This window comes from Pseudomonas sp. LRP2-20 (genome assembly GCF_024349685.1).
Classification (GTDB): domain Bacteria; phylum Pseudomonadota; class Gammaproteobacteria; order Pseudomonadales; family Pseudomonadaceae; genus Aquipseudomonas.
The window spans coordinates 5,225,001-5,282,671 of record NZ_AP025944.1 but is presented as its reverse complement, the minus strand read 5'-3'; the positions used below and the strand labels follow the sequence as shown (position 1 = coordinate 5,282,671).

Genomic DNA, 57,671 nt, shown 5'->3' with positions numbered 1-57,671 from the left:
GAAATTCCCGAAAGCCGACGCCCGCCTGACCACCCAGATGAAATCCGTGGGTGAGGTCATGGCCATTGGTCGTACCTTCCAGGAATCCCTGCAGAAAGCCCTGCGCGGCCTGGAAGTCGGCGCCTGCGGCCTCGACCCGAAAGTCGACCTGGCCAGCCCGGAAGCCGCCAGCATCCTCAAGCGCGAACTGACCGTGCCGGGCGCCGAGCGTATCTGGTACGTCGCCGACGCCATGCGTTCGGGCATGACCATCGAGGAAATCTTCCAGCTGACCGGCATCGACCTGTGGTTCCTGGTGCAGATGGAAGACCTGATCAAGGAAGAAGAGAAGGTCAAGACCCTGGCCCTGTCGTCGATCGACAAGGACTACATGCTGCGCCTCAAGCGCAAGGGCTTCTCGGACCAGCGCCTGGCCAAGCTGCTCGGCATCACCGACAAGAACCTGCGCCGTCACCGCCACAAGCTGGAAGTGTTCCCGGTGTACAAGCGCGTCGACACCTGCGCCGCCGAGTTCGCCACCGACACCGCCTACCTGTACTCGACCTATGAGGAAGAGTGCGAGGCCAACCCGTCGACCCGCGACAAGATCATGATCCTCGGTGGTGGCCCGAACCGTATCGGCCAAGGTATCGAGTTCGACTACTGCTGCGTACACGCTGCACTGGCCCTGCGTGAAGACGGTTACGAGACCATCATGGTCAACTGCAACCCGGAAACCGTCTCCACCGACTACGACACCTCCGACCGTCTGTACTTCGAGCCGCTGACCCTCGAAGACGTGCTGGAAGTCTGCCGCGTCGAGAAGCCGAAGGGCGTCATCGTTCACTACGGCGGCCAGACCCCGCTGAAACTGGCGCGCGCCCTGGAAGAAGCCGGCGTACCGATCATCGGTACCAGCCCGGACGCCATCGACCGTGCCGAAGACCGTGAGCGCTTCCAGCAGATGGTTCAGCGCCTGAACCTGCTGCAGCCGCCAAACGCCACCGTGCGCAGCGAAGAAGAAGCCATCAGCGCTGCTGGCGGCATCGGTTACCCGCTGGTCGTGCGTCCGTCCTACGTACTGGGTGGCCGCGCCATGGAGATCGTCTACGAACTGGACGAGCTCAAGCGCTACCTGCGTGAAGCCGTACAGGTGTCCAACGACAGCCCGGTACTGCTCGACCACTTCCTCAACTGCGCCATCGAGATGGACGTGGATGCGGTCTGCGACGGCACCGACGTGGTGATCGGCGCGATCATGCAGCACATCGAGCAGGCTGGTGTTCACTCCGGTGACTCCGCGTGCTCGCTGCCACCTTACTCACTGAGCAAGGAAGTGCAGGACGAAGTCCGCGTACAGGTCAAGAAAATGGCCCTGGAGCTGGGCGTTGTCGGCCTGATGAACGTGCAGCTGGCCCTGCAGGGCGACAAGATCTACGTGATCGAAGTCAACCCGCGTGCCTCGCGTACCGTGCCGTTCGTGTCCAAGTGCATCGGCACCTCCCTGGCAATGATCGCAGCCCGCGTCATGGCCGGCAAAACCCTGAAAGAGCTGGGCTTCACCCAGGAAATCATCCCGAACTTCTACAGCGTCAAGGAAGCCGTCTTCCCGTTCGCCAAGTTCCCAGGGGTTGACCCGATCCTCGGCCCTGAGATGAAATCGACCGGTGAAGTCATGGGCGTCGGTGACAGCTTCGGTGAAGCCTTCGCCAAAGCCCAGATGGGTGCCAGCGAAGTGCTGCCAACCGGCGGTACCGCGTTCATCAGCGTGCGTGACGACGACAAGCCGCAAGTGGCTGGCGTGGCGCGCGACCTGATCGCCCTGGGCTTCGAAGTGGTTGCAACGGCAGGCACTGCCAAGGTCATCGAAGCCGCTGGCCTGAAAGTGCGCCGTGTGAACAAGGTGACCGAAGGTCGTCCGCACGTGGTCGACATGATCAAGAACGACGAAGTGTCGCTGATCATCAACACCACCGAAGGCCGCCAGTCGATCGCCGATTCCTACTCGATTCGTCGCAATGCGCTGCAGCACAAGATCTACTGCACCACTACCATTGCGGCCGGTGAAGCCATCTGCGAGGCGCTGAAATTCGGTCCCGAGAAGACTGTTCGTCGCCTGCAGGATCTGCATGCAGGACTCAAAGCATGAGCATGACCAAGTACCCGATGACCGTCCAGGGCGCTCGCGCCCTGGAAGAGGAGCTGACCTTCCTGAGCAAGACCGAGCGCCCGCGCCTGAGCCAAGCCATTGGTGAAGCGCGTGAGCTGGGCGACCTCAAGGAAAACGCCGAATACCATGCCGCCCGTGAGGAGCAGGGCATGGTCGAGGCGCGCATCCGCGATATCGAAGGCCGTCTGCAGAACTCGGTGGTGATCGACGTCACCACCATCGCCCACACCGGCAAGGTGATTTTCGGCACCACCGTGGTGCTGGCCAACACCGAGACCGATGACGAAGTGACCTACCAGATCGTTGGCGAAGATGAAGCTGACGTGAAACAAGGCAAACTTTCGAGCAGCGCACCGATCGCCCGTGCCATCATTGGCAAGGAAGAAGGTGACACCGTGGTGGTCAAGACGCCAAGCGGTACGGTCGAGTACGAGATTGTCGAAGTCAAACACATCTGACCGGCGCCTGCGGGCGCCATCCCTCGAGGGGATCCTCTGGCAGCTGGCCCAGGTTTTCTGGGTCGGTGGCCTGTGGGTGTTCCATGTGGGGCTGGTGCCGGCGCTGAAAGTCAGTGGCCTTGCACCCTTGTTGGTGCAGGATGTCGCCGGGCAGATCGACCGCTGGTTGATCGGCGTGGCGTTGCTTGGCTTGTTGACCCAGCTGGCGGTGTTGGCGAGGGTGGACGGCCTGGCGGCCTGGTGGCGGCAGTTTCGCGGGCAGATGCTGTTGTTGGGCTTTGCAGCCTGCGTGGGGTACTACACCTTGCGCTACGGCATCTCGGTCGGCGAGCGCTGGCAGATGTTCTGTTTCCTGGTGCTGGGCTTCTCCGGCATCGTGCTGGTGGCCCAACCAGTCCCGGTCAGGGCGCGCCAGGCGCGCCACTGAGCGGAGCCACCGTCACTTGTAGCGGTGGATGTTGGACAGCTGCTTGTTTGGTTGTGGGTTCTTGCGGTAGATCAGCGCCTTCTTGCCGATGGTCTGTACCAGCTCGGCACGGCCAACCTTGCACAGTTCGGCAATGGCGGCGGCGCGCTCTTCGCGATCTTCCGAGCGAATTTCGACCTTGATCAGTTCGTGGTCGGCCAGCGCACGCTCCAATTCGGCGATAACGCCTTCGTTCAAGCCGTTGCCAGCAACGATCAGGACCGGCTTCAGGTCATGACCAATGGACTTGTATTGCTTCTTCTGCTCGTTATTGAGCGGCATAATCTGACCCTTTCCGTCTGATTCTGTAAAATTGACCGGCATTTTACCCGAGGGCCACCGGCTCCGCCCAGTCAATCACGACGCATATCATCGAGGTGCCCCGTGGTACAACGTTCCAAAAGCAGCGCAAACTGGCTGCGAGAGCATTTCAACGATCCTTTTGTGAAACAGGCACAGAAGGATGGCTACCGCTCGCGTGCGAGCTACAAACTGCTGGAGATCCAGGAAAAAGACCGCCTGATTCGTCCGGGCATGAGCGTGATCGACCTCGGCGCGGCCCCCGGAGGCTGGTCGCAGGTGACCAGTCGTCTGATTGGTGGCCAGGGGCGCCTGATTGCGTCCGACATTCTGGAGATGGACTCGATCCCTGATGTGACCTTCATTCAGGGCGACTTCACCCAGGATGAAGTGCTGCAGCAGATTCTTCAGGCGGTCGGGGATTCGCACGTAGACCTTGTGATTTCCGACATGGCCCCCAATATGAGTGGTACGCCTGCAGTGGACATGCCGCGAGCCATGTTCCTCTGCGAGCTGGCCCTGGATCTGGCGACCCGCGTGCTCAAGCCGGGCGGGGACTTCCTGATCAAGATCTTCCAGGGCGAAGGTTTCGACATGTACCTCAAGGACGTGCGTAGCAAGTTTGACAAGGTGCAGATGCGCAAGCCGTCTTCTTCGCGGGACCGTTCCCGTGAGCAGTACCTGCTTGGCAGGGGGTTCAAAGGGGCATGAGGCGTGTTGCGGGGTGGCTGATAGTTATTTCCAATCGGCCGCCCCGTCTGGATTGTCCGAACTTCGTGTAGTCTAGGTTTCACAAAGGGTTACAGACGGTGCCTGCGGATGCGTAGGTAATGTAGTAAGTTAGGGCGATGAATATCATGCGAGGCACGGCTGCGTCGTGCGCCGGCCTCAGAGGGTAGCGAATTGAACGACATGGCAAAGAATCTGATCCTGTGGTTGATCATCGCAGCTGTCCTGGTGACAGTGATGAACAACTTCTCCAGCCCTAACGAGCCGCAGACCCTCAACTATTCCGACTTCATCCAGCAGGTCAAGGATGGCAAGGTCGAGCGTGTGACCGTCGACGGCTACATCATTACCGGCAAGCGCGCTGACGGCGACAACTTCAAGACCGTGCGCCCGGCCATCACCGACAATGGCCTGATCGGCGACCTGGTCGACAACCACGTGGTCGTCGAAGGCAAGCAGCCCGAGCAGCAGAGCATCTGGACGCAACTGCTGGTGGCCAGCTTCCCGATCCTGGTGATCATCGCCGTGTTCATGTTCTTCATGCGCCAGATGCAAGGTGGTGCAGGTGGCAAGGGCGGGCCGATGAGCTTTGGCAAGAGCAAGGCACGCCTGCTGTCCGAAGACCAGGTCAAGACTACCCTGGCTGACGTCGCCGGTTGCGACGAAGCCAAGGAAGAGGTGGGCGAGCTGGTCGAGTTCCTGCGCGACCCAGGCAAGTTCCAGCGCCTGGGCGGCCGTATTCCGCGCGGCGTGCTGATGGTTGGTCCGCCCGGTACCGGTAAGACCCTGCTGGCCAAGGCCATTGCCGGTGAAGCCAAGGTGCCGTTCTTCACCATTTCCGGTTCCGACTTCGTCGAGATGTTCGTCGGTGTCGGTGCCAGCCGTGTTCGTGACATGTTCGAACAGGCCAAGAAGCACGCGCCGTGCATCATCTTCATCGACGAAATCGACGCCGTCGGTCGCCACCGTGGCGCCGGCATGGGCGGCGGTCACGACGAGCGTGAGCAGACCCTCAACCAGCTGCTGGTAGAGATGGACGGCTTTGAAATGAACGATGGCATCATCGTCATTGCCGCCACCAACCGCCCGGACGTGCTCGACCCGGCACTGCTGCGCCCTGGTCGCTTCGACCGTCAGGTCGTGGTCGGCCTGCCGGATATCCGTGGCCGTGAGCAGATCCTCAAGGTGCACATGCGCAAGGTGCCGGTTGGCGAAAACGTCAATCCGGCGGTCATTGCCCGTGGTACCCCAGGCTTCTCCGGTGCTGATCTGGCCAACCTGGTCAACGAGGCTTCGTTGTTTGCCGCCCGCTCCAACAAGCGCCTGGTCGAAATGAAAGAATTCGAACTGGCCAAAGACAAGATCATGATGGGTGCCGAGCGCAAGACCATGGTCATGTCCGAGAAGGAAAAGCGGAACACCGCCTATCACGAGGCTGGGCACGCGATTGTCGGTCGCCTGGTGCCTGAGCACGATCCGGTCTACAAGGTTTCGATCATTCCGCGTGGTCGTGCCCTGGGTGTCACCATGTTCCTGCCGGAAGAAGACCGCTACAGCCTGTCCAAGCGCGCGCTGATCAGCCAGATATGCTCGCTGTACGGCGGCCGTATCGCCGAGGAGATGACCCTGGGCTTTGATGGTGTCACCACCGGTGCATCCAACGACATCATGCGAGCCAGCCAGATCGCTCGCAACATGGTCACCAAGTGGGGCCTGTCGGAAAAGCTCGGTCCGCTGATGTATGCAGAAGAGGAGGGCGAGGTATTCCTCGGACGTAGTGCCGCCAGCCAGCACGCCAGTGTATCCGGCGAGACTGCCAAGCTGATCGACTCCGAAGTGCGCAGCATCATCGACCAATGCTATGCCACGGCCAAGCAGCTGCTGATCGACAACCGCGACAAGCTCGAGGCAATGACCGAAGCCCTGATGAAGTACGAGACCATTGATGCCGATCAGATTGACGACATCATGGCTGGTCGTACTCCACGCGAACCCCGTGACTGGGACGATGACAAGGATTCGGGCACCCCGACTGCCCAGAACGATCGCCCGGAATCGCCGATCGGCGGCCCGGCAGCTCAACACTAAGGGCATCTATGAGCTCAGTGCAGTACCCGACCCGGTTGCCTTGCGGCAACCGGGTTCTTGACCTTTCCCGTACCCATGTCATGGGTATTCTCAATATCACGCCCGATTCCTTCTCCGATGGCGGGCGCTTCAATCAGCGCGACGAGGCGTTGCGCCATGCCGAAGCGATGATCGCGGCAGGTGCCACGCTGATCGACATCGGTGGCGAGTCGACCCGCCCTGGCGCGCGTGCGGTTTCGGTCACCGAAGAAATCGAGCGCGTGGCGCCGATGGTCGAGGCCATCAACACTCGCTTCGACGTGGTCATTTCGGTCGATACGTCGACGCCTGCGGTCATTCGCGAGTCGGCGCGGCTGGGTGCCGGCCTGATCAACGACGTGCGTGCCCTGGAGCGTGATGGCGCGCTGGATGCTGCGGCGGACACTGGCTTGCCGGTGTGCCTGATGCACATGCGTGGCGAGCCCGGGAACATGCAGGACGACCCGCATTACGACGATGTGACCGCCGACGTAACGCGCTATCTTGAACAGCGGATGGCCGCTTGCGCCGCTGCGGGCATCCCCGCTGAACGAATCATCCTTGATCCAGGCTTCGGTTTCGCCAAGACACTGGCGCACAACCTCAGCCTGTTCAAGCACATGGAAGCGCTCTATCGCCTTGGTCGCCCGCTGCTGGTGGGCGTTTCGCGCAAGAGCATGATCGGCCTGACGCTGGATCGTCCGGTCGGTGAGCGACTGTACGGCAGCCTGGCGCTGGCGGCTCTGGCCATGACCAAGGGGGCCAGTATCCTGCGCGTCCATGATGTGGCCGAGACCGTCGATGTGGTGCGCATGATTGCCGCGGTACAGAACGCCGAATAAGAATTTGGAGTCCCTATGAGCAGAAAATACTTTGGTACCGACGGTATCCGTGGTCGCGTTGGCGAATACCCGATCACCCCGGACTTCATGTTGAAGCTGGGCTGGGCTGCTGGCATGGCCTTCCGCAAGCAAGGCAATTGCCGGGTGCTGGTGGGCAAGGACACGCGTATTTCCGGATACATGTTCGAGTCCGCGCTCGAGGCCGGTCTGTCAGCAGCCGGTGCTGACGTGATGCTGCTCGGGCCGATGCCGACACCTGCCATCGCATACTTGACTCGCACCTTCCATGCCGAAGCGGGCATCGTCATCAGTGCCTCGCACAACCCGCACGATGACAACGGCATCAAGTTCTTCTCCGGGCAGGGCACCAAGCTGCCTGACGAAGTCGAGCTGATGATCGAAGAATTGCTCGATCAGCCGATGACCGTGGTCGAGTCGAGCAAGCTGGGCAAGGTTTCCCGCATCAATGACGCGGCTGGCCGCTATATCGAGTTCTGCAAGAGCAGCGTGCCGACCAGCACCAGCTTCGAGGGCCTCAAGCTGGTGGTCGATTGCGCCCATGGCGCCACCTACAAGGTCGCCCCGAGCGTGTTCCGCGAACTCGGTGCCGATGTGACCGTGCTGCATGCGCAGCCAGACGGCCTGAACATCAACGAGGGCTGCGGATCGACCCACATCGAATCGTTGCAGGCAGCCGTGCTGGTGGGCCATGCCGATCTGGGCATCGCCTTTGACGGCGATGGGGATCGGGTATTGATGGTCGACCACACCGGTGCCATTGTCGATGGCGACGAGTTGTTGTTCATCATCGCCCGCGACCTGCACGAGCGGGGCAAGCTGCAAGGCGGCGTGGTCGGCACGCTGATGAGCAACCTGGGCCTGGAGCTTGCGCTCAAGGACCTGGATATTCCGTTCGTGCGGGCCAAGGTTGGTGATCGCTACGTGATGGCCGAGTTGCTCGAACGTGACTGGTTGCTCGGTGGCGAGAACTCCGGGCATGTGGTGTGCTGCAACCACACCACTACCGGTGATGCGATCATTGCCGCGCTTCAGGTGCTGATGGCGCTCAAGCGCCGTGATGAGACCCTTGCACATGCGCGGCAAGCCCTGCGCAAATGCCCGCAGGTGTTGATCAACGTGCGTTTTGGCGCCAGCAAGGTCGACCCCCTGGAGCACCCGGCAGTCAAGGAAGCCAGCGCCAAGGTCACCGAGGCCATGGCCGGGCGCGGCCGTGTGCTACTGCGCAAGTCCGGCACCGAGCCTTTGGTGCGGGTGATGGTCGAAGGTGACGACGAAAACCAGGTGCGCGGCCACGCCGAAGCCCTGGCCAAGCTGGTCACAGAAGTTTGTGCCTGAAAGAGGCTTGCCAGCGCAGATCGGGTTGGGTAAGATCTGCGCCCACTTTGACCGACGAGGTAAAGCATGCGTCGCCCCATGGTAGCTGGTAACTGGAAGATGCACGGTACCCGCGCCAGCGTCGCTGAGCTGATCCTGGGCCTGGGCAATATGTCCGTGCCAAGCGGTGTTGAAGTCGCGGTGTTCCCACCGACGCTGTTCATCAACCAAGTGGTTGATGGCCTGCAAGGCAAGGGGATCACTGTCGGAGCACAGAATTCTGCGGTAAAGCCCGAGCAGGGCGCGCTGACCGGTGAAGTTGCACCGAGTCAGTTGGTTGAAGCAGGTTGCAAGTTGGTCTTGATTGGCCACTCTGAGCGTCGCCAGATCATCGGCGAAAGTGAGGAAGTGCTGAAAGATAAGTTTGCAGCCGCTCAACTTAGTGGTTTAATGCCGGTGCTCTGCGTAGGGGAAACTCTCGAAGAGCGTGAGGCAGGCAAGACGCTCGAAGTTGTCGGGGGTCAACTAAGCAGTATCATCGACGCGTTCGGTGTTAAGGCTTTCGCCAATGCAGTAATTGCCTATGAGCCGGTTTGGGCCATTGGCACAGGTTTGACGGCTTCGCCTCAACAGGCTCAGGATGTGCATGCAGCCATCCGCGCTCAGTTGGCGGCCGAAGACGCCGAAGTTGCCGCAAACGTGCAGCTTCTCTACGGCGGCAGCGTGAAGGCGGCCAATGCGGCCGAACTGTTCGGCATGCCGGATATCGATGGGGGGCTCATTGGTGGAGCGTCCCTGAACGCAGACGAATTCGGTGCAATTTGTCGCGCCGCAGGAAACTGAACAAATGCTGGAAACAGTTATCGTTGTTTTTCATCTGTTGGCAGCGCTGTCGCTTGTAGTGCTGGTTCTGCTGCAACAGGGTAAGGGTGCGGAAGCAGGTGCATCTTTCGGCGCAGGTGCCTCAAACACTGTGTTCGGAAGCCAAGGCTCTGCTACCTTCCTGAGTAAATTAACTGCTATACTCGCTGCCACTTTCTTTTTGACAGCACTTGGGTTAGGATACTTCGCGAAGCAACAAGCTCACCAGCTTAGCCAAGCAGGTCTTCCAGATCCAGCGGTGCTAGAAGTGAAAGAGCCGCAGAAACCGGCAGTTAATGATGATGTACCGGTGCTCCAGGAGCAGAAGAGCGAAACCACCAGCAAAGGTGATGTACCTCCTCCGGCCGAAGAGCAGAAGTAACGGGTTTCAAGTAGTAGTATTGCCGAGGTGGTGGAATTGGTAGACACGCAACCTTGAGGTGGTTGTGCCCATAGGGTGTAGGGGTTCGAGTCCCCTTCTCGGTACCAATTGAAGCTTGAGAGCCCGCTTTAGCGGGCTTTCTTGCAGGTGAAGGTTTGGGTTTGACCCTTAAGCAGGTTAAGTCTTATACTTTCGCCCCAGCTTTGTCGCGGGGTGGAGCAGCTTGGTAGCTCGTCGGGCTCATAACCCGAAGGTCGTTGGTTCAAATCCAGCCCCCGCAACCAGCTTCAGCGGAGCCCCTTTTCAGGGGCTTTTTGCTAGCCGAACATTTTATGGCGTCGTTGTCCTACGGCGCTTTCAGGGATGGGCGCTTCGCCCATTTTTTATTTGCACAGCATGCACGAGGGGGTTCAGGTGTCGAGCAAGCTAGAACAGTTGCAGGCCTTGTTGGCCCCGGTGGTCGAGGGTCTGGGCTATCAGTGCTGGGGGATCGAATACGTATCCCAGGGTAAGCATTCGGTACTGCGCATCTATATCGACAAGGAAGACGGCATCCTGGTGGACGACTGCGAAGCAGTCAGCCGTCAGGCCAGCGCGATCCTCGATGTGGAAGATCCGATCAGCAGCGAATATACCCTTGAGGTCTCCTCTCCAGGCATGGATCGCCCACTGTTCACTCTGGAACAGTTTGCCTCGCATGCCGGCGAACAAGTGAAGATCAAGCTGCGTTCACCCTTCGAGGGTCGTCGTAACTTCCAGGGCCTTCTCCGCGGTGTGGAGGATCAGGACGTGGTGGTCCAGGTGGACAACCAGGAGTTCCTGCTGCCGATCGACTCGATCGACAAGGCCAATATTATTCCCAGTTTTGACTGAGACGTGCCGGGCCCGGCGGACTATCCGGGCCCAATGGCTTGCGCAAGGCGAGGCGTACGATGAGCAAAGAAGTACTGCTGGTTGTTGAATCGGTATCCAACGAAAAAGGTGTACCGCCCGGCGTCATTTTCGAAGCGCTGGAAGTGGCCCTGGCTACTGCAACCAAGAAACGTTTTGAGGACGAAGTCGACCTGCGTGTGGAAATCAACCGCCACACCGGTAGCTATGAGACTTTCCGTCGCTGGACCGTGGTCGACGAGAACGACCTGGACGATCCGGCGATCGAAACCTGGCTGGACAAGATCAAGGACACTCACCCGGAAGCGAAAGTCGGTGACGTGATCGAAGAAAAGATCGAGTCCATCGAGTTCGGCCGTATCGCCGCGCAGACCGCCAAGCAGGTCATCGTGCAGAAGGTCCGTGAAGCCGAACGCGCCCAGGTGGTCGACGCCTACCGCGAGCGGGTCAACGAGATCATCTCCGGCACCGTCAAGAAGGTCACCCGTGACAACGTCATCGTCGACCTGGGTAACAACGCTGAGGCCCTGCTGGCTCGCGAAGACATCATTCCACGTGAGACCTTCCGGGTCGGTGTGCGCCTGCGCGCGCTGCTCAAGGAAATTCGCACCGAGAACCGCGGTCCTCAGCTGATCCTGTCGCGCACCGCGCCACAGATGCTGATCGAGCTGTTCCGCATCGAAGTGCCGGAAATCGCTGAAGGCCTCATTGAAGTCATGGCTGCCTCCCGTGATCCGGGATCGCGTGCCAAGATCGCCGTCCGCTCCAAGGACAAGCGCATCGACCCGCAAGGTGCCTGCATCGGCATGCGCGGTTCGCGCGTCCAGGCCGTATCCGGCGAGCTGGGTGGTGAGCGTGTGGATATCGTCCTGTGGGACGAGAACCCGGCGCAGTTCGTCATCAACGCCATGTCGCCGGCTGAAGTCGCGGCGATCATCGTTGATGAAGATGCCCATGCAATGGACATTGCCGTTGCCGAAGACAACCTGGCGCAAGCCATTGGCCGTGGTGGTCAGAACGTTCGCCTGGCCAGTCAGCTGACTGGCTGGACCCTGAACGTGATGACCGAGAAGGACATCCAGGCCAAGCAACAGGCTGAAACCGGTGACATCCTGCGCAATTTCATCGAAGAGCTGGAAGTCGACGAGGAGCTGGCCCAAGTGCTGGTCGACGAAGGCTTCACCAGCCTCGAAGAAATTGCCTACGTACCGTTGGAAGAAATGCTCAACATCGATGGCTTTGACGAAGATATCGTCAATGAGCTGCGCGCTCGTGCCAAGGACCGTTTGTTGACCAAGGCCATCGCTACCGAAGAAAAACTGGCAGACGCCCATCCGTCCGACGACCTGCTCTCTCTCGAGGGCATGGACAAGGACCTGGCAGCGGAACTGGCGGTGCGCGGCGTGGTTAACCGCGAAGACCTGGCCGAGCAGTCGATTGACGACCTGCTCGACATCGACGGCATCGACGAAGAGCGTGCCGGCAAGTTGATCATGGCCGCCCGAGCCCACTGGTTCGAGTAATTAGGCGCGGCCTGAGGAGAGAAGTGCATGACGCAAGTCACGGTGAAAGAACTGGCCCAAGAGGTCGAGGCACCGGTAGAGCGCCTGCTGCAGCAGATGCGTGAGGCAGGTCTGCCGCACACCGACGCCGGTCAGGTAGTGACCGACAATGAGAAGCAGACTCTGCTGACCCATTTGAAGAGCAGCCACAAGAGCAAGGCGGAAGAGCCGCGCAAGATTACCTTGCAGCGCAAGACCACCAGCACCCTGCGTGTCGCCGGTAGCAAGAGCATCAGCGTAGAAGTACGCAAGAAGAAAGTTTTCGTGCAGCGCAGCCCGGAAGAGATCCAGGCTGAGCAGAAGCGTGAGCTGGATGAGCGCCGCGCGGCTGAAAATGCCGCTCGCGACAAGGTCGAGGCCGAAGTTCGCCAGCGCAACGAAGAGCAGGCTCGCCGTCAGGCGGCCGACGCTGCTGCTGCCGCTCCAGCCCCGGCGCCTGCCGCCAAGGCCGAGCCCGCGCCTGCCGCCGCTCCGGCCCCGGTAGTCGCCGACGTACCAGCGTCCGAAGACGCCGCAGCCCGTGCTGCCGAGCGCAAGAAGGACGAAGCCCGTCGCAACGAAGGCCGCACCCGTGACGAAGACCGTCGTGGTGGCGAGCGTCGTGGCGAAGCGCCGCGCGTGTCGATCAAGGTCAAGGTCAAGGAGAAGGAAAAGGCTCCGACGCCTCGCGCCGCACCGCGCACCACCGACGAAGAGAGCGATGGCGCTCGTCGTGGCCGTGGTGGCAAGAGCAAGCTGAAGAAGCGTAACCAGCACGGCTTCCAGAACCCGACCGGCCCCGTCATTCGTGACGTGACCATCGGCGAGACCATCACCGTCTCCGAACTGGCCAACCAGATGTCCGTCAAGGGCGCCGAAGTGGTCAAATTCATGTTCAAACTGGGTACCCCGGTTACCATCAACCAGGTGCTCGACCAGGAAACCGCTCAGCTGATCGCAGAAGAGCTGGGCCACAAGGTCACTCTGGTCAGCGATACCGCCCTGGAAGACTCCCTGGCCGAATCGCTGAAGTTCGAAGGCCAGACCGAGTCGCGCGCACCGGTGGTTACCGTCATGGGTCACGTTGACCATGGCAAGACCTCGCTGCTCGACTACATCCGTCGTGCCAAGGTTGCCGCTGGCGAAGCCGGTGGTATTACCCAGCACATCGGTGCCTACCACGTGGAAACCGACCGCGGCATGGTCACCTTCCTCGATACCCCGGGCCACGCCGCGTTCACCGCGATGCGTGCACGTGGTGCCAAGGCCACCGACATCGTCATCCTGGTGGTGGCGGCGGACGACGGCGTGATGCCGCAGACCCGCGAGGCCGTTCAGCATGCCAAGGCAGCTGGCGTTCCGCTGGTGGTTGCAGTGAACAAGATCGACAAGCCGGGTGCCGACCTCGATCGCATCCGCAACGAACTGGCCGTCGAAGGCGTGACCTCCGAGGACTGGGGTGGTGACACGCCGTTCGTCAAGGTTTCGGCGAAGATGGGTACCGGCGTCGACGAACTGCTCGAAGCCGTTCTGCTGCAGGCCGAGATCCTCGAGCTGACCGCCACCCCGACCGCTCCAGGTCGTGGCGTTGTGGTCGAATCGCGCCTGGACAAGGGCCGTGGCCCGGTGGCGACCATCCTGGTTCAGGACGGTACCCTGCGTCAGGGCGACATGGTCCTGTGCGGCTCCAACTATGGCCGCGTGCGCGCCATGCTCGACGAGAACGGCAAGCCTGTTAAGGAAGCCGGCCCGTCGATCCCGGTCGAGATTCTCGGCCTGGACGGTACCCCGGAAGCCGGTGACGAGCTGTCCGTGGTTGCCGACGAGAAGAAGGCTCGCGAAGTTGCCCTGTTCCGTCAAGGCAAGTACCGCGAGGTCAAGCTGGCCCGTGCTCACGCCGGCAAGCTGGAAAACATCTTCGAGACCATGGGTCAGGAAGAGAAGAAGACCCTCAACATCGTCCTCAAGACCGACGTGCGTGGTTCCCTGGAAGCACTGCAGGGCTCGCTGGGCGGCCTGGGTAACGACGAAGTTCAGGTGCGCGTGATCGGTGGCGGCGTCGGTGGTATCACCGAGAGCGACGCCAACCTGGCGCTGGCTTCGAATGCAGTACTGTTCGGCTTCAACGTGCGTGCCGATGCCGGCGCGCGCAAGATCGTCGAGCAGGAAGGTCTGGATATGCGTTACTACAACGTGATCTACGACATCATCGAAGACGTCAAGAAGGCCCTGACCGGCATGCTCGGCAGCGATGTTCGCGAGAACATCCTGGGTGTCGCCGAAGTACGTGACGTGTTCCGTTCGCCGAAGTTCGGCGCCATCGCTGGCTGTATGGTCATCGAAGGTACCGTGTACCGCAACCGTCCGATCCGCGTACTGCGCGAAGACGTTGTGATCTTCGAAGGCGAGCTGGAATCGCTGCGTCGCTTCAAGGACGACGCTTCCGAAGTGCGTTCGGGCATGGAGTGCGGTATTGGCGTCAAGAGCTACAACGACGTCAAGGTCGGCGACAAGATCGAAGTCTTCGAGAAAGTCCAGGTTGCTCGTACCCTTTAAGGGTGAGCAGGGCGCCAGCCCCCGCCGCAGGGCGGTGGGCAGCGCCTCAGTAGGTAGCGCCCGGTCAGGCTCCAGCCTGACCGGGCGTTTGCCGCTTTAAGTTACAGGTAGCAAGAATGGCCAAAGAATACAGCCGTACCCAACGTATCGGTGATCAGATGCAGCGCGAGCTGGCCGAGCTGATCCGCCGTGAAGTCAAGGACCCACGCGTCGGTCTGGTCACCATCACCGCTGTGGATGTCAGCCGCGACCTGGGCCATGCCAAGGTCTTCATCACCGTCATGGGCGAAGAAACCCCGGACGCCGTGCAGCAGTCGCTCAAGGCACTGAACAGCGCCGCCAGCTTCCTGCGCCTGCACCTGGGCCGCTCGATGCAGCTGCGCAGCGTGCCGCAGTTGCATTTCCACTTCGATGAAAGTGTCAGCCGCGGTGTCCACCTGTCGGCGCTGATCGAGCGTGCAGTGGCCGAAGACCGCCTGCACAAGGAAGCCGACGAGCCGGACGCCAAGGAGTAAGCGGTGGCCCAGGTCAAACGTATCCGCCGCAACGTCAGCGGCATCATCCTGCTCGACAAGCCGCTGGGCTTCACCTCCAACGCCGCGCTGCAGAAAGTCCGCTGGTTGCTCAATGCCGAGAAGGCCGGCCACACCGGCAGCCTCGACCCACTGGCGACGGGTGTGCTGCCACTGTGCTTCGGTGAAGCGACCAAGTTTTCGCAGTACCTGCTCGATTCCGACAAGGGCTACGAAACGGTCATGCAGATGGGGCAGACGACCAGCACCGCGGACGCTGAAGGCGAAGTCCTGCAGACCCGCGAGGTGACCGTTGGTCGCGCCGATATCGAAGCCGTGATCCCGCGTTTTCGCGGTGAAATCCTTCAAGTACCGCCGATGTACTCGGCGCTCAAGCGCGACGGCCAGCCGCTGTACAAACTGGCGCGTGCAGGAGAGGTAGTGGAGCGCGAGGCGCGTTCTGTTACTATTGGCCGCTTGGAGTTGCTCGAGTGCGAAGGCACCCGTGCGCGGTTGTCGGTAGGCTGCAGCAAAGGCACCTATATCCGTACCCTGGTGGAGGATATCGGCGAGGCCCTGGGCTGCGGCGCTTATGTCGCCGAGTTGCGCCGGACCCAGGCCGGGCCTTTCGCCCTGGCCCAGACGGTAACCCTCGAGGAACTCGAGCAGGCCCATGCCGAAGGTGGCAACGAAGCGCTCGATCGCTTCCTGATGCCGTCCGACAGCGGGCTGCAGGACTGGCCACTGGTGTGCCTGTCCGAGCACAGTGCTTTCTACTGGCTGCATGGCCAGGCAGTGCGTGCGCCGGATGCACCGCAGTTCGGCATGGTCCGCGTACAGGATCACAACGGTCGCTTCATCGGTATCGGTGAAGTGAGCGAAGACGGGCGCATTGCGCCGCGTCGACTGATTCGGTCGGAATGACCGAAACCACAGGCCGAGGCTTTGGCTGAAACCGGTGGACCGAGGGTGGCTGTCAGTAGGCACGGTCACACCTCATTTTATTAATACAGGGTTTTGTCCCTGGCCTATTGGACCCCGCTTGCGGGATCCGTTTAATTTGGAGAAGCCTCATGGCCCTCAGCGTTGAAGAAAAAGCTCAGATCGTTGCCGAATACCAGCAAGCCGCCGGCGATACCGGTAGCCCGGAAGTGCAGGTTGCTCTGCTGACCGCCAACATCAACAAGCTGCAAGGCCACTTCAAGGCCAACGATAAAGACCACCACTCCCGTCGTGGTCTGATCCGTATGGTCAACCAGCGTCGTAAGCTGCTGGACTACCTGAAGGGCAAAGACACCACTCGTTACAGCGCCCTGATCGGTCGCCTGGGCCTGCGTCGCTAATAGCGGCCTGGTCAGTGGTGTGCATGGCGTGTCGCAGGCTTCGGCTATGCTGCTTTGCAGCATCGCCGTCGGGCACGCCACGCGTATCTCCGAGGTTGGCAGCCTGGTTTTGCTGAGCGGTTTACCGCGCAGCAGCCAGGCTCCCAACCTCGTGTTGTATCTGGACGGTCAATGGGGCCGATTCCCCGTTCTGCCCAAGAATTCGCAAGAAACCAGTTCCCCCAGAGCCACTGAAAAAAGGTAGGAAACCGTGAACCCGGTAATCAAGAAATTCCAGTTCGGTCAATCGACCGTTACTCTCGAAACGGGCCGTATCGCCCGTCAGGCAACCGGCGCCGTGCTGGTTACCGTCGACAACGATGTCACCGTGCTGGTGACCGTGGTTGGCGCCAAGCAGGCCGACCCAGGCAAGGGTTTCTTCCCGCTGTCGGTCCACTACCAGGAAAAGACCTACGCCGCCGGCAAGATCCCGGGTGGCTTCTTCAAGCGTGAAGGCCGTCCTTCCGAGAAAGAGACGCTGACCTCGCGCCTGATCGACCGTCCGATCCGCCCGCTGTTCCCTGAAGGTTTCATGAACGAAGTGCAGGTTGTCTGCACCGTGGTTTCCACCAGCAAGAAGACCGATCCGGACATCGCTGCGATGATCGGTACCTCGGCTGCCCTGGCAATTTCCGGCATTCCGTTCGAAGGCCCGATCGGCGCTGCCCGCGTTGCCTTCCACGAAAGCACCGGCTACCTGCTGAACCCGACCTACGAGCAACTGGCTGCCTCGAGCCTGGACATGGTCGTTGCCGGTACTTCCGATGCCGTGCTGATGGTTGAATCGGAAGCTCAAGAGCTGACCGAAGACCAGATGCTGGGTGCCGTACTGTTCGCCCACGACGAATTCCAGGCTGTCATCCAGGCTGTCAAAGAGCTGGCCGCTGAAGCGGGCAAGCCGACCTGGGACTGGAAACCGGCCGTTGCCAACACCGAACTGTTCAACGCCATCCGCGCCGAATTCGGCGAAGCCGTTTCGCAGGGCTACACCATCACCGTCAAGGCTGACCGCTACGCACGCCTGGGCGAGCTGCGCGATCAGGCCGTTGCCAAGTTCTCCGGTGAAGAAGGCCAACCTTCGGCGAGCGAAGTCAAAGACATCTTCGGCGAAATCGAATACCGCACCGTTCGCGAAAACATCGTCAATGGCAAGCCACGTATCGACGGCCGCGACACCAAGACTGTGCGCCCGCTGAACATCGAAGTCGGCGTGCTGCCGAAGACCCACGGTTCGGCGCTGTTCACCCGTGGCGAAACCCAGGCCCTGGTCGTTGCGACTCTGGGTACTGCGCGTGACGCCCAGCTGCTGGACACCCTCGAAGGCGAGAAGAAAGACCCGTTCATGCTGCACTACAACTTCCCACCGTTCTCGGTAGGCGAGTGTGGTCGCATGGGTGGTGCCGGCCGCCGCGAAATCGGCCACGGCCGCCTGGCCCGTCGTTCGGTTCAGGCCATGCTGCCAGCCGCTGACGTGTTCCCGTACACCATCCGCGTGGTTTCGGAAATCACTGAATCCAACGGTTCCAGCTCCATGGCTTCGGTCTGCGGTGCTTCCCTGGCTCTGATGGACGCCGGTGTACCGATGAAGGCGCCGGTTGCCGGTATCGCCATGGGCCTGGTCAAGGAAGGCGACAAGTTCGCAGTCCTGACCGACATCCTCGGTGACGAAGACCACCTCGGCGACATGGACTTCAAGGTTGCCGGTACCGCCAAAGGTGTTACCGCGCTGCAGATGGACATCAAGATCAACGGCATCACCGAAGAGATCATGGAAATCGCCCTGGGCCAGGCCCTGGAAGCGCGCCTGAACATCCTCGGCCAGATGAACCAGATCATTGGCGAGTCGCGTACCGAGCTGTCGGCCAACGCCCCGACCATGATCGCGATGAAGATCGATACCGACAAGATCCGTGACGTCATCGGCAAAGGCGGCGCCACCATTCGCGCCATCTGCGAAGAGACCAAGGCTTCGATCGACATCGAAGACGACGGTTCGATCAAGATCTTCGGCGAAACCAAGGAAGCCGCAGACGCTGCCAAACAGCGCATCCTGGGCATCACCGCCGAGGCCGAGATCGGCAAGATCTACGTCGGCAAGGTTGAGCGTATCGTCGACTTCGGCGCCTTCGTCAACATCCTGCCTGGCAAGGACGGCCTGGTGCACATCTCGATGCTGAGCGACGCTCGCGTAGAGAAAGTGACCGACGTGCTGAAAGAAGGTCAGGAAGTCGAAGTGCTGGTACTGGACGTGGACAACCGCGGCCGTATCAAGCTGTCGATCAAGGACGTCGCTGCGGCCAAGGCCTCGGGCGTCTAAGCGACTGACACGCCATGGAAAAAGGGCCCTTCGGGGCCCTTTTTTTTATGCGCGCCGGGAACCTTTTGCCCACTTGCATCTTGCACGCAGGTTTACCGGCCTGATTGCAAAATGCACGACGCACATCTACAGGCTGTCGATTTAACTAATTGATTTATATAGAAATAAGCGAAACGCAAAAGCTGGCACAGCACATGCAACTACACTCTTACCTGCCGCCAGGACTTACGGCGCAGACCTTTCGAAAAACAGGAGTGACCCACATGAAGAAGTTCGCCATTGCTGCCGCTACTGCAACCGCTCTGACCCTGACCATGGCTAACGCGGCATTCGCCCAACAGTCCACCCAGGCCCCGATGACGCTGGCGGCTGGTGAGGTGACCAAAGCCAAGGAAGCGACCTCGGACACCTGGATCACCACCAAGGTGAAATCGGACCTGCTGACCGAGAAGGGCATTCCTGGCAGCGACATCAAGGTCGAGACCAACAAAGGTGTCGTATCCCTGTCGTCGACCACTGCCATTACCGAATCGCAGAAGAAAATGGCGATTGATATCACCAAGAAGATCAAAGGCGTGAAGGCCGTTTCCGCTGATGGCCTTAAAGCCGAATAAGGAATGTCCCGTCGGCCAAACGGACTTGGCCACCTTCACCGATAAAGCCCCGGCCTGTGCCGGGGCTTTTTCATGGGCGCTCAGTACACCGGATTGCGGGCGATCACGTCGCTCTCGAAGCATTCCTGTTCGACGATCAGCGGCTCGACCAACGGGCGGCTGTCGCGGAAGTGAGCTGTTTGGGTATGCGCTTCGTACGCCTCATCGTCGCGGTAGATCTCGTACAGGTAGATAACGTCAGGGTCGACCCTGTCCTGGGAGACGTCGAACACCAGGCAGCCGGGCTCGGTAGCCACGGAGGCCGCGGCATTGACCTTGATGGCGGTGAGGAAATCGTCGGCGCAACCGGGTTTGACGCGGGTCTTGATGAACAGACTATACACAGGGCGATCCTTTTGTTTTAAATTCTATTCTTAATTGTATACAAAAATGGAGTCGCGCCAATGTCCGAATTACCTGCTCGTCCTGGCCGCCTGAATGGCCTGCGCCATATTGCCCTTCTGGTGCCCAACCTGGAGGAGTGCGAGCGTTTCTATGTCGAGGTGATGGGCATGGAGGTGCTGAACCGGGCCAACGAGGACCTGGTCTACCTGACCTGCGGTAACGACAACCTGTCGCTGGGCCGTGGGGCAGGGGCGGCCAATGGCCTGCAGACCCTCGACCATTACGGGTTCATCGTCGATAGCGTGGAGGAGCTGGAGGCCTGGTACCAGTACTTCAAGGCGCGGGGCGTGACCTTGCTCGACAAACCGTTCAACCATGGGGATGGTGCGCGCAGCTTCCACCTCCTGGACCCAGCCGGGAACAAGGTGCAGCCGCTTTATCACCCGGCGGTGTCGGGGCAGCAGCTGGTGTAAGCCTGTATCGGCCCTTCGCGGCTAAAGCCGCTCCTACAGGATTGTGCGGCCCCTTGTAGGAGCGGCTTTAGCCGCGAAGGGCCGATACAGGCTTACACCGCTTATTCAGCATCCAGGTGCATCGGGGTGATCACCCGCCCATCGCTCTCGGCCTGCCCCAGGTTGGTATCGATGAAGTACACCCGGTCATCCTCGAGCTTGCCCTTGTCGACCAGGTAGTCCTTGATGCTGCTGGCCCGCTCCTGGCCCAAGGTACGTAGCAATGCAGTGCTTTCAGCCCAGGACTTGATCACGGCCTCGCGCAGCTTGGTAGTGCGCTCGTCGCGGCTCAACTGCTCCCACTCGGCTGGCGGCTGCTGCTTCAGCCGGGTGCGGTAGATGCCTTCGAGCATCGCTGGTTTATCGCTGTCATCAACCTGCAGCATCGAGGCGTTGGCCGGTACCTTGTCGCCACGGCGCTGCAGGATCTTGTACCAGGTCGCCTGGTATTCACGTTCCAGGCGCTGCTGGGCGATCAACGGGCCGTCGCTGCCCTGGGCGGCGGTGCCTTCGATTTCCAGGCGCAGTTCCGGGCGCTCCTTCAATGCTGATGCCAGCTTGTCCAGCGTCGCCTGGGCATCACCACTGAGTTCGCTGGAGCCCGGGGCGAAGGCCACTGTACCCAGGTCTTGCGAGCCACCACCGGCAATCAGCCCGCCGATGAACTTGAACGGCGCCTGGGCCGCACGCAGCACCAGGTTGCGCAGGGTCTGCCAGACGATCGGCATGACGCTGAACTGCGGGTTGTTCAGGTCGCCTGAAACCGGCAGTTCAATGGAGATTCGTCCTTCGGTGTCCTTGAGCAAGGCAATCGCCAGGCGGATCGGCAGGTCCACCGCGTCGGGGCTGTCGACTTTTTCACCCAGCTGCAGCTGTTCGACCACCACTTTGTTCTCGGCCTTGAGCTGGCCGTTGGTGATCAGGTAATGCAGGTCGAGGTTCAGGCGGCCCTTGCGGATCCGGAAGCCGGCGAACTTGCCGGAGTAAGGCGTCAAGGTGGTCAGTTCGACGCGCTTGAAGCTGGTGGCGATATCCAGGCTGGCCAGCGGGTTGAACGGGTTGAGTGCGCCTTTGATGGTGACCGGGGCATACCGGTCGACCTTGCCTTTGACGTCGACCTTGGCAGGTGCCGGCTTGCGGTTGTCGATGGTGCCAATCTGGCCATTGAGCTGCTGGATGGCGGTGGCGAAGTTCGGTGTCAGGGTCAGGTCGGCGAAGTTGGCCGAGCCATCGTTGATGTCGATCTGGCCGATGTGGATGCCCAGGGGCTTGCTGGCGGCGGCATTGGCTGGCTTGGCCGGTTTGCTGGCAGGCGCGCCGGCCGGTTGCGGGATCAGCAGGTCGTCGACGCTGGTGGTGCGGTCTTCGTTGATGATGAAGCGTGCGTAGGGCTGCAGCAGGGTCACCTTGTCGATCGACAAGGCATCACCGTGCACATACGACAGGCCATCGACGTTCACCTGCTGCCATTTGACGAAGTCACGGCCCTTGATGGTATCCAGGGTGTGCAGCTGGTTGACCTGGGCCTTGCCAGCGACCGTGAAGGCCAGTGGCTCGATGCGCTTGAGGTCGACCTTGAGGTCGCTGGCGAGCATGCCGCTGCGCAGTTCAAGGCGAATGAACGGGCTTATGTAGGCCTGGGCCACACGCAGGTCGATGTCGCGGGTGCTGACATCAAGCTTGGCAGTGACGGGTGCAAGGTTCACTTCACCTGCCGCCTGCAGCTTGCCTTGTTTGCCAACGCCCGTGTCGAGCTTGAGGGTAAAAGGTGACTGGTTGAGGCTGTCGAAGCCCTGCATGTCGAGGTTCAGCGGGCCGACATCCAGCGCCACCGGTTCCTTCTGGCTACGGTCGGCGAGGTGTACCTGGTAGTTGCGCAGTTGCACGTCCTTGAGCAGTACCTGCCATGGCTTGCTCGATGCCTTTGCTGCTTGTTCCTGCGGCGTTGGTTCGGCAGCCGCTGGCTCGGCCTTTTCCTTCGGCGTGGCCTTGGCCGGCTGGCTGGCGAACAGCTTCTGCCAGTCGAGTTGGCCGTCCTTTTCCAGGGCCGCCCAGGTTTCCAGCTTTTCGCTGCGCACCTTGCCGACCGTGACCAGCTGCTTGGCCAGGTCGATGGACGTCTCGCTCACCTCAAGACTGGCCAGGCGTGCCAGCGGCCGGCCATCCGGAGCCTTGATGGCGAACGGTGCGACCTTGAGCGAAGTATTGTCCAGCAACAGCTCGGTTTCCTTGGCCAGATTGAGCTTGTAGTGGGTATCGAGGTTGAACACGCCGTCTTCCAGTACCAGTGGCACGGCATCGCGCACATAGGGCCAGAACAGCTTCATCTTGCCATCGGTGACTTTCAGCGTGCCTTGCGACCCCAGCGGCGCCAGGCTCAGGGTGCCGGCCCAATCGACCTGGCCGCCGTTGGGACCTTTTGCCACCAGGGTCATGTCGGCGTTGTCGTCCGGCAGGGTGCTGAGGTTTTTCAGCTCCAGGTTCATGTCGTCGTAGAGGAACTCGATCGGCTCGCTCGGGCGCAGGTCTTCGAAATGCAGATAGCCGCCACTGAGCTTGATGCTGCCGATACGCAGCGGGAACGGTTTGCCAGGCGGCTGGTCCGGCTTGGGTTCGCTGGCAGGCAGGTTGAACAGCTTGGTCAGGTTGAGCGTACCGTCCTTGGCGAACAGCACCTCGTTGCGTGGCTTGTCGAGCTCTATGGCCTGCAGGTGCAGGGCGCCGCTCCACAGGCTGTCGAGCGCCAGGTTGGCGTACAGCCGTTCGAAACCGACCTGTTCCTTGCCCGGCTCGCCGAGCTGCAGGCCCCAAAGCGTAAGCTCGAGGCTGAAGGGGTTGAGTTCGATGCGTTGCAGGTGCGCCGGCACGGTGGCGTATTGCGCCAGCTGCTGGTTGGCGATACGCAAGGCGACACCAGGAAGAATGAGGAAGCCGAGCAGGCTGTAGAGGGCCACGAGAGCCAACAGGGCGCCGAGGGCGCGAGTCAATCCTTTGTACATGTGTCGCTTCGTCTGTCTAAGCAGGAGTGCTTGGAGTATGGCACGTTAAATCGGTTCCGCTGAGGCGACCACTTTCCCGTCACTCGATGCCCATGCGCCGCCTGGCCCGGTGCGCAGAGCCATCCCGCATGGCCCAGCGCAGGATCGGCGCTGTGCGTTGCAGGCCAAGGCGGATCATGTGCCGTTGCAGCGGCCCTTGCTGCAAGCCGAGCATGGCCTGGGCCCAGTCCGGCAGCAGATCGATGCCGGCATGCAGCATCAGCTTGCCGACCGGCTGGGCAAGGCGGCTCGGGGCAGGGGCTTCAAGCAGGATCCCGACCACCTCCAGGCTACGCGCACTGCATTGCAGTTGTGGGCGCATTCGCTGCAGGTAGGCCTCGACCTGCTGGCAGGAGCGGGGGATATTACGCGCCCCGAGGCGCTCGGCGATCAGGGCGATCTCGGCGTAATAGGCGTCCTGATCGGCACGCGAAAGCTGCGGGTCACGGTAGCGCAGGTGGGCGGCGAGGAAGCTGCTGACTTCGGCCACATGCACCCAGGTCAGCAGGTCCGGGTCGCTGGCGGCATAGGGGCTACCGTTGGGCGCGGTACCGGTCACCTGCAAGTGGATGGTGCGCACCTTGTCGATCAACCATTCGGCATCGCGGGTCGAGCCGAAGGTGGTGCCGGAGATGAACTGGCTGGTGCGGCGCAGGCGGCCGAGCAGGTCTTCGCGGAAGTTGGAATGGTCCCACACCCCGGCCAGGGCCAGCGGGTGCAGCAGCTGCAGCATCAGGGCGCTGATGCCGCCGACCAGCATGCTCGGGAAGTCGCCATGCACCCGCCAGCTGATACTGTGCGGGCCGAACAGGCCAGGGTCGCCCTTGGGCGATTCGAGGTCGAGCTGGCCGAGGGCCAGCCCGGTAAGGCTCATGACCTGGGTTTCGATGCGGCGGCGTAGGGCTTCCATGGCGTCCTGTACTTCAGGACGGCCATGGAAAGTGGCCGCCCGTTATTGATTGAGGCGTTTGTCGATCAGGCCCTGCACCACGCTCGGGTCGGCCAGGGTCGAGGTGTCGCCGAGGTTGTCCAGCTCGTTGCAGGCAATCTTGCGCAGTATACGCCGCATGATCTTGCCCGAGCGGGTCTTGGGCAAGGCCGGTGCCCACTGGATCAGCTCGGGCTTGGCGAAACTGCCGATTTCCTTGCTGACCAGCGCCAGCAATTCGGCCTTGAGCGCGTCGTCCGGGTTGATGCCATTCATGGGGGTGACAAAGGCGTACACGCCCTGGCCCTTGAGGTCATGCGGGTAGCCGACCACGGCAGCCTCGGCGACGCTGTCGTGCAGCACCAGCGCGCTTTCCACCTCGGCGGTGCCGATGCGGTGGCCGGAGACATTGATGACATCGTCGATGCGGCCGGTGATCCAGTAATCGCCATCAGCGTCGCGGCGGGCGCCATCGCCGGTGAAGTAGTAGCCGGGCATGGGTTTGAAGTAGGTGTCGACCATGCGCTGGTGGTCACCATAGACGCTGCGGATCTGCCCGGGCCAGCTGGCCTTGATCACCAGCAGACCGGCGCCCGGGCCTTCGATCAGCTTGCCTTTTTCGTCCAGTAGCACCGGTTGCACACCGAACATCGGCTGGGTGGCGCACCCGGGCTTGAGCTTTTGAGCACCCGGTAGCGGCGTGAGCATGATGCCGCCGGTCTCGGTCTGCCACCAGGTGTCGACGATGGGGCAACGCTTCTGGCCCACCTCTTCGAAGTACCACTCCCAGGCTTCCGGGTTGATTGGCTCGCCAACGCTGCCGAGCAGACGCAGGCTTTTGCGCGAGGTGCTCTGCAGCGGTGCCGAACCTTCACGCATCAACGCGCGCAGGGCGGTGGGTGCGGTGTAGAAGATGTTTACCTGATGTTTGTCCACCACTTGCCAGAAGCGCGAGGTGTCCGGGTAATTGGGGACGCCTTCGAACATCAGTGAAATCGCGCCGTTGGCCAAAGGCCCGTAGACGATGTAGCTGTGGCCCGTGACCCAGCCGACGTCGGCCGTGCACCAGAACACCTCGCCGTCGCGGTAGTCGAACACCACCTTGAAGGTCATCGTCGCCTGTAACAGGTAGCCAGCGGTGGTATGCAGCACGCCCTTGGGCTTGCCGGTGCTGCCGGAGGTATAGAGGATGAACAGCGGGTCTTCGGCGTCCATCGGCTCAGGTGGGCAATCGTCACCGGCTTTTTCGGTCGCCTCGTGGTACCAGAGGTCGCGACCCTGGCTCCAGGCCACATCGCCGCCGGTGCGACGCACCACGAACACGCTGCTGACCGCCGGGCAACTGCTCAGAGCCTTGTCGACATTCTGCTTGAGCGGGATGCGCTTGCCACCACGCACGCCTTCATCGGCGGTGATCACGGTGCGGCAGTCGGCATCAAGAATGCGGTCGCGCAGGGCATCCGGGGAAAAACCGCCAAACACCACCGAATGGATGGCGCCGATGCGGGTGCAGGCGAGCATGGCATAGGCGGCTTCGGGAATCATCGGCATGTAGATGCACACCCGGTCCCCCTTGTTCACCCCGCGTGCCTTCAGGGCATTGGCCAGGCGGCAGACCTGGCGGTGCAGTTCGCGGTAGCTGATGGCCCTGGAGTCCGCAGGGTCATCGCCTTCCCATAGCAGTGCTGTCTGCTCGCCGCGCTTGTCCAGGTGACGATCGATGCAGTTGTAGCTGACGTTCAGCTGGGCGCCGTCGAACCAGCGTGCCTTGCCGGTCTTCAGGTCGCATTGCTGCACGCTCGACCAGAGCTTGATCCAGTCCAGGCGTTTGGCCTGCTCGGCCCAGAAGGTGTCGGGGTCATCGACCGACTGGCTGTAGAGGCGCTGATAGTCATCGGGGGAGAGGCTGGCGGACTGGCTGACGGCCAGTGCCTCGGGATACTGCTTGATATCGAACATGGCGGGTGGTCCTGCTCTTGTGAGGGGCGAGGGACAGCAGCGGCTATTCGATGGACAGTGTAGTCAGCGACGATGTTCCTTGAAGGCTGGCGCTGAGGTTGCAGGAGCGGCCTTGTGTCGCGAAAGGGCTGCGCAGCAGCCCCAGGTTCTTCGAGTCAATGTTTGAATTGCCGGGGTCGCTTTGCGACCCTTTCGCGACACAAGGCCACTCCTACAAAGAGCGCACCTGCTAGATCAGATCAACCGCGGTGACGGCCGCGGAAGTAATTGATCAGGCCCTGGGTGGAGCCATCTTCGGCGCTGTCTTCGAGGCTGCCGACCAGGCGCTGGTACACGCCCTTGCCCAGCTCCTTGCCCAACTCCACGCCCCACTGGTCGAAGGCGTTGATGCCCCAGACCACGCTCTGCACGAACACCTTGTGCTCGTACATCGCCACCAGCGCGCCCAGGCGGCGCGGGCTGATGCGCTCGACCACCAGGGTGTTGCTCGGGCGGTTGCCGGGGATCACCTTGTGCGGTGCGAGCTTTTCAATGTCCGCTTCGTTCAGGCCCTTCTGGCGCAGTTCGGCCTCGGCTTCTTCACGGGTCTTGCCGAGCATCAGCGCCTGGCTCTGCGACAGGCAGTTGGCGTACAGCCACTGATGGTGGTCGGCCACCGGATTGAAGCTCACCACTGGCACGATGAAGTCGGCCGGGATCAGCTGGGTGCCTTGGTGCAGCAACTGGTGGTAGGCATGCTGGCCATTGCAGCCGACGCCGCCCCAGATCACCGGGCCGGTATCGGTTTTGACCGGGGTGCCATCCTGCAGCACGCTCTTGCCGTTGGACTCCATGTCCAGCTGTTGCAGGTGCTTGGTGATGTTGCGCAGGTAGTGGTCGTACGGCAGGATCGCGTGGCTGCTTGCGCCCCAGAAGTTGCCATACCAGATACCCAGCAGGGCCAGCAGCACCGGCATGTTCTTGTCGAACGGCGCGGTCTGGAAATGCTGGTCCATGGTGTAGGCACCCGACAGCAGTTCCTTGAAGTTGGCAGTGCCGATGGCCAGGGCGATCGGCAGGCCGATGGCCGACCACAGCGAGTAGCGCCCGCCTACCCAGTCCCACATCGGGAAGATGTTCTCTTCACGGATACCGAAGGCCACGGCGGCGGCCTTGTTGCTGGACACCGCGATGAAGTGGCGGTACAGCTCGGCTTCCGAGCCGCCCTGGGCCAGGTACCAGGTACGCGCGGCCATGGCGTTCTTCAGGGTCTCGAGGGTGTTGAACGACTTCGACGAGACAATGAACAGCGTGGTTTCGGCGCGCAGGTTGGCCGACAGCTCATGGAATTCGCTGCCGTCGATGTTGGCCAGGTAATGGCAGCGCACGCCGCGCTGGGCATAAGGCAACAGGGCTTCGGAGACCAGCTCGGGGCCGAGGAACGAGCCGCCGATGCCGATGTTGACCACATCGGTGATCGGTTTTTCGCTGTAGCCACGCCACAGGCCGTCATGAATGCGGCCGACCAGCTCGGTGATCTGGTTGAGCACCTTGTGCACTTCCGGCATCACGTTGACGCCATTGACGCTGAGCTTGTCGCCCACCGGGCGGCGCAGCGCGGTGTGCAGCACCGGGCGGCCTTCCGAGGCGTTGATGATCTCGCCGCTGAACATCGACTTGATCGCATCCTGCAGGCCGACTTGTTCGGCCAGGTTCACCAGCAGGTTGCGGCTTTCGTCGGTGATCAGGTTTTTCGAGTAGTCGAGGAACAGGCCGCAGCTGCTCAGGGAGAACTGATCGAAGCGTTTGGCATCGGCGGCGAAGGCTTCGCGCATGCTGAAGCCTTGCATGGCGTCGCGGTGTTTCTGCAGGGCCTGCCAGGCAGGCAGGGCCGTCACATCGTGGGGGGTACGGTAATACGCCATTGCGCGGAATTCCTTGATGCGTGGTGAGCCTTGGACAGGGCAGTGATTGCCGGGTTCAGACTGGCCATCATTATAGGCATGTGGGAGCAACTGTCTCGCTTGATTGCAAAAGCTGGCGCGCGATGGACTGCCCCCCAAAAGTTGGACAGTTTTAAGCTGCCGCCTGGGTCCTGTACTCGACAGGGCTCAGGCCATTGAGCTTCAGCTTGATGCGGTCATGGTTGTAGTAGTGAATGTACTCATCCAGGCCTGCTTTCAATTCATCAATACTCTCGAAACGCTTTAGGTAGAAAAACTCTGACTTGAGCGTCCCGAAGAAGCTTTCCATAGCCGCATTGTCCAGGCAATTGCCTTTACGAGACATGCTCTGTTTCACGCCGCGACTGCGAAGCTTGTGACGATATTGAGCCTGCTGGTACTGCCATCCCTGGTCGGTGTGGAGCACTAGCTTCGGCTTTTCTCCCAAGGTATTGAGTGCCTTATCCAGCATATTTCCAACCAGGCTGTACTGGGGGCGGCTAGCCGTCTCATAGGCGATGATTTCCCCGTTGTACAAGTCCATCACTGGCGAAAGATAGAGCTTCTGTTGAGCCACCTTGAACTCGGTTACGTCACTCACCCATTTTTGGTTAGGACGCTGGGCGACGAAATTTCGCTCCAGCAAATTCGCCGCTATCTTGCCCACGGCACCTCGGTAGGACTGATATTTCTTGGGGCGTACCAGTGACTTCAGCCCTAGGGCAGCCATCAGTTTCTCGATGACCTTCTTGTTGACCTGCACCCCCTCCTTTCTAATCACGAGTGCAACGCGTCGATAGCCGTAGCGCCCTTTCTCTTTGTGATAGATCTGCTGAATCTTCTCGTTAAGCTCGGCATATTTGTCCGGCTTCTGCTGGCTTTGCACCTGATAATAAAAGGTACTGCGAGCCAGCCCGACCAGCCCCAGCAGGTCAGGCAAAGGAAATCTACGCTTGAGCCTGGAAACGATCAGGGCTTTTTCCCCGATATTCGTTCCTTTTCCTCCCGTAAAGCCTTGAGCTCCTTTAAAACAGCATTCTCCATGCGCAGGTATTCGAGCTCCGCGATCAGTTGGTCTCGGGACTTTTGCGAGTCGTCGGTATCTGTGGGTTTTGCAGGTTTGATCTTCTTCGGCACTTTGATCGGCTTTTTCTGGCGGTCGACGGGAGCTACAAGGTCACCACTGTAGTACTGCCGCTGCCAGTTGCCTATCCGCGACGATTGGCCGAGGCCAAAATGCGCTGCGGTTTGCCGCATAGAAAGACGATGCTCGTGCATGTAGCTGACCACCTGCCGCTTAAAACCGTCGTCATAACCCCGCCCAGGCGAACGTGGAGGAAGGCTGGAATTGCGCTGATAGCTGGAAACCCATCGGCGCAGCAGGCTGAAGTCGATACCGAAATGTTGGGCTACCTTTCGGAAGCCATTATTGCCATCCAGGTAAGCGGTGATGGCTGTGAGCTTGAACTGCTCTGTGTACTTGCCCATAGGTCCCCCAAGGGTTGGATTTTTTGTCCAACTTCTTGGGGGCAGTCCACGATGTGGGAGCCGCGCTTGCCGGCGATGGGCCGCGAAGCGGCCCCGGTATATAAGTGATCGCTATCGACCCATGTCAAACGCAAGAATGTTGGGGCCGCTTCGCGGCCCATCGCCGGCAAGCGCGGCGCCCACAAGTACGGCGCACGCCTGGAAGCTGGTGATAATCGTGTGGGAGCGGCGGTTCGGCGCCCCGACTTGCCCGCGAATGGGCTGCGAAGCAGCCCCGGAAGGTTATGCGGTCTTTTCGTCCAGATGCAGATACAGGTTGTCGATCAGGCGAGTGTTACCCAGGTAGGCCGCCACCAGAATCACCAGGTCGCGGTCGCCGAAAGTGGCCGGGCGCAGGTTCACCGCGTGACGCACTTCCAGGTAATCCGGGCGCAGGCCAGCAGCGACCAGATCAGCCTTGCCTTGTTCGATCAGTGCCGCGAAATCCACCTGGCCGCGGCCAAGCGCTTCGCCGATCTGTTTCAGGGTGCGATACACCACCGGTGCCGTGCTGCGCTGCTCAGGGGTCAGGTAACCATTGCGCGACGACAGCGCCAGGCCATCCTCGGCGCGCACGGTAGGCTCACCGATGATCTGGATCGGCATGTTCAGGTCGCGCACCATGGCTCGAATCACCGCCAGCTGCTGGTAGTCCTTCTCGCCAAACACAGCCAGGTCTGGCTGGACCATGTTGAACAGCTTGCTGACCACGGTCGCCACGCCTTCGAAGTGCCCGGGGCGGCTGGCACCGCACAGGCCCTCGGAGAGGCCGGGCACACTGACGCGGGTTTGCACGGCCATGCCGTCGGGGTACATCTCTTCCACGGTGGGCGCGAACAGCAGGTGGCAGCCGGCATCAAGCAGGCGTTGCTGGTCGGCGGCGAGGGTGCGCGGGTATTTGTCGAGGTCTTCGTTGGCACCGAACTGCAGTGGGTTGACGAAGATGCTGGCGACCACGAAATCGGCACGTTGGGCGGCCTTGGTTACCAGCGCGGCGTGGCCGCTGTGCAGGTTACCCATGGTCGGCACGAAGCCGATGCGCTTGCCTTCACTGCGGGCACGGGCGACGGCGGCACGCAGTTCGCGGACGGTCTTGACTGTGTTCATGCGCTGAATCCGTGTTCGGCGGCGGGGAAGGTAACGTCCTTGACGGCCTTGACATAGGCGGCGAGGGCGCTCTGGATGTCGGGCTGGCCTGCCATGAAGTTCTTCACGAACTTTGGCATCCGGCCGCTCAACGACAGGCCGAGCATATCGTGCAGCACCAGCACCTGGCCGTCGGTGGCGCTACCGGCGCCAATGCCGATCACCGGAATGTTCACCGCCTGGGTGATTTCCGCAGCCAGCTCGCTGGGTACGCACTCCAGCAGCAGCATCGCCGCGCCGGCCTGTTCCAGGGCAATGGCGTCGGCACGCATCTGCCGCGCCTGCGCTTCCTGTCGGCCCTGGACCTTGTAACCGCCCAGCACATTGACGGTCTGCGGGGTGAGGCCCATGTGCGCGCACACCGGTACGCCGCGTTCGGCCAGCAGGCGGATGGTTTCGGCCAGCCAGGCGGCGCCTTCGAGCTTGATCATGTGGGCGCCGGCCTGCATCAGCGTGGCGCAGTTGGCAAAGGCCTGCTCGGGGGTGGCGTGGGCCATGAACGGCAGGTCGGCGAGGATCAGCGCGCCATCGTTGCCACGCTTGACGCAGGCGGTGTGGTAGGCCATCTCGGCAGTGGTGACGGGCAGCGTGCTGTCATGGCCCTGCAGGACCATGCCCAGGGAGTCGCCCACCAGCAACACGTCGACGCCGGCCTGGCTGCAGGCCTTGGCGAAGGTCGCATCGTAGCAGGTCAGCATGGTGATCTTTTCACCCTTGGCCTTGAGGCCATGCAGGGTGGTCAGGGTTACTTCAGGCATGTAGGAAAATCCTCGTTCAGGCGCTGTGAAAAACGACTGCATACAACGCGTGTAGTCATCTTCCGGAGCGGCACATCATCGCGCGTGATGTTCGGGCACAGGTCCGTCCGGGCCTAAATACGGGTATGCGGCACTTTGGTGCCACACGGGACGCCTATAGTCGTGAGCGAGGTGGGGGAAGTCAATCACCCTGTTACCGCATTGTTACTAACGGGGTGTTACTGGCGTTACCGTGCCCTTATGAATGTCTCAAACGCCCGGTTTACAGGCGTTCCAGGCCGACGAACGGGCAGGCTTCGAGCAGTTGGGCGAGCGCACGGCCGTCGGCCAGGCAGAAGTCGCCTGCCACCAGTTCGGCCAAGGGGTACAGCACGAAGGGGCGTGCGTGCATGTGGTAGTGCGGCACCTGCAGGCGTGGCACGTCGATGACCTGGTCACCGAACAGGAGGATATCCAGGTCGAGGGTGCGTGGCCCCCAGCGTTCCTTGCGCACCCGGCCCTGGTCGTTCTCGATGGCTTGCAAGGCATCGAGCAGGTCCAATGGCGCCAACCCGGTGTCGAGCGCGGCCACGGCGTTGGTGTAGCGCGGCTGGCCGGGCAGCAGCGAATCGCTGGTGTACAAGGCTGAAGCACCCGCCAGGCGGCTGTCGGCAATCTGGTCGAGCGCCTGCAGGGCGCTGCGCAGCTGTTCTGCGGGGGCGTCCAGATTGCTACCGAGGCCGATGAAGGCGCGCGTGGTCACTCGAACGCCTCGTCACCGCCGCTGCGTTTGCGCTTGCTGCCACTGCGCTTGCGTTTGCGCGGGCCGGCCCCCGTGCCTTCGTCACGGCTGCCGAGCTCGCGGATCATCTCGCGGCGCTCGCTGTCGTTGGCATCCTGGTAATCGGTCCACCACTGGCCGAGGTCATCGGTCTCCTCGCCCGCACTTTCGCGCAGCAGCAGGAAGTCGTAGCCGGCGCGGAAGCGCGGGTTGTCGAGCAACTGATCAGCGCGTTTGCCACTGCGGCGCGGCAGGCGTTCCTGCATGTCCCAGATCTCGCGGATCGGCAGGGTGAAGCGCTTGGGAATGGCGATACGCGCGCATTGCTCGGCGATCAGGTCGTGGGCAGCACCGTTCATGGCCGGGATCGGCGGCACGCCCTGGTTCTGCAGATGCAGCACGCGGCTTGGCAGGGCTGGCCAGAGCAGGGCGGCGAACAGGAAGGCCGGAGTAACCGGCTTGCCTTGCTTGACGCGCAGGTCGGTGTTGTTCAGCGCCTGGCTGATCAGGGTATGGGTGTAGGTCGGGCGCTCGTCCAGGGCATGGGCACTGGCCGGGAACAGCGGCTCGAACAACTCCAGGTCGACCAGCATTTCGAAGGCAATGGCGCCCTGGCCGGAGAGGAACAGCTTGAGACATTCCTCGAACAGGCGCGCTGGCGGGATCTCGCGCAGCAACGGGGCCAGTTTGCGGATCGGCTGGTAGGTGTGCTTCTCGATGCCGAAGTCGAGCTTGGCGGCGAAGCGCACAGCACGCAGCATGCGCACCGGGTCTTCCTGGTAGCGGTGGGTCGGGTCGCCGATCAGGCGCAACAGGCGGTTGCGCACATCGTGCACGCCGTTGGCGTAGTCGAGAATGCGTTCGCTGACCGGGTCGTAGTAGAGGGCATTGATGGTGAAGTCGCGGCGTTGCGCGTCTTCTTCGAGGGTGCCGTACACGTTGTCACGCAGGATGCGACCACTGGCGTTGTGCGACGAACGGTGGCTGTCGCCCTGGTCTTCTTCCGAGTGGTGCGCGCGGAAGGTGGCGACCTCGATGATTTCACGTCCGAAATGCACGTGGACCAGCTTGAAGCGCCGGCCAATGATGCGCGCGTTGCGGAATTCGGCACGGACCTGCTCGGGCGTGGCACTGGTGGCGACGTCGAAGTCCTTGGGCGTGATGCCCAGCATCAGGTCGCGGACGCAGCCACCGACCAGATATGCCTGGTAGCCCGCACTCTGCAGGCGCTCGACGATGTTCACCGCGTGGCGGCTGAACTGGTGGCGTTGCAGCGAGTGTTGGCTCTTGTTGATCACCTCAGGCGTGGTGCGCCGGTGGTGCTGGCCCGGTACGGGAGGGCGGAAAGACTGGAACAGCTTCTTCAGCATGGGATGCACTGTTTGAAGGAATGATCGGCCAAGAATAGGAGAATGGCCGCATGATGGGCGGGGATTCTAGCATTTACTCAGGGAATGGTGTAGGCGTTGGCAGGAAGGGCTGCTGGAAGGGGAGAAACGACAAGGGGAGCCTAAGCTCCCCAAGAAGTCGTTGCGTGCTCTTATTGTTTTTTTACTGGGCTTCTTGTTTTTGTTGAGTGCCCTGCCCACAAATCTCGAAGCTTGTGGACGACCCCCAATCCAGGGGTAAAGAGCAAACGGATTGCTTTGGCCGCTGATGTCACGTTGATCCTTCGATCCAACCAGTTCAGGCGCTGCTTTTAAGTGCAGTTTTTGTTGTTCTCTGCCTGGTCGTGGGGCAAGCCCCAAACACGCATCCTCTCCAAAAGAATCAGTTAGCTGCGCCTCCGCCGTCTTGTTTTTATTGTGCGTGAGCCGTTTCGTCTTGTTCTTATTCTGAGTTGCTGTGCTTGTTATTGTTCTTGTACCAGACATATAGCAGGTGCCGTGCCAACTTTTCGAAATCCAATGAAATCAAGGGGTTGGAGGAATTTAGCGGTTGGCGGCGGGCTGGAAATGTGGATTTTTCGTTACCGTACGCCTCGGGGACTGTTACGGCGCAAAGGTTGGGTAACAGATTTGTGCGGGAACTGGTGTGTTACCTGGGGGGCTTGGCGCGACATCTTTGTCGCCTGTCAGATCGAGCGCCGCCCGCGCGGCGCATCGCGAGCTGCGCTCGCTCCTACGTTTGTTTCGGGCCAATCATGCCTGGAGGATTTGTGCGCGAACGCCTTGGCGCATGGCGCAATATGGCGTTGTACCAACAAGGCGGTCCCGCGCGCCTGTCACGGGCGTAACTGGCCCGAAACAGATGTAGGAGCGAGCGCAGCTCGCGATGCGCCGCGCGGGCGGCGCTGGGTCTCAAAGGCGCAAAATGCCTTGAGACGTACTCAGTTGTCGCTGGTCGCGTTGCTCTTGCGCCGCGGGATGCCCAGGCGCTGGCGCCGTTCCCACAGGCACTTGCGGCTGACACCCAGCTTGCGTGCCAACTCGGTCTCGGTCATGTGGTCCTGGTGCTCGAGCACGAAATGCTGGAAGTAGTCCTCCAGCGACAGGTCCTCGGTCGGCTCGTGGCTGGCGCTGTTGGCGCTGGCGCTGGCCGCTACCAGGGCATTGTCGAGGATGTCATCTTCCTCGAGGTCGCTCAGCTCGATGTCGATGCCCAGCATGTCGGCGGAAATTTCCGCGCTCTCGCTGAGGATCACTGCGCGCTCAACGGCGTTTTCCAGTTCGCGTACGTTCCCCGGCCAGCTGTAATGACGAATGGCTTGCTCGGCTTCGGCCGAGAAGTGCAGGTCGTCACGGCCGATGCGTGCGCTCTGGCGGGCGAGGAAGGCGTTGGCGATCTCGTTGACGTCACTGCCGCGCTCGCGCAGGGCCGGCAACTTCAAAGCGATCACGTGCAGGCGGTAATAAAGGTCTTCGCGGAACTGCCCGGCCTTGGCCAGGTTCTTCAGGTCGCGGTGGGTCGCGGCGATCAGGCGCACGTCGACCTTTTGCGACTGTACCGAACCGACCCGGCGGATTTCGCCTTCCTGCAGCACGCGCAGCAGGCGGGCCTGGGCTTCGAGCGGCAACTCACCGATCTCGTCGAGGAACAGGGTGCCACCATCGGCGGCTTCCACCAGGCCGGCACGGCCGGCACTGGCGCCGGTAAATGCGCCTTTTTCGTGGCCGAACAGTTCCGATTCGATCAGGGTTTCCGGAATGGCCGCGCAGTTCACCGAGATCATCGGCGCCTTGGCACGCCGCGACAGGTTGTGCAGGGCACGGGCGACCAGCTCTTTGCCGGTGCCCGACTCGCCCTGGATCAGCACGTTGGAGTCGGTGGGCGCTACCTTGCGGATCTTGCTGTACATGTCCTGCATCGGCGGGCACGAACCGATGATGCCGATCTCGCCGTTGGCGGCAGTGGCACCCTTGTCGGCTGGCGCGGCCTTGCCGTTGGCCCGCGGCTCGGCGGCCGGGGCGGGGGTGGCAGCCGGTGCGTTCTGCCGGTCGCGCAGGATGCGCGCCACGGCCTGGAGCATTTCATCGTGGTCGAAGGGTTTGGCGATGTAGTCCACCGCGCCCATCTTCATCGAGTCCACCGCCGAGCGCAGGCTGGCGTAGCTGGTCATGATCAGCACCGGGGTGCCCTGGCCAAGCTTGATCAGCTCGGTGCCCGGGGCGCCTGGCAGGCGCAGGTCGCTGACGATCAGGTCGAAGGTGGCAATGCTGAAGCGTTCCTGGGCTTCCTGCACCGAGCCGGCTTCGCTGACTTGGTACTGGTTCCGTTCGAGCAGCCGACGCAGGGCCGAGCGGATGATGGTTTCGTCTTCGACGATCAGAATGTGCGGCATTGATTCAATTCTCTCGACGGTCTCGAATTTCAGGGGACGTCGCTACGACATGCCGGGGCAGGGTCACGCGGATCCGGGTGCCACGTTGCCGTTCGATGTCGGCCGGGCTGTCGATGGTGATTTGCCCATAATGCTCTTCCACGATGGAATAGACCAGAGCGAGCCCCAGTCCGGTTCCCTCGCCTGGGTCCTTGGTGGTGAAGAACGGTTCGAACAGGCGGTCCATGATGTTCTTCGGAATCCCGCTGCCCTCGTCCTCGACGATCAGGTCGACGGTGTGCTCATTGGCTTCGCTGCGCACACGCACGGCACTGCCGGGCTTTGATGCGTCGCGGGCGTTGGAGAGCAGGTTGATCAGCACCTGGGCGAGGCGTTGAGGATCGCCCTCGGCCCAGTGGTCCGGGTCGCAGAGGTTGAAGAACTGTACTTCGAAATTGCGCCGGTTCAATGCCAGCAGACCGATGGCGTCCTGCGCCACCTCGGCCAGGCACACCGGCTCTTCACTGTTCTGATGGCTGCCGCCGGCGTGGGCGAAGCTCATCAGCGACTGGACGATGCGTGACACACGCTTGGTCTGTTCAAGGATCTGGCTGGACAGCTCGATGATTTCGCCATCGCCTTCACGCTCTTCGCGCAGGTTCTGCGCCAGGCAGGCGATGCCGGTGATCGGATTGCCGATTTCGTGGGCCACGCCGGCAGCCAGGCGGCCGATGCTGGCCAGGCGCTCGGAGTGCACCAGCTTGTCTTCCAGGGCCTGGGTTTCGGTCAGGTCTTCGACCAGCAGCACCAGGCCGCTGTTGCCCGGAGCCAGGGGCTCGTCGATGGCTGCCTTGTGCAGGTTCAGCCAGCGCGGCTGGCCGTCCAGTGCCAGGCGCTGCTTGTGCAGGTGTTCGTCGGGCACGTTGATGAAGCCTTGCAGCAGGCCACGCCAGGGTTCACCGATGGTCTCCAGGCGCGAGCCGACCACGTGCTTGGCAGCGATGCCGGTCAGCTCTTCCATGGCCTTGTTCCACATCAGGATTTCCTGGTCCTTGGCCAGCGAGCAGACGCCCATGGGCAGCTCCTGCAGGGTCTGGCGGTGGTAACGGCGCAGGGCGTCGAGCTCGGCGGCCAGGCCGGTGAGGCGCGAGTGGTAGTCTTCCAGGCGGCTTTCGATGAAGTGGATGTCCTCGGTAACGTAGTTCTCGTTGCCGGACTTGTATGGCAGGAACGTCTCGACCATGTCCTGGGCCACGCTCGGCCCCATCAGGCCGGAGAGGTTGGCCTCGATACGGTCACGCAGGCGGCGCAAGGCGTAGGGGCGGCGCTCGTCGAACGGCAGGTAGAGATCGCGCAGGGCCTGCTCGACTTCTTTCTGCGCCGCCTTGGCGCCCAAGGGTTTTGCCAGCTGGGTGGCGAATTCCTGCGGCGAGGCGGCATGCAGCTCGCGGCGCTGGGGGCGGCGCACATTGTCCACGGCGCAGGCTTCGGCGGCGCTGACCTCTTCGGTGCTGGCATTGGTGAACAGCGAAATCAGTGTGAACAGCAGGACGTTGGCCGCCAGCGAAGCGATGGCCGCCATGTGCCAGCTGGTGTCGTCGAGCACATAGATCATGTCCAGCAGCGGAATGTAGAAACCCTGCAGGTTGCCCAGCAGCGGCAGCAGCATGGTCACCATCCAGACCAGGGTCCCGGCCAGCAGCCCGGCGATGAAGCCGCGGCGGTTGGCGGTCGGCCAGTACAGCACCGACAGCACGCCAGGCAGGAACTGCAAGGTGGCGACGAAGGCCACGATACCCAGGTTGGCCAGGCTCTGGTGGTTGTTCTGGGTCAGGTAGAAGACGAACCCGGCTGTGATGATGGCGACGATCAGCGCCCGGCGGGTCCATTTCAGCCAGCGGTAGATGTTGCCTTCGGCCGGTGGCTGGTACAGCGGCAGCACCAGGTGGTTGAGGGCCATGCCCGACAACGCAAGGGTGGTGACGATGATCAGCCCGCTGGCGGACGCAAGCCCGCCAACATAGGCCAGCAAGGCCAACGCCTGGTTGTTGGCAGCGATCCCCAGGCCCAGGGTGAAGTATTCCGGGTTGGTGCTGGCGCCCAGGCGCAGGCCGGCCCACAGCACCAGCGGCACGGCCAGGCTCATCAGCAGCAGGAACAGCGGCAGGCCCCAGCTGGCGCTGACCAGCGAGCGCGGGTTGAGGTTTTCGGTGAAGGCCATGTGGTACATGTGCGGCATGACGATGGCCGAGGCGAAGAACACCAGCAGCAAGGTGCGCCATGGGCCTTCCTGCAGCGGTGTGTGCAGCGCCGCCAGGGCGGTCTGGTTCTGCAGCAGCCACACCTCCAGCTGGTGCGGGCCGCCGAACACGCCATACAGCGCATACAGGCCGATGCCGCCCAGGGCCAGCAGCTTGATCACCGATTCGAAGGCGATGGCGAACACCAGGCCTTCATGTTTCTCGCGCGTGGCGATATGGCGCGAGCCGAAGAAGATGGTGAACAGGATGATCAGGGTACAGAAGGCAAAGGCCACCCGTGCCTTGACCGGCTCGCCGGTGAGGATGCTGATCGAGTCAGCCACCGCCTGGATCTGCAGGGCCAGAAGGGGCAGCACGCCGATCAGCATGATGAGCGTGGTCAGCGCGCCAGCCCAGGTGCTGCGAAAGCGGAACGCCAGCAGGTCGGCCAGCGACGACAGCTGGTAGGTGCGGGTGATCTTGAGGATCGGATACAGCAGCACCGGCGCCAGCAGGAATGCGCCGGACACCCCCAGGTAACAGGCGAGGAAGCCGTAGCCATATTGATAGGCAAGGCCCACCGAGCCATAGAAAGCCCAGGCACTGGCGTAGACGCCCAGCGACAGGGTGTAGGTCAGCGGGTGGCGAATGATCGAACGCGGGATCAGCCCACGTTCGCTGATCCAGGCCACGCCGAACAGCACCATGAGGTACGCGGCGCTGATCAGGATCATCTGGGTCAGGCTAAAGCTCATCGGCATCTCGTTGGCTCTGCAGGATGAAGGTGACGACGATCAGGATCAGCCAGAGCAGGTAAGGGCGGTACCAGGCACCGGTCGGTTCGATCCACCAGTCCATGATGGCCGGGGAGAACAGGTAGATCCCCACGACCAGAAGCAGGACCAAACGATAGATGTACATGCTGGCCTCGATGGTTGGGCGCTGCGGGCTTGGACTTATTATTGGCGCAATTGACTGTGGCGATGCTAGCGGTAATCCATAGGGTTCGCCAAGAGTTTGAATTTATTGGGCTTTTGTTTTTGAAGGGTAGATTGCCTGTTTCGGCCCATTCGCGGGCAAGCCCGCTCCCACAGAAACGGTGCTGACCCTGTGGGAGCGGGCTTGCCCGCGAATAGGCCGGACCTGCGTTAGTGCAAGTCCGCCTCTGGAACAGTGGCCTGCCGGGCAATCGCCTCTGGCCGCCACTGCTTGCGGGCTACCGCAAGTACTTCAGCCGGCGTTGCCAGCAGCAACTCCGGCTCCGCTTCCTGCCCCAAGGCCCGCAACGCGCGCAGCAGCAAAGGTGTCGCCTGCTCCGCCTGCAACGGCGGCGAACGGTACGACTTGCCCAGCTTGTGCCCATCTGGCTGCACGATCAGCGGAATATGCAGGTAACGCGGCTGCGAGAAGCCCAGCAACTCCTGCAGGTACAACTGGCGCGGGGTGTTGTCGAGCAGGTCCGCCCCGCGCACGATGTCGGTCACACCCTGCCAGGCATCATCCAGCACCACCGCCAGTTGATAGGCGTACAGCCCGTCACGCCGCTGGATGATGAAATCGCCCACTTCACGCCCCAGATGCTGTTGAAACTCGCCCTGAACCCGGTCGGTAAAGCGGTAGATCAGCTCAGGCACGCGCAGCCGGATCGCTGCGCCTTCTCGGGCATGCCCGGCGTTACGGCAAAACCCTGGGTAGATGCCGTTGTGGCCCTCCAGCTGCTTGCGTGAGCAGGTGCAGGCGTAGGCCAGGCCCATGCTGAACAGGCGGTCGACCACCGCGGCATAGGCGTCGTGGCGCTGACTCTGGTACACCACTTCGCCGTCCCACTCCAGGCCGTAGCGCTCGAGGGTCTGCAGGATCGCATCACGGGCCCCGGGCATTTCCCGGGGCGGGTCGGTGTCTTCCATGCGTAGCAGCCAGCGACCGCCCTCAGCGCGGGCGTCAAGCCAGGATGCAAGGGCGGCGACCAGCGAGCCGAAGTGCAGAAAACCGCTCGGGGTAGGGGCGAAGCGTCCGATGTAACGGGAGTCTTTCATGGCGTTGCCGGGCATATAAATGAAACGGGGCGCAAGATGCGCCCCGTTCGGATGGGAGAAGGGTCAGCCTTTGCCGACGGTCTTTTCCTTTTTCTCCGAGATTTCCTTGCAGTCGAAGCACAGGTCGGCGGTCGGACGGGCTTCCAGACGGCGCAGGCCGATCTCGATACCACAGGAGTCGCACCAGCCGTACTCTTCGTCCTGGATTTTCTGCAGCGTCTTGTCGATCTTCTTGATCAGCTTGCGCTCGCGATCGCGATTGCGCAGCTCCAAGGCAAACTCTTCTTCCTGGCTGGCGCGGTCGGCCGGGTCCGGGAAGTTCGCAGCTTCGTCCTTCATGTGGTCTACGGTGCGGTCGACACTCTGCATGAGCTCGCCTTTCCAAGCATTGAGAAGCTTGGTGAAGTGCGTCTTCATGGGCTCGCCCATGTACTCTTCGCCCTTGGTCTCTTTATAGGGCTCGACACCGTACATGGTCTGACCGGTTTTTTGCTTTTCTACGGTGGACATGAATAGACCGCCTCTCACTCATCTGATCCAATGCGCAGGCTGCTCCATCTCCGGCACCCGCCGGCCCTGCGACTGCGAGCCGCCGAACTTACCAGATAGATCGGGGGTGCGCTACCCCGCCCGACCTTAGCAGTTGACAGCGGTAAGCGCCTCACGTTCGCTGCCGTGCAAAGGTAGAATCAACAGTTTAGACCCATTTGAGAGAAGGTCATGGCCCACCCCTACAGTGCGCGCAGCCGCGCCATCGAACCCTTCCACGTCATGGCGTTGCTGGCGCGGGCCAACGAGCTGCAAGCGGCCGGTCATGATGTGATCCATCTGGAAATCGGCGAGCCGGATTTCACCACCGCCGCACCGATCGTCGCGGCAGGCCAGGCCGCGTTGGCCGCCGGGCATACCCGCTATACCGCCGCCCGCGGGCTGCCAGCGCTGCGCGAAGCCATCGCCGGCTTCTATGGTCAGCGCTATGGCCTGCAAGTCGACCCAGAACGGATTCTGGTCACACCGGGCGGTTCCGGTGCATTGCTGCTGGCCAGCAGCCTGCTGGTCGACCCCGGCAAGCACTGGCTGCTGGCCGACCCGGGCTATCCGTGCAACCGCCATTTCCTGCGTCTGGTCGAAGGCGGCGCGCAGCTGGTGCCGGTGGGGCCTGAGGTCAACTATCAGCTGACCGCCGACCTGGTCGAGCGCTACTGGGACAAGGACAGTGTCGGCGCCCTGGTCGCTTCGCCTGCCAACCCGACCGGCACCGTACTGGGCCGCGACGAGCTGGCCAGCCTGTCCAAGGCCACCCATGAGCGCCATGGTCACCTGGTGGTGGACGAGATCTACCACGGCCTGACCTACGGCATGGATGCGCCGAGTGTGCTGGAAGTGGACGACTCGGCGTTTGTCCTTAATAGTTTTTCCAAGTATTTCGGCATGACCGGTTGGCGGCTCGGTTGGCTGGTGGCACCGCCCAATGCCGTGGCCGACCTGGAGAAGCTGGCGCAGAACCTCTACATCAGTGCACCGAGCATGGCCCAGCATGCGGCACTGGCTTGTTTCCAGCCGGAAACGCTGGCGATTTTCGAAGAACGCCGTGCCGAATTTGCCCGTCGCCGCGACTATCTGTTGCCGGCCTTGCGTGAACTGGGCTTCCGCATTGCCGTCGAGCCGCAGGGGGCGTTCTACCTGTATGCCGACATCAGTGCATTCGGTGGCGATGCCTTTGCCTTCTGCCAGCATTTCCTCGAAACCGAACATCTGGCCTTTACCCCGGGCCTGGACTTCGGCCGCCACCTGGCCGGCCACCATGTGCGGTTTGCCTACACCCAGAGCCTGCCGCGCCTGGAGCAGGCGGTCGAACGCATCGCCCGCGGGCTGCGCAGCTGGCAGGGGTAAAGGGTGTTCTTTCCTCAACTGGAACAGGGGCGCCTGCTGCGCCGCTACAAGCGCTTTCTGGCCGACATCGAGCTGGCCAATGGCGAGCAACTGACCATCCACTGCCCGAACACCGGCTCCATGCTCAATTGCATGCGCGAGGGCGGGCAGGTGTGGTTCAGCCGCTCCAATGACCCCAAGCGCAAGCTGCCAGGTACCTGGGAAATCAGCGAAACGCCCCAGGGCCGGCTGGCCTGCATCAATACCGGGCGGGCCAATGGGTTGGTGGAAGAGGCACTGCGCGCCGGCGTGATCCATGAGCTGGCCGGCTTTACCGCGCTTAAACGTGAGGTCGCCTATGGCGAAGAACGCAGCCGGGTGGATTTTCGCCTGGAATTCGCCGACGGGCCGGCCTATGTCGAGGTCAAGAGCGTGACCCTGGGTTATCCGGATACTGCCGTGGCGGCGTTCCCGGATGCCGTGACCCAGCGTGGCGCCAAGCACCTGCGCGAGCTGGCGGCCCTGGCCCGCCAGGGTATTCGTGCCGTGCAGCTGTACTGTGTGAACCTTACCGGTATCGAGGCCGTGCGCCCCGCCGAGGAGATCGACTACGCCTATGCCAGCGCCTTGCGCGCTGCGGTGGCGGACGGGGTCGAGGTGCTGGCGTACGGTGTGCGCCTGGATAGCGAGCAACTCGTCATCGACCGTCCGCTGCCGGTGTTGCTCAACCCTTGAGCCAGATGCCCTGGCTGTCTTCATGGCAGTCCAGGGCCTGCAGCATCTCGCCTTCGCAGGGGCCTGCCACGCACTCGCCATTGTCGATCAGAAACAGCGCGCCATGATGGGCGCAGTGGATCAGGCTGGCGCTGTCATCAAGAAACGCGTCTGGCGCCCAGTTCAGCGGGATGCCGCGATGTGGGCAGTGGTTGCGGTAGAGATGCACCTGACCGTGGCGGCGCACGCCGAACAGGTCGATGCCGTCTACGCTGAAGGCGCGGCTGTGGCCCTCGGCCAGGGCTGCGGAAGGACAGAGAAAGTGCATTGCAGGGAAGGCTCGTGAAACAAAGTGATGGCTTGACGCTTCAATGCGAATAATTATCAAATTGCCCGCATTCGCTGCGTCAGCCGCCTATGGTGCGCAGTTCTGCCGCCCGCCACAAGGCGTGCGGCCCGCCTTCAGAAGGAATCCGATGATGCGCCGTCCCGCTGGCTTGCTCGCCCTGTGCGCAGCGCTTGTTGTTGCCACCCAGGCCTTGGCCGCCGAACTGCCGCAGCGCTGGGTCAGTGCGGGTGGGGCGCTCAGCGAGTGGATCAGTGAACTGGGCGGCGAGCCACGCCTGGTGGGCGTCGATACCACCAGCCAGCACCCTGCGTCGCTGAAGGTTTTGCCAAGTATCGGTTATCAGCGGCAGTTGTCGGCCGAGGGCATTCTCAGCCTGCACCCGGATGTGCTGGTCGGCACCGAAGAAATGGGGCCGCCGCCCGTGCTGGCGCAGGTGCGCAAGGCGGGCGTGCGTGTCGAGCTGTTCTCCAGCCAGGCCGAGCTGACTGCCGTGGACGAGAACCTCAAGCACCTGGGCGCTTTGCTGGGCGTCGAGGAGAAAGCTGCACAGTTGACGGCCAGCTATCACCAGCAACTCGAAGCGCTGCAATTACAGGTCAAGCAGGCCCAGCAGCATCACAAGGCGCCAGGTGTGTTGCTGCTGGTTGGCCATGCCGGCGCCAAACCGCTGATTGCCGGGCAGGGCACGGCAGGGGACTGGGTGTTGCGCCAGGCGGGGGCACGCAACCTGGCCGAGCACCAAGGCTACAAGAACTTTTCCAATGAGGCGCTGGCGGCGCTCGACCCGGATGTCGTGGTGTTCTCTGACCGTGCGCTGAGCGGCGAGCAGGCCTTGCAGGCGCTACTCAAAGAAAACCCGGCGCTGGCTGCCTCCCGTGCGGTACGTGACAAGCGCCTGGTGTCGATCGATCCGACCTTGCTGGTGGGTGGCCTTGGCCCGCGCCTGCCAACCGCTTTGCAGGATTTGGCGACTGCGTTCTACCCGGCAAGCGCTGCCAAATGAAACAACGGATCCAGCCGCGAACGCTGTTTGTTTGCCTGACACTGCTGTGCTTGCTGGCGATCTGGCTGTCGCTGGCCTTGGGGCCGGTCAGCCTGCCGCTGGTCGATACCCTGCGAGCGGGCCTGCGCCTGTTGGGTTTGCCGCTTGCTGCAGACGGCGTGCAGCAGGCCGAGATGATCCTCGGGCAGATCCGTCTGCCGCGCACCTTGCTGGGGTTGGCAGTGGGCGCGGTACTGGCATTGTCAGGTGTGGCCATGCAGGGGCTGTTTCGTAACCCGCTGGCCGACCCTGGTCTGGTGGGGGTTGCCGCTGGGGCGGCGATGGGCGCGGCGGTGGCCATCGTGGGCGGCAGCTGGCTTGGAGGGATGCCGGAGGCGCTTGCCCCCTACCTGTTGTCGCTGTGTGCCTTCATCGGCGGGCTGGGCGTGACCGCGCTGGTCTATCGCCTGGGGCGTCGCGACGGCCAGACCAATGTCGCCACGATGTTGCTGGCCGGTGTGGCCATGACTGCGCTGGGCGGTGCTGCCGTAGGCTTGTTTTCCTACCTGGCCGATGATGCCACCCTGCGTACGCTGACCTTCTGGAACCTGGGGAGCCTCAACGGTGCCAGCTACGAACGCCTTTGGCCTTTGCTGCTGATCGCAGGCGGTGTGGCGATGTGGTTGCCGCGCCGCGCAAAGGCGTTGAATGCGTTGTTGCTGGGAGAGTCGGAGGCACGGCACCTGGGCGTCGACGTGGAGCGGCTCAAGCGCGAACTGGTGTTCTGCACGGCGTTGGGTGTGGGCGCAGCGGTGGCGGCGGCGGGGCTGATCGGGTTCATTGGCCTGCTTGTACCTCACCTGGTGCGCTTGCTGGCAGGTCCCGATCACCGCGTGGTACTGCCTGCATCGTTGCTGGCCGGCGGCATACTCATGCTGTTCGCCGACCTTGCGGCACGGCTGCTGCTGGCGCCCGCCGAGCTGCCCATCGGTATCGTCACCGCCTTTATCGGTGCGCCGTTCTTCCTGATTCTGCTGATACGAGGGCGCAGTTGATGTTGCAAGTCGAAGGGCTGCACTTGAGGCGGGGCAGCCATGACGTGTTGCACGGTATTGATCTGCATCTGAGCCCTGGGCAGGTCGTAGGCGTTCTCGGCCCCAATGGCGCCGGCAAGAGCAGCCTGCTGGGTGTTTTGTCGGGCGAGCTGGCGCCGGATCGCGGGCATGTGACGCTGCAAGGCCGGCCGCTGGCCGACTGGGCAGGGCAGGCGCGCGCCAGGCGCCTGGCGGTGCTGCCGCAGGTGTCCAGCCTGGGGTTCTCGTTCAAGGTCGAGGAAGTGGTGGCCATGGGGCGCATGCCTCACGACACCGGGCAACTGCGTGATGCCGAGATCATCGAAGGGGCCCTGCAGGCAGCCGATGCCGCGCACCTGGTGGGTCGCAGTTACCTGGCCTTGTCGGGTGGCGAGCGGCAAAGGGTGCATCTGGCCCGCGTGCTGGCTCAGCTTTGGCCTGGCGAGGAGGGCACCACGCTGTTGCTGGATGAGCCGACATCGATGCTCGACCCGCTGCATCAGCACACGACCCTGGACGCCGTGCGCCGTTTTGCCGACTGTGGCGCCGCCGTGCTGGTGATCCTGCATGACCTGAACCTGGCAGCGCGCTACTGTGATCGCATCCTGCTGCTCGAAAGCGGGCGCTGCCATGCCTTGGCCACGCCGCAGGAGGTACTGACGCCTGTGTCACTCAAGGCTGTATTCGGTATTGATGTGCTGGTTCAGGCACACCCGGAGCGGGGCCACCCGCTGATCATTACCCGCTAGGAGGCACTGCCCATGGCTCATCCTTTGCTGTGCGGTTCATTACTGTGCCTGGCGCTGGCGTTGGGTGGATGCCAGGCCAGCCTGCCGCCGTTGCCTGCCTGGCAGAGCAGCGAAGGGCGGGATAACGCCGAACTGGGGCAGATCCTCGATCTGGCCAGTGGCCAGGTGATCAGCCCTGAACAGCTGATCGAGGGCTTGGCTGCTGCGCCGCGGGTATTGGTCGGTGAGAAGCATGACAACCCGGACCATCACGCCTTGCAGCTGTGGTTGCTGCGTGCACTGCAGCAACGCCGGGCGCAGGGCAGTTTGCTGTTGGAAATGCTGCAACCCGAGCAGCAGGCCCGCGTCGATGCGCTCATGGGGCAGGCGCAATTGCCGCATGACCTGCCCAAGGCGTTGGCCTGGGAGGATGGCTGGGACTGGCAGCTATATGGCCCTATCGTGCGGGAGGCCTTGCAACACCCTGTGCCGCTGCTGGCGGCCAACCTGTCACCGGCAGAAATGCGCCAGGCCTATCGGCGCCCGTCGGCTCTGCCGGGAACCCGGTCAAATGCGCCAGCGGTCAGGGCGGCACTGCTGGAACAGGTGAAACAGGGGCATTGTGGCCTGCTGCCGGAAAGCCAGCTGCCAGCGATGCTGGCTGTGCAGCAACAGCGTGATCGGCGTATGGCCGAACGGCTGCTGGTAGCGCCGCAGCCAGCATTGCTGTTCGCCGGTGCGTACCACGCGCGCAAGGACCTGGGGGTGCCTTTGCATCTCGCCGATCTGGGCGCGAAGGGCGTGAGCAAGGTAGTGCTGCTGGTGGAGGCAGGCGAACAGGTCGGGCCTGGGGTGGCCGACTATGTCTGGTACACGGCAGCGATGCCTGAGCAGGACTATTGTGCCCAGTTGCGCCAATAGCCGTCACGGGCCAAGGCGGGGGTAAACCTGCGGGCAAAAAAAGACCCGGCAAAATGCCGGGTCAATAACCGTGATTAGCCTGATGAGGAGATAATCTGAGAGTCCGAACCAGGGGCTCTTAGTTTATCCAACCAGTCTCGCGACCATTTGTGATAATCATAACGATTCTCATTACGGCGTCAATCCCCTTCGTGCGTTTATTTCATATTTTTTTGCATGGGGCATTTCGCATCGAGTTGTTGATTGAGCGCTTCCTTGCGTTCGGCTGGCAAATCGTTCCAGTGCATGTCCAGCAATGCACCTTCAATGGCGTACAACAGCACCTTCGACGCCCGGAATCCTCGTGTTTTCACCGCCTGGTAAGCACCCACGGCGCCCAGCCGGCGCAAGTCCGATGCACTGTGGATACCGGCCGCATGCAACCACTGCGCAGAGGTCTTGCCAAGATTCTTCAGATGCTGCAATTCATCGTTCATCGAGCCTCCTTGCGATGGCTGAACGGGTCTAGGGGATAAATCGCGAGCAGGTCAGAAAGGAGTGTAGCGGGGGTTGGGAAATGCGCGGCCTTTTGCCATCGGGGACGACGAGCTGTCCTGGCCTGGGGGAGGAGCCTGTCCCGGCAACGGGCCGGAACAGGCGTAAAGCGAACTTACAGGCCTGGCAGGCGCTGGCGAATCTGCTCGATCACCTGGTCCATGCCGCTGGCTTCCTGGGTATCGATGCGGGTGCTGTGTAGCAGCTCCTGGGCATCCAGTGGCTCACGGCTGGCCTGCTGTGCCTTGATGACCTCCAGGGTGGCATCCGACGGGTCGCTGTTCTCGGCCTGGCGCTGTTTCAACCAGCTGGCGATCACCGCTTCCGGTGCATGGCAGTCGAGGATCAGGAAAGGCACGCCCGTCTCGCTGGCCACGGCCGCAGCGGCCTGGCGCTGTTCTGCCTTGAGGTAGGTGGCATCGAGCACCACCGGCAAGCCAGCACGCAAGATCGTCGCCGCCAGTTCATGCAGACGCTGGTAGGTCGCCACGCTGGCGTCCTGGTCATAGATACCTGCAGCGAGCTGACCCGCATTCTGTTGCGGTTGTTCACCGAACAGGCGCTTGCGCTCCACGTCCGAGCGCACGCGAACCGCGCCCAGCGCCTCGACCAGGCGCATGGACACATGGCTCTTGCCCACCGCCGACACACCATGGGTGATGGCCAGCAGGCGGGAAGGGATGGCGCTGTAACTCTCCGCCAGGTTGGCGTAGTTGCGGTAGGTGCGCAGGGTGGTGGCACGCTGCACGCCGTCGGCATTGGCCGGCATGCTGAACAGGGCGACCTTGGCCCGTACCAGTGCACGGTAGGCCTTGTAGAAGTTGAGCAGTTCCAGGCCTTCGTAGTCGCCGGTCAGCTCCAGGTACTGGCTGACGAAGCGTCGTGCCAGGCACTTGAGGCCACGGTCTTCCAGGTCCATGGCGAGGAAGCCGATGTCGGCGTAGACGTCGGTCAGGCGGAACGGCTCGTTGAACTCGATGCAGTCGAAAATCACCACCTTGCCGTCGATCAGGGTGGCGTTGCCCAGGTGAATGTCACCGTGGCATTCACGGATGAAACCATTGGCCTTGCGCGCCTGCAGCAAGCCATGCAGGCGCTCGAAGCTGCTGCGCGCCCAGGCCTGGAGGTTGTCCAGCTGCTGCAGGTCGGCTTTTTCGCTGAGGAACGGGCGGATCTGCTCGAAGTTCTGCTCGACCGGGGCCATCACGCTTTCCGGGGTACCCAGCGGGTGCTCCGGCGACACTTTTGGCGCCTGCAGGTGGAACTCGGCAATCTGCCGGGCCATCTGGTCGATGTGGCTGGTATTCAGCTCGCCATTGGCCTGCAGGGTATTGAGCATCTGGCCCTGGGGGAACTGGCGCATCTTCAGCACATATTCGATCGCTTCGCCTTCACCGCCGATCTGTGGCGCTTCGGCACTGCCGGTGATCGGCAGGACTTCAAGGTACAGACCTTCGGTCAGGCGCTGGTTCAGGCGCAACTCTTCGTTACAGAAATGCTCGCGCTGGCCCAGGCTGGTGAAGTCGAGGAAGCCGAAGTTCATCGGCTTCTTGATCTTGTAGGCGTACTCGCCGGTGAGCAGGACCCAGGAGATGTGCGTCTCGATGAGTTGGAACCCGTCCACGGGATGAGGGTACAGGGCAGGGTTCTGCAACGCAGTGATTAGGGCTTGGCTCAAGGGAAATCCTTCCGGCGTCAGGGAATTCGAAAGCGCCATTATGGTCAATGGTGCCGTCCCTGCCTACCGCCAGAGGGCGCCTGCCTACCCTTTATAAAGTGCGTATAATCCGCCGCCATGACTCGAACCCGAAATCCTCGTACCCCTCAGAAACGCCCGACCGGCCGCTCGCGCGCCTGGCTGGGCTGGGCTTTGAAGCTCAGCCTGGTCGGCCTGGTGATCGTTGCCGGCTTCGCGGTTTACCTCGATGCCATCGTTCAGGAGAAGTTCTCCGGCAAGCGCTGGACCATCCCGGCCAAGGTGTATGCCCGGCCGTTGGAGCTGTTCTCCGGCCAGAAACTGAGCAAGAACGACTTCCTCACCGAGCTCGATGCCCTCGGTTACCGGCGTGAAAGCGCGGCCAACGGCCCGGGCGCGGCGGCGGTCAACGGCAATACCGTCGACCTCAACACCCGTGGCTTCCAGTTCTACGAGGGCATGGAGCCTGCGCAATTCGTGCGGGTGCGTTTCTCCGGCGACTATGTGGCAGACCTTGCCGGCGCCAATGGCAAGAAGCTCGACGTGGTACGTCTCGAGCCGCTGATGATCGGCGGTATCTACCCGAAGAACCTCGAAGACCGCATCCTGATCAAGATCGACCAGGTGCCGCCGTACCTGCTCGAGACCCTGGTCGCCACCGAGGACCGGGACTTCTACAGCCACTTCGGTGTGTCGCCCAAGTCCATCGCCCGTGCCATGTGGGTCAACACCTCGGCCGGCTCGATGCGCCAGGGCGGCAGTACCCTGACCCAGCAGTTGGTGAAGAACTTCTACCTGACCAGCGAACGCAGCCTCAGCCGCAAGCTGACCGAAGCGATGATGGCCGTGCTGCTGGAAATGCACTACGACAAGCGCGAAATTCTTGAGGCCTACCTCAACGAAGTGTTCGTCGGCCAGGATGGTCAGCGTGCGGTGCATGGCTTCGGCCTGGCCAGTCAGTTCTTCTTCAGCCAGCCGCTGTCGGAGCTGAAACTGCACCAGATCGCCTTGCTGGTCGGCATGGTCAAGGGCCCTTCTTACTACAACCCGCGGCGTTATCCTGACCGTGCGCTGGCGCGACGTAACCTGGTCCTCGACCTGGTGGCCGAGCAGGGCGTGGCCAGCCAGGCGGAAGTCGATGCGGCGAAGAAGATGCCGCTGGGCGTGACCAAGCGCGGCAGCCTCGCCGACAGTTCGTTCCCGGCCTTCCTTGACCTGGTCAAGCGTCAGCTGCGCCAGGATTACCGCGACGAAGACTTGACCGAAGAAGGCCTGCGCATCTTCACCAGTTTCGACCCGATCCTGCAGATGAAGGCCGAAACCTCCATGGCCGAAACCTTCAAGCGCCTGGCCGGGCGCAAAGGTGCCGACGAGGTGGAATCGGCGATGGTCGTGACCAACCCGGAAACCGGCGAAGTTCAGGCACTGATCGGCAGTCGCCAGTCCGGCTTTGCCGGCTTCAACCGTGCCATCGACGCCGTGCGGCCGATTGGCTCGCTGGTCAAGCCGGCGGTCTATCTGACTGCACTGGAGCAGCCAAGCAAGTACACCCTGACCAGCTGGGTGCAGGACGAGCCGTTCTCGGTCAAGGGTGCCGACGGCCAAGTGTGGCGCCCACAGAACTATGACCGGCGCTCGCACGGTACGATCTACCTGTACCAGGGCCTGGCCAACTCGCTGAACCTGTCGACCGCGAAACTCGGCCTGGAAGTGGGTGTGCCGAACGTGATCAAGACCATCGGCCGCCTCGGCGTCAACGTCGACTGGCCGGCCTTCCCGGCGATGCTGCTGGGTGCTGGCGGCATGTCGCCGATGCAGGTCGCGACCATGTACCAGACCATCGCCAACGGTGGCTTCAACACGCCGATGCGTGGCATCCGCAGCGTGCTGACCGCGGAAGGTGAGCCACTCAAGCGCTACCCGTTCCAGATCCAGCAGACCTTCGACCCGGGTTCCATCTACCTGGTGCAGAACGCCATGCAGCGGGTGATGCGCGAGGGTACCGGCCGCTCGGTATACAACGTGCTGCCGAGTTCGCTGACCCTGGCAGGCAAGACGGGTACCAGTAACGATTCGCGCGACAGCTGGTTCTCCGGCTTCAGCCAGGATCTGCTGGCGGTGGTGTGGATGGGGCGTGACGATAACGGCAAAACGCCATTTACTGGTGCCACCGGCGCCTTGCAGGTCTGGACCAGCTTCATGAAGAAGGCCGACCCGCTGCCGCTGGACATGCCGCAACCCGACAACGTGGTCCAGGCATGGATCGATCCGTACAGTGGCCATGGCTCCGACAGAAGCTGTCCGGGAGCCGTGCAGATGCCGTATATTCGCGGCAGTGAACCGCCCGCCGGTGCAACCTGCGGCGGCGAGCAGAATCCCGTAGAGTCGGTCATGGACTGGGTCAAGGGCTGGATGAACTGAGCCCAGCGCAGCATTGATGAGGTGTAAATTGAATAAGTGGCTGTTTCCTGCCGTGACGGCGCTGGTGGTGCTCCAGGGTTGCTCCAGCGTGCAGCGTGGCAACATCCCGGTAGTGGACTCGAGCACCCGGGTGTCCAACAGTGAGCGTGTCCAGGCCCACCGTTCGGCCGCGGGCATGAGCAACGGCACCGCGCAGGCGCAGTCGCTGCCCGAGGACTCCGGCGTGACCGTGATGATCCCGCAAGGTGCCGGTGCTGCCGGCATCCAGACCTTCCCGGCCGGCAGCGGCGCGGCTCCGATCAGCACCGGCCCGATCACACCGGGCCCGGTTACTTCGGCACCGATGACTACCAACCCCAACCCGATCGCCGACGAACCGTTCGATATCGCCTCGATGAACAGCACGCCGGCTGCTTCCAGCGCACCGACCGGCATTCCGCGCAGCAACACGGCTTCCGGTGGCCTGTCGGCCGATGAGCAGCTCGACGGCCCGGTGCTGGCATTGCTGACCACCGCCCAGTCGCAGCAAGGCAGCGGTGACTACAATGGTGCCGCGTCGAGCCTGGAGCGTGCCCAGCGCATCGCCCCGCGCGAGCCGCAGGTACTGTTCCGCCTGGCCCAGGTGCGCCTGTCGCAAGGCGACGCGCCACAGGCCGAGCAACTGGCCCGCCGTGCTCTGACCTATGCCAACGGTCGCCCCGACCTGCAGGCCGAGCTGTGGAACACCATCGCCCTGGCCCGTGAAAAGCAGGGTGACAGCGCCGGTGCCGCCTTGGCGCGGCAGAAAGCGCGGGTCAACTCGTGATGGTCGAGCAACGCATTCTCGATATCGCCGACCACCTGCTGCTCATCGAGCGTGAGCTGCAGGTGCAGGGCTGGTGGGATGACGAGCCGCCCAGCGATGAAGCGCTGGCCAGTACCGTGCCGTTCGCGGTCGATACGCTCAGCTTCGAGCAGTGGCTGCAATGGATCTTCCTGCCCCGCATGAAGATCATCATCGAGCTCGGCCATCCGCTGCCCAATGCCTCGAGCATCCTGGTGATGGCGGAAACCGTGTTCACCGATCGTCCGGAACAAAGCCGCGAGCTGCGCCGGCTGTTGGCAGCATTCGATCAATTGATCGCTCCTTCCGCCTGATTTCTTCAGTTTTTCCTTCTAGGGCCGCAGATTGTGGCCCTTTTTTATGGAAATCTTATTTTTTCTGCTGCTGACTCGGTTTTTAGTGGTGGCAGGAATTCATCTTGGGGAAAAATTGGCAATAATTTTTCTTGACTTGTAGGCGCCAAATCACAAGAATCCAGATTCCGCTGTAGAGGGACTGCCAGAAGCAGACCCGCTAAGCAGATCATGAGGCGCACACCCGCGCCGCCTGTTACACCCCGCAACGCGTTACCTCGCGCTGGGTGGGAAAACCCCGCAACACTCTGGGGAGCTCCCAATACTTGCTCAGTCAGTGCTGAACGTTCGCTCATGCTCTGCTTGGCAGTAAACCTATTAAGACCCGTCCACTAGGGACGGTATTCTGGCGTTTTAGAGGTGAACAACGTGGAGCTTTTATCTGGCGCTGAGATGGTCGTCCGCTTCTTGCGTGACGAAGGCGTTAAGCACATCTACGGGTACCCTGGTGGTGCTCTCCTTCATGTTTACGACGCACTGTTCAAAGAACCGGAAGTGGAACACATCCTGGTTCGTCACGAGCAGGCGGCAACCCATATGGCGGACGGCTACGCCCGCGCCACCGGCAAGGCCGGTGTGGTGCTGGTAACCTCCGGCCCGGGCGCGACCAATGCCATCACCGGCATTGCCACCGCCTACATGGACTCGATTCCGATGGTCATCCTGTCCGGCCAGGTGCCTAGCACCATGGTAGGTACCGATGCCTTCCAGGAAACCGACATGATCGGTATCTCGCGGCCGATCGTGAAGCACAGCTTCATGATCAAGAACCCGACCGAGATCCCTGAAGTACTCAAGAAAGCTTTCTACCTGGCGCAATCCGGTCGCCCAGGCCCGGTCGTGGTCGACATTCCAAAAGATATGACCAATCCGGCCGAGAAGTTCGAGTACGTCTATCCGAAGAAGGTCAAGCTGCGTTCGTACAGCCCGGCTGTACGTGGTCACTCCGGCCAGATCCGCAAGGCAGCCGAGATGCTCCTGGCCGCCAAGCGCCCGATCGTCTACGCCGGTGGCGGTGTGATTCTCGGTGGTGGCTCCGAAGCACTGACCGAAATCGCCAAGTCGCTGAACCTGCCAGTCACCAACACCCTGATGGGTCTGGGTGGCTTCCCGGGTACCGACCGCCAGTTCCTCGGCATGCTCGGCATGCACGGCAGCTTCACTGCCAACATGGCCATGCACAATGCCGACGTGATCTTCGCTGTCGGTGCGCGTTTCGACGACCGCGTGGTCAATGGCCCGGCCAAGTTCTGCCCGAACGCCAAGATCATCCATGTCGACATCGACCCGGCGTCGATCTCCAAGATGATCAAGGCCGATGTGCCGATCGTCGGCCCGGTCGACAGCGTGCTCAGCGAAATGCTCGGCATCCTCAAGGAAATCGGCGAGCAGCCTGACAAGGCGGCGCTGGATGCCTGGTGGAAGCAGATCGACGAGTGGCGTGGCAATGGCGAGCTGTTCCCTTATGACAAGGGCGACGGCAACGTCATCAAACCGCAGAAAGTCATCGAGACGCTGTGCGAAGTGACCAATGGCGATGCCTTCGTCACCTCCGACGTTGGCCAGCACCAGATGTTCGCGGCGCAGTACTACCGCTTCAACAAGCCGAACCGCTGGATCAACTCCGGTGGCCTGGGCACCATGGGCTTCGGCTTCCCGGCGGCGATGGGCGTCAAGCTCAACTTCCCGGACCAGGACGTGGCCTGTGTGACCGGCGAAGGCAGTATCCAGATGAACATTCAGGAGCTGTCTACCTGCATGCAGTACGGCCTGCCGGTGAAGATCGTCAACCTGAACAACGGTGTGCTGGGCATGGTCCGCCAATGGCAGGACATGGCCTACAACGGTCGTCACTCGCACTCGTACGTCGAGTCGCTGCCTGACTTCATCAAGCTGGCCGAGGCCTATGGCCATGTGGGCATCCGCATCACCAGCCTGAAGGACCTCAAGCCGAAGCTGGAAGAAGCGTTTGCGATGAAGGACCGCCTGGTGTTCATCGACATCGCGGTCGACCGCAGCGAGCACGTCTATCCGATGCAGATCAAGGATGGCTCGATGCGTGACATGTGGCTGAGCAAGACGGAGCGTACCTGATATGCGGCACATCATTTCCCTGCTGCTGGAAAACGAACCTGGTGCTCTGTCCCGTGTGGTCGGCCTGTTCTCCCAGCGCAACTACAACATTGAAAGCCTGACCGTGGCGCCAACCGAAGACCCGACCCTGTCTCGTCTGACGCTGACCACCGTTGGCCATGACGAAGTGATCGAACAGATCACCAAGAACCTGAACAAACTGGTCGAAGTGGTGAAACTCGTCGACCTGTCGGAAAGCGCTCACATCGAGCGTGAACTGATGCTGGTCAAGGTCAAGGCCACCGGTGCCCAGCGCGCCGAGATCAAGCGCACCACGGATATCTTCCGTGGCCAGATCGTCGATGTGACCGCCAGCGTGTACACCGTGCAGCTGAGCGGTACCAGCGACAAGCTGGACAGCTTCATCCAGGCGATCGGCACCGCATCGATTCTCGAAACCGTGCGCAGCGGCGTTACCGGCATTGCCCGTGGCGACAAAGTGCTCAGCATCTAAATTCAAAAATTAGCGATGGCTCCGCAGGGGCCGAGATATAACCAGGGGTATTTTCATGAAAGTTTTCTACGATAAAGACTGCGACCTTTCCATCATCCAGGGCAAGAAAGTCGCCATCATCGGTTACGGTTCCCAGGGCCACGCCCAAGCGTGCAACCTGAAGGACTCCGGTGTAGACGTTACCGTCGGTCTGCGTAAAGGTTCGGCCACCGTTGCCAAGGCAGAAGCCCACGGCCTGAAAGTTGCCGACGTTGCTACCGCTGTCGCTGCGGCTGACCTGGTGATGATCCTGACCCCGGACGAATTCCAGGGCGCGCTGTACAAGAACGAGATCGAGCCGAACATCAAGAAGGGCGCCACCCTGGCCTTCTCCCACGGCTTCTCGATCCACTACAACCAGGTCGTTCCACGTGCCGACCTCGACGTGATCATGATCGCGCCGAAAGCCCCGGGCCACACCGTTCGCTCCGAGTTCGTCAAAGGCGGCGGCATCCCTGACCTGATCGCTATCTACCAGGACGCTTCGGGCAACGCCAAGAACGTCGCCCTGTCCTACGCTTCGGGTGTGGGTGGCGGCCGTACCGGCATCATCGAAACCACCTTCAAAGACGAGACCGAAACCGACCTGTTCGGTGAGCAGGCTGTTCTGTGCGGCGGTACCGTAGAGCTGGTCAAAGCCGGTTTCGAAACCCTGGTCGAAGCTGGCTACGCGCCGGAAATGGCCTACTTCGAGTGCCTGCACGAGCTGAAGCTGATCGTTGACCTCATGTACGAAGGCGGCATCGCCAACATGAACTACTCGATCTCCAACAACGCCGAGTACGGTGAGTACGTCACCGGTCCGGAAGTCATCAACGAAGAATCCCGCAAGGCCATGCGCAACGCTCTGAAGCGCATCCAGGACGGTGAGTACGCGAAGATGTTCATCTCCGAAGGTGCTACCAACTACCCATCGATGACCGCCAAGCGCCGCAACAACGCCGCTCACGGCATCGAAATCATCGGCGAGCAACTGCGTTCGATGATGCCGTGGATCTCGGCTAACAAAATCGTCGACAAGACCAAGAACTGAGTCTTATCGAAAGATGAAAAACGCGGCTTCGGCCGCGTTTTTTCGTTCTGGCAGTCAGCTTCTGGTATAAAGCAGACCAGTGGCCCGCCGTCAGAACCTGTTTCGCGGGCCCGTGTCGAACATTTTCCATCCTGTTGCAAGGTACCCTCCATGAGCGAACGTCCCGAAGAGCCGAACAAGCCCTCCGACGCCGAAAGCCTGCTACCTGTCGATGAGCACGTTGAAGAAGGGCATGACGCCGAAGGGCGCAAGGTGCGCCATCGCGGCATCTACCTGCTGCCCAACCTATTCACCACCGCCAACCTGTTTGCCGGTTTCTATTCCATCATCAGCTCGATGAGTGCGCAGAGCGCTGGCGACCCACGCGAGGCGAGCAAGTATTTCGCCTTCGCCGCCATTGCGATCTTCGTGGCCATGGTGCTCGACGGCCTTGATGGTCGTGTGGCGCGCATGACCAATACCCAGAGTGCCTTCGGTGCCGAGTACGACTCGCTGTCGGACATGGTCGCCTTCGGCGTGGCCCCGGCCTTGCTGGCCTTTGGCTGGGCGCTTGGTGACATGGGCAAGGTCGGCTGGATGGTCGCCTTCATCTATGTGGCCGGTGCAGCCCTGCGTCTGGCGCGTTTCAATACTCAGGTGGGCACTGCCGATAAACGCTACTTCATCGGCCTGGCCAGCCCGGCCGCCGCCGGTGTGGTCGCCGGTACCGTGTGGGCGTTCAGCGACTACGGCATCCAGGGCTCCAAGCTGTCGTTCCTGGTGGCACTGCTGGTTGCCGCTGCCGGCATGCTGATGGTCAGCAACATCAAGTACAACAGCTTCAAGGAGCTGGACCTCAAGGGGCGTGTGCCGTTCGTGGCAATCCTCGCGGTGGTGCTGGTGTTTGCCGTTGTGTTCAGCGACCCACCGCGCATCCTGCTGCTGATCTTCCTCGCCTATGCGGCATCGGGGCCGATCCAGTTCCTGCTGCGGGCTCGCCGGCGCAAAGCGTGAAAATCGCTTAACGTTGGAATAACCCTCCGGCTCCATAGTCATACTGGTACATCCGTTATCCAGTGCTGTGGAGCCGACCAACCATGCTCATCAAGCTTCCCAGGTCTTCCGATTGCAAGGCAACGGAGATCACCCCTGAAGG

General features: G+C 61.9%; 51 protein-coding genes and 2 tRNA genes (2 of these 53 cut by a window edge). 34 read left to right on the top strand and 19 right to left on the bottom strand.

Going from position 1 to position 57,671, the window contains the following annotated elements:
- The 3 genes in view from carB to OCX61_RS23705 are tightly spaced (each overlapping or abutting the next) and all read left to right on the top strand, a layout consistent with a single transcriptional unit that may run on beyond the window.
- Nucleotides 1–2,128 carry the 3' portion of a carbamoyl-phosphate synthase large subunit gene (gene carB, locus OCX61_RS23715; RefSeq protein ID WP_261941626.1) on the top strand. It extends 1,094 nt beyond the left edge of the window, so the window shows 2,128 of its 3,222 coding nt (coding positions 1,095–3,222); its start codon lies off the left edge, out of view; the stop codon is at nucleotides 2,126–2,128.
- Nucleotides 2,125–2,607 carry a transcription elongation factor GreA gene (greA, locus tag OCX61_RS23710; protein WP_177326679.1) on the top strand — a complete coding sequence of 161 codons (483 nt, stop codon included), beginning with the start codon at nucleotides 2,125–2,127 and terminating at the stop codon, nucleotides 2,605–2,607. The genes carB and greA overlap by 4 nt, the downstream gene beginning before the upstream one ends.
- Complete coding sequence (locus OCX61_RS23705; RefSeq protein ID WP_079226471.1) at nucleotides 2,585–3,034, top strand: MFS transporter; 450 nt, start codon at nucleotides 2,585–2,587, stop codon at nucleotides 3,032–3,034. The genes greA and OCX61_RS23705 overlap by 23 nt, the downstream gene beginning before the upstream one ends.
- Before the next feature lie 12 nt (nucleotides 3,035–3,046).
- On the opposite strand, the gene OCX61_RS23700 is transcribed toward OCX61_RS23705, so the two are convergent.
- Nucleotides 3,047–3,355 (bottom strand): YhbY family RNA-binding protein, encoded by a 309-nt coding sequence (locus tag OCX61_RS23700; RefSeq protein ID WP_085677204.1) that lies wholly within the window; start codon nucleotides 3,353–3,355, stop codon nucleotides 3,047–3,049.
- Nucleotides 3,356–3,457: 102 nt separating this feature from the next.
- Here OCX61_RS23700 and rlmE point away from each other — a divergent pair, with 102 nt between their 5' ends.
- The 16 genes from rlmE to OCX61_RS23620 all read left to right on the top strand — a co-directional run bounded on the left by rlmE (nucleotide 3,458) and on the right by OCX61_RS23620 (nucleotide 19,441).
- Nucleotides 3,458–4,084 (top strand): 23S rRNA (uridine(2552)-2'-O)-methyltransferase RlmE, encoded by a 627-nt coding sequence (rlmE, locus tag OCX61_RS23695; protein WP_054885642.1) that lies wholly within the window; start codon nucleotides 3,458–3,460, stop codon nucleotides 4,082–4,084.
- Nucleotides 4,085–4,285: 201 nt separating this feature from the next.
- A complete protein-coding gene (ftsH, locus tag OCX61_RS23690; RefSeq protein WP_152955897.1) occupies nucleotides 4,286–6,190 on the top strand; it encodes an ATP-dependent zinc metalloprotease FtsH in 1,905 nt (634 codons plus the stop codon).
- An 8-nt stretch (nucleotides 6,191–6,198) separates the two neighbouring features.
- The gene (gene folP / locus OCX61_RS23685) at nucleotides 6,199–7,050 is read left to right on the top strand and encodes a dihydropteroate synthase (RefSeq protein WP_261941625.1); all 852 of its coding nucleotides are present in this window, start codon (nucleotides 6,199–6,201) and stop codon (nucleotides 7,048–7,050) included.
- A 15-nt stretch (nucleotides 7,051–7,065) separates the two neighbouring features.
- Complete coding sequence (glmM, locus tag OCX61_RS23680; protein ID WP_261941624.1) at nucleotides 7,066–8,406, top strand: phosphoglucosamine mutase; 1,341 nt, start codon at nucleotides 7,066–7,068, stop codon at nucleotides 8,404–8,406.
- Nucleotides 8,407–8,472: 66 nt separating this feature from the next.
- Complete coding sequence (gene tpiA, locus OCX61_RS23675; protein WP_261941623.1) at nucleotides 8,473–9,228, top strand: triose-phosphate isomerase; 756 nt, start codon at nucleotides 8,473–8,475, stop codon at nucleotides 9,226–9,228.
- A 4-nt stretch (nucleotides 9,229–9,232) separates the two neighbouring features.
- Nucleotides 9,233–9,628, top strand: coding sequence for a preprotein translocase subunit SecG (gene secG, locus OCX61_RS23670; protein ID WP_060484224.1), 396 nt, complete (start codon nucleotides 9,233–9,235; stop codon nucleotides 9,626–9,628).
- Between the two features lie 21 nt (nucleotides 9,629–9,649).
- Nucleotides 9,650–9,735: transfer RNA gene (locus OCX61_RS23665), tRNA-Leu, on the top strand.
- A 100-nt stretch (nucleotides 9,736–9,835) separates the two neighbouring features.
- A tRNA-Met gene (locus OCX61_RS23660) sits at nucleotides 9,836–9,912 on the top strand.
- Nucleotides 9,913–10,042: 130 nt separating this feature from the next.
- The gene (rimP, locus tag OCX61_RS23655; protein WP_033696040.1) at nucleotides 10,043–10,501 is read left to right on the top strand and encodes a ribosome maturation factor RimP; all 459 of its coding nucleotides are present in this window, start codon (nucleotides 10,043–10,045) and stop codon (nucleotides 10,499–10,501) included.
- Between the two features lie 59 nt (nucleotides 10,502–10,560).
- Complete coding sequence (gene nusA, locus OCX61_RS23650; protein ID WP_110639657.1) at nucleotides 10,561–12,042, top strand: transcription termination factor NusA; 1,482 nt, start codon at nucleotides 10,561–10,563, stop codon at nucleotides 12,040–12,042.
- 27 nt (nucleotides 12,043–12,069) lie between these two features.
- Nucleotides 12,070–14,616 carry a translation initiation factor IF-2 gene (infB, locus tag OCX61_RS23645; RefSeq protein ID WP_261941622.1) on the top strand — a complete coding sequence of 849 codons (2,547 nt, stop codon included), beginning with the start codon at nucleotides 12,070–12,072 and terminating at the stop codon, nucleotides 14,614–14,616.
- Between the two features lie 116 nt (nucleotides 14,617–14,732).
- Nucleotides 14,733–15,131, top strand: coding sequence for a 30S ribosome-binding factor RbfA (gene rbfA / locus OCX61_RS23640; RefSeq protein ID WP_261941621.1), 399 nt, complete (start codon nucleotides 14,733–14,735; stop codon nucleotides 15,129–15,131).
- A gap of 3 nt (nucleotides 15,132–15,134) precedes the next feature.
- On the top strand, nucleotides 15,135–16,052 hold the full coding sequence (gene truB / locus OCX61_RS23635) for a tRNA pseudouridine(55) synthase TruB (RefSeq protein ID WP_027917683.1): 918 nt from the start codon (nucleotides 15,135–15,137) through the stop codon (nucleotides 16,050–16,052).
- Nucleotides 16,053–16,201: 149 nt separating this feature from the next.
- Nucleotides 16,202–16,471: a 30S ribosomal protein S15 gene (rpsO, locus tag OCX61_RS23630; protein WP_003249971.1), complete on the top strand. Its 270-nt coding sequence runs from the start codon at nucleotides 16,202–16,204 to the stop codon at nucleotides 16,469–16,471.
- A 250-nt stretch (nucleotides 16,472–16,721) separates the two neighbouring features.
- Entirely contained in the window at nucleotides 16,722–18,827 is a 2,106-nt protein-coding gene (gene pnp, locus OCX61_RS23625; protein ID WP_261941620.1) for a polyribonucleotide nucleotidyltransferase, read from the top strand.
- 263 nt (nucleotides 18,828–19,090) lie between these two features.
- The gene (locus OCX61_RS23620; protein ID WP_062572736.1) at nucleotides 19,091–19,441 is read left to right on the top strand and encodes a BON domain-containing protein; all 351 of its coding nucleotides are present in this window, start codon (nucleotides 19,091–19,093) and stop codon (nucleotides 19,439–19,441) included.
- Between the two features lie 80 nt (nucleotides 19,442–19,521).
- Here OCX61_RS23620 and OCX61_RS23615 read toward each other — a convergent pair whose 3' ends face one another.
- Nucleotides 19,522–19,824, bottom strand: a complete 303-nt coding sequence (locus tag OCX61_RS23615; protein ID WP_261941619.1) for a heme-binding protein — start codon at nucleotides 19,822–19,824, stop codon at nucleotides 19,522–19,524.
- Nucleotides 19,825–19,884: 60 nt separating this feature from the next.
- On the opposite strand from OCX61_RS23615, the gene OCX61_RS23610 reads away from it, so the two are divergent.
- Entirely contained in the window at nucleotides 19,885–20,298 is a 414-nt protein-coding gene (locus OCX61_RS23610) for a VOC family protein (RefSeq protein ID WP_261941618.1), read from the top strand.
- A gap of 101 nt (nucleotides 20,299–20,399) precedes the next feature.
- Here the strand turns inward: OCX61_RS23610 and OCX61_RS23605 are convergent, their stop codons facing one another.
- The 14 genes from OCX61_RS23605 to dksA form a co-directional block, all read right to left on the bottom strand.
- Nucleotides 20,400–23,336, bottom strand: coding sequence for a DUF748 domain-containing protein (locus OCX61_RS23605; protein WP_261941617.1), 2,937 nt, complete (start codon nucleotides 23,334–23,336; stop codon nucleotides 20,400–20,402).
- A 79-nt stretch (nucleotides 23,337–23,415) separates the two neighbouring features.
- Entirely contained in the window at nucleotides 23,416–24,285 is an 870-nt protein-coding gene (locus OCX61_RS23600) for an oxygenase MpaB family protein (protein ID WP_261941616.1), read from the bottom strand.
- A 42-nt stretch (nucleotides 24,286–24,327) separates the two neighbouring features.
- Complete coding sequence (acs, locus tag OCX61_RS23595; protein ID WP_261941615.1) at nucleotides 24,328–26,262, bottom strand: acetate--CoA ligase; 1,935 nt, start codon at nucleotides 26,260–26,262, stop codon at nucleotides 24,328–24,330.
- A gap of 239 nt (nucleotides 26,263–26,501) precedes the next feature.
- On the bottom strand, nucleotides 26,502–28,166 hold the full coding sequence (gene pgi / locus OCX61_RS23590; RefSeq protein ID WP_261941614.1) for a glucose-6-phosphate isomerase: 1,665 nt from the start codon (nucleotides 28,164–28,166) through the stop codon (nucleotides 26,502–26,504).
- A 151-nt stretch (nucleotides 28,167–28,317) separates the two neighbouring features.
- A protein-coding gene (locus tag OCX61_RS23585) for an IS3 family transposase (protein ID WP_410011089.1) occupies nucleotides 28,318–29,672 on the bottom strand; the annotation gives its coding sequence in 2 pieces (ribosomal slippage) (nucleotides 28,318–29,199 and nucleotides 29,202–29,672; 1,353 coding nt in all).
- A gap of 282 nt (nucleotides 29,673–29,954) precedes the next feature.
- The gene (panC, locus tag OCX61_RS23580; protein WP_261941613.1) at nucleotides 29,955–30,818 is read right to left on the bottom strand and encodes a pantoate--beta-alanine ligase; all 864 of its coding nucleotides are present in this window, start codon (nucleotides 30,816–30,818) and stop codon (nucleotides 29,955–29,957) included.
- On the bottom strand, nucleotides 30,815–31,615 hold the full coding sequence (gene panB / locus OCX61_RS23575) for a 3-methyl-2-oxobutanoate hydroxymethyltransferase (RefSeq protein ID WP_261941612.1): 801 nt from the start codon (nucleotides 31,613–31,615) through the stop codon (nucleotides 30,815–30,817). The genes panC and panB overlap by 4 nt, the downstream gene beginning before the upstream one ends.
- Nucleotides 31,616–31,877: 262 nt before the next feature.
- The gene (folK, locus tag OCX61_RS23570; protein ID WP_261941611.1) at nucleotides 31,878–32,357 is read right to left on the bottom strand and encodes a 2-amino-4-hydroxy-6-hydroxymethyldihydropteridine diphosphokinase; all 480 of its coding nucleotides are present in this window, start codon (nucleotides 32,355–32,357) and stop codon (nucleotides 31,878–31,880) included.
- A complete protein-coding gene (locus tag OCX61_RS23565) occupies nucleotides 32,354–33,745 on the bottom strand; it encodes a polynucleotide adenylyltransferase PcnB (RefSeq protein WP_261941610.1) in 1,392 nt (463 codons plus the stop codon). Before OCX61_RS23565 ends, folK begins: the two co-directional genes overlap by 4 nt.
- 959 nt (nucleotides 33,746–34,704) lie before the next feature.
- Complete coding sequence (locus OCX61_RS23560; RefSeq protein ID WP_261941609.1) at nucleotides 34,705–36,156, bottom strand: sigma-54-dependent transcriptional regulator; 1,452 nt, start codon at nucleotides 36,154–36,156, stop codon at nucleotides 34,705–34,707.
- A 4-nt stretch (nucleotides 36,157–36,160) separates the two neighbouring features.
- Nucleotides 36,161–39,136, bottom strand: a complete 2,976-nt coding sequence (locus OCX61_RS23555) for a sensor histidine kinase (protein ID WP_261941608.1) — start codon at nucleotides 39,134–39,136, stop codon at nucleotides 36,161–36,163.
- A complete protein-coding gene (locus OCX61_RS23550) occupies nucleotides 39,120–39,296 on the bottom strand; it encodes a hypothetical protein (RefSeq protein ID WP_003250005.1) in 177 nt (58 codons plus the stop codon). The genes OCX61_RS23555 and OCX61_RS23550 overlap by 17 nt, the downstream gene beginning before the upstream one ends.
- Nucleotides 39,297–39,523: 227 nt before the next feature.
- Entirely contained in the window at nucleotides 39,524–40,411 is an 888-nt protein-coding gene (gene gluQRS, locus OCX61_RS23545; protein ID WP_261941607.1) for a tRNA glutamyl-Q(34) synthetase GluQRS, read from the bottom strand.
- A gap of 63 nt (nucleotides 40,412–40,474) precedes the next feature.
- Nucleotides 40,475–40,921, bottom strand: coding sequence for an RNA polymerase-binding protein DksA (dksA, locus tag OCX61_RS23540; protein WP_027917667.1), 447 nt, complete (start codon nucleotides 40,919–40,921; stop codon nucleotides 40,475–40,477).
- A 210-nt stretch (nucleotides 40,922–41,131) separates the two neighbouring features.
- Between dksA and OCX61_RS23535 the strand changes: the two genes are divergently transcribed.
- Nucleotides 41,132–42,304, top strand: coding sequence for a pyridoxal phosphate-dependent aminotransferase (locus tag OCX61_RS23535; protein ID WP_261941606.1), 1,173 nt, complete (start codon nucleotides 41,132–41,134; stop codon nucleotides 42,302–42,304).
- Nucleotides 42,305–42,307: 3 nt separating this feature from the next.
- Complete coding sequence (sfsA, locus tag OCX61_RS23530; protein ID WP_261941605.1) at nucleotides 42,308–43,018, top strand: DNA/RNA nuclease SfsA; 711 nt, start codon at nucleotides 42,308–42,310, stop codon at nucleotides 43,016–43,018.
- Here the strand turns inward: sfsA and OCX61_RS23525 are convergent.
- On the bottom strand, nucleotides 43,008–43,325 hold the full coding sequence (locus tag OCX61_RS23525) for a Rieske (2Fe-2S) protein (RefSeq protein WP_261941604.1): 318 nt from the start codon (nucleotides 43,323–43,325) through the stop codon (nucleotides 43,008–43,010). The two genes, sfsA and OCX61_RS23525, sit on opposite strands and share 11 nt — an antisense overlap.
- 148 nt (nucleotides 43,326–43,473) lie before the next feature.
- On the opposite strand from OCX61_RS23525, the gene OCX61_RS23520 reads away from it, so the two are divergent.
- From OCX61_RS23520 to OCX61_RS23505, 4 genes are read left to right on the top strand one after another with little or no spacing between them, the layout of a single operon-like run.
- Nucleotides 43,474–44,349, top strand: coding sequence for a heme/hemin ABC transporter substrate-binding protein (locus OCX61_RS23520; protein WP_261941603.1), 876 nt, complete (start codon nucleotides 43,474–43,476; stop codon nucleotides 44,347–44,349).
- A gap of 50 nt (nucleotides 44,350–44,399) precedes the next feature.
- A complete protein-coding gene (locus tag OCX61_RS23515) occupies nucleotides 44,400–45,383 on the top strand; it encodes a FecCD family ABC transporter permease (RefSeq protein WP_261944357.1) in 984 nt (327 codons plus the stop codon).
- Nucleotides 45,383–46,150, top strand: coding sequence for a heme ABC transporter ATP-binding protein (locus tag OCX61_RS23510; RefSeq protein ID WP_261941602.1), 768 nt, complete (start codon nucleotides 45,383–45,385; stop codon nucleotides 46,148–46,150). Before OCX61_RS23515 ends, OCX61_RS23510 begins: the two co-directional genes overlap by 1 nt.
- A 12-nt stretch (nucleotides 46,151–46,162) precedes the next feature.
- Nucleotides 46,163–47,050: a ChaN family lipoprotein gene (locus OCX61_RS23505; protein WP_261941601.1), complete on the top strand. Its 888-nt coding sequence runs from the start codon at nucleotides 46,163–46,165 to the stop codon at nucleotides 47,048–47,050.
- Between the two features lie 197 nt (nucleotides 47,051–47,247).
- Here OCX61_RS23505 and OCX61_RS23500 read toward each other — a convergent pair whose 3' ends face one another.
- Together OCX61_RS23500 and OCX61_RS23495 are read right to left on the bottom strand one after the other, a co-directional pair.
- Nucleotides 47,248–47,526, bottom strand: coding sequence for a TfoX/Sxy family protein (locus OCX61_RS23500; RefSeq protein WP_027917659.1), 279 nt, complete (start codon nucleotides 47,524–47,526; stop codon nucleotides 47,248–47,250).
- 173 nt (nucleotides 47,527–47,699) lie between these two features.
- Entirely contained in the window at nucleotides 47,700–49,262 is a 1,563-nt protein-coding gene (locus OCX61_RS23495; RefSeq protein WP_261941600.1) for a bifunctional aminoglycoside phosphotransferase/ATP-binding protein, read from the bottom strand.
- A gap of 117 nt (nucleotides 49,263–49,379) precedes the next feature.
- On the opposite strand from OCX61_RS23495, the gene mrcB reads away from it, so the two are divergent.
- The 8 genes from mrcB to msrP form a co-directional block, all read left to right on the top strand.
- A complete protein-coding gene (gene mrcB, locus OCX61_RS23490) occupies nucleotides 49,380–51,701 on the top strand; it encodes a penicillin-binding protein 1B (protein WP_085677238.1) in 2,322 nt (773 codons plus the stop codon).
- 16 nt (nucleotides 51,702–51,717) lie between these two features.
- The gene (locus OCX61_RS23485) at nucleotides 51,718–52,506 is read left to right on the top strand and encodes a tetratricopeptide repeat protein (protein ID WP_315973262.1); all 789 of its coding nucleotides are present in this window, start codon (nucleotides 51,718–51,720) and stop codon (nucleotides 52,504–52,506) included.
- Nucleotides 52,506–52,838 (top strand): YqcC family protein, encoded by a 333-nt coding sequence (locus OCX61_RS23480; protein WP_261941598.1) that lies wholly within the window; start codon nucleotides 52,506–52,508, stop codon nucleotides 52,836–52,838. Before OCX61_RS23485 ends, OCX61_RS23480 begins: the two co-directional genes overlap by 1 nt.
- A gap of 408 nt (nucleotides 52,839–53,246) precedes the next feature.
- Nucleotides 53,247–54,971 (top strand): acetolactate synthase 3 large subunit, encoded by a 1,725-nt coding sequence (locus tag OCX61_RS23475; protein WP_060484248.1) that lies wholly within the window; start codon nucleotides 53,247–53,249, stop codon nucleotides 54,969–54,971.
- A gap of 1 nt (nucleotide 54,972) precedes the next feature.
- Nucleotides 54,973–55,464, top strand: coding sequence for an acetolactate synthase small subunit (ilvN, locus tag OCX61_RS23470; protein WP_003250040.1), 492 nt, complete (start codon nucleotides 54,973–54,975; stop codon nucleotides 55,462–55,464).
- Between the two features lie 55 nt (nucleotides 55,465–55,519).
- Complete coding sequence (gene ilvC / locus OCX61_RS23465; protein ID WP_003250043.1) at nucleotides 55,520–56,536, top strand: ketol-acid reductoisomerase; 1,017 nt, start codon at nucleotides 55,520–55,522, stop codon at nucleotides 56,534–56,536.
- A 150-nt stretch (nucleotides 56,537–56,686) separates the two neighbouring features.
- A complete protein-coding gene (gene pssA / locus OCX61_RS23460) occupies nucleotides 56,687–57,529 on the top strand; it encodes a CDP-diacylglycerol--serine O-phosphatidyltransferase (RefSeq protein WP_085677241.1) in 843 nt (280 codons plus the stop codon).
- A gap of 83 nt (nucleotides 57,530–57,612) precedes the next feature.
- Nucleotides 57,613–57,671, top strand: partial view of a protein-methionine-sulfoxide reductase catalytic subunit MsrP gene (gene msrP / locus OCX61_RS23455; RefSeq protein WP_261941597.1) — the 5' end (the start) only. It continues 955 nt past the right edge of the window; the window shows 59 of its 1,014 coding nt (coding positions 1–59); it begins with the start codon at nucleotides 57,613–57,615; the stop codon falls past the right edge of the window.

Coding starts and splice junctions, on each gene's coding strand:
- greA (WP_177326679.1), top strand. CDS start 2,125: ATGAGCATGACCAAGTACCCGATGACCGTCCAGGGCGCTCGCGCCCTG.
- OCX61_RS23700 (WP_085677204.1), bottom strand. CDS start 3,355: ATGCCGCTCAATAACGAGCAGAAGAAGCAATACAAGTCCATTGGTCAT.
- ftsH (WP_152955897.1), top strand. CDS start 4,286: ATGGCAAAGAATCTGATCCTGTGGTTGATCATCGCAGCTGTCCTGGTG.
- folP (WP_261941625.1), top strand. CDS start 6,199: ATGAGCTCAGTGCAGTACCCGACCCGGTTGCCTTGCGGCAACCGGGTT.
- glmM (WP_261941624.1), top strand. CDS start 7,066: ATGAGCAGAAAATACTTTGGTACCGACGGTATCCGTGGTCGCGTTGGC.
- tpiA (WP_261941623.1), top strand. CDS start 8,473: ATGCGTCGCCCCATGGTAGCTGGTAACTGGAAGATGCACGGTACCCGC.
- secG (WP_060484224.1), top strand. CDS start 9,233: ATGCTGGAAACAGTTATCGTTGTTTTTCATCTGTTGGCAGCGCTGTCG.
- nusA (WP_110639657.1), top strand. CDS start 10,561: ATGAGCAAAGAAGTACTGCTGGTTGTTGAATCGGTATCCAACGAAAAA.
- infB (WP_261941622.1), top strand. CDS start 12,070: ATGACGCAAGTCACGGTGAAAGAACTGGCCCAAGAGGTCGAGGCACCG.
- rbfA (WP_261941621.1), top strand. CDS start 14,733: ATGGCCAAAGAATACAGCCGTACCCAACGTATCGGTGATCAGATGCAG.
- rpsO (WP_003249971.1), top strand. CDS start 16,202: ATGGCCCTCAGCGTTGAAGAAAAAGCTCAGATCGTTGCCGAATACCAG.
- OCX61_RS23620 (WP_062572736.1), top strand. CDS start 19,091: ATGAAGAAGTTCGCCATTGCTGCCGCTACTGCAACCGCTCTGACCCTG.
- OCX61_RS23610 (WP_261941618.1), top strand. CDS start 19,885: ATGTCCGAATTACCTGCTCGTCCTGGCCGCCTGAATGGCCTGCGCCAT.
- OCX61_RS23605 (WP_261941617.1), bottom strand. CDS start 23,336: ATGTACAAAGGATTGACTCGCGCCCTCGGCGCCCTGTTGGCTCTCGTG.
- OCX61_RS23600 (WP_261941616.1), bottom strand. CDS start 24,285: ATGGAAGCCCTACGCCGCCGCATCGAAACCCAGGTCATGAGCCTTACC.
- acs (WP_261941615.1), bottom strand. CDS start 26,262: ATGTTCGATATCAAGCAGTATCCCGAGGCACTGGCCGTCAGCCAGTCC.
- pgi (WP_261941614.1), bottom strand. CDS start 28,166: ATGGCGTATTACCGTACCCCCCACGATGTGACGGCCCTGCCTGCCTGG.
- panC (WP_261941613.1), bottom strand. CDS start 30,818: ATGAACACAGTCAAGACCGTCCGCGAACTGCGTGCCGCCGTCGCCCGT.
- panB (WP_261941612.1), bottom strand. CDS start 31,615: ATGCCTGAAGTAACCCTGACCACCCTGCATGGCCTCAAGGCCAAGGGT.
- OCX61_RS23565 (WP_261941610.1), bottom strand. CDS start 33,745: ATGCTGAAGAAGCTGTTCCAGTCTTTCCGCCCTCCCGTACCGGGCCAG.
- OCX61_RS23560 (WP_261941609.1), bottom strand. CDS start 36,156: ATGCCGCACATTCTGATCGTCGAAGACGAAACCATCATCCGCTCGGCC.
- OCX61_RS23555 (WP_261941608.1), bottom strand. CDS start 39,136: ATGCCGATGAGCTTTAGCCTGACCCAGATGATCCTGATCAGCGCCGCG.
- OCX61_RS23550 (WP_003250005.1), bottom strand. CDS start 39,296: ATGTACATCTATCGTTTGGTCCTGCTTCTGGTCGTGGGGATCTACCTG.
- gluQRS (WP_261941607.1), bottom strand. CDS start 40,411: ATGAAAGACTCCCGTTACATCGGACGCTTCGCCCCTACCCCGAGCGGT.
- dksA (WP_027917667.1), bottom strand. CDS start 40,921: ATGTCCACCGTAGAAAAGCAAAAAACCGGTCAGACCATGTACGGTGTC.
- OCX61_RS23535 (WP_261941606.1), top strand. CDS start 41,132: ATGGCCCACCCCTACAGTGCGCGCAGCCGCGCCATCGAACCCTTCCAC.
- OCX61_RS23525 (WP_261941604.1), bottom strand. CDS start 43,325: ATGCACTTTCTCTGTCCTTCCGCAGCCCTGGCCGAGGGCCACAGCCGC.
- OCX61_RS23520 (WP_261941603.1), top strand. CDS start 43,474: ATGATGCGCCGTCCCGCTGGCTTGCTCGCCCTGTGCGCAGCGCTTGTT.
- OCX61_RS23510 (WP_261941602.1), top strand. CDS start 45,383: ATGTTGCAAGTCGAAGGGCTGCACTTGAGGCGGGGCAGCCATGACGTG.
- OCX61_RS23505 (WP_261941601.1), top strand. CDS start 46,163: ATGGCTCATCCTTTGCTGTGCGGTTCATTACTGTGCCTGGCGCTGGCG.
- OCX61_RS23500 (WP_027917659.1), bottom strand. CDS start 47,526: ATGAACGATGAATTGCAGCATCTGAAGAATCTTGGCAAGACCTCTGCG.
- mrcB (WP_085677238.1), top strand. CDS start 49,380: ATGACTCGAACCCGAAATCCTCGTACCCCTCAGAAACGCCCGACCGGC.
- OCX61_RS23485 (WP_315973262.1), top strand. CDS start 51,718: ATGAGGTGTAAATTGAATAAGTGGCTGTTTCCTGCCGTGACGGCGCTG.
- OCX61_RS23480 (WP_261941598.1), top strand. CDS start 52,506: ATGGTCGAGCAACGCATTCTCGATATCGCCGACCACCTGCTGCTCATC.
- ilvN (WP_003250040.1), top strand. CDS start 54,973: ATGCGGCACATCATTTCCCTGCTGCTGGAAAACGAACCTGGTGCTCTG.
- ilvC (WP_003250043.1), top strand. CDS start 55,520: ATGAAAGTTTTCTACGATAAAGACTGCGACCTTTCCATCATCCAGGGC.
- pssA (WP_085677241.1), top strand. CDS start 56,687: ATGAGCGAACGTCCCGAAGAGCCGAACAAGCCCTCCGACGCCGAAAGC.